The following is a 57,214-nucleotide window of genomic DNA, read 5'->3' on the forward strand; positions in this document are numbered from 1 at the left end:
ACCCTGTTACTGAGGAGCCGGATGCGTGAATTGCGCACGTCCGGATCTGTGGGAGGCCGGCCCAGGTAACTGGCCGGTCGACCCGACTTATCTCGGTGGCGACACACCACATCCCTCTGGGCAACGGAGAACTTACTGTCGAGCAACGTCGACGACTGTTTCAAGGCGTTGGCGTACCGGCCCAGGCACTGGGTCTGGCGGACGAGCAGAGGCTTAGGTCAGTTGCCGATGCAGGTGGCTCGGTAGAAATGCCTCACCGGCTTAAACCTGAAACCGTATCCGAAGGCACCACGATCCACGTCGCCAATACCGGCGGGGCAATCAGTGCTCAGGTTCCGGTCATCAATGCAGTCCTGGACCCATTATCCGGCCTCTATAAGGCTGAAGTTCCTGGCGTTGTACCCCGGCAACTACAGTTCGCCACTGACGCGGTGCCACACACTGCCCCGACAAGCCCGCCAGTGCTGATGCTCATGGCGCCACAAGTCGAGACCCTTCCGGCGGGCGCGGACTTGCGCATTCAAGACTGCATCGTCTGCGTGCCTGGCCTGCCACCCACCTATTTCTCTTTCGATTTGCCACCCCTCGGCTCGGGCATCGTCACGGGCGCTGGCAAACCGGCAGCGAACGATTGGTGGAACACCGCAAGCCGGGCCCAGGGCGCAGCCATTCCCGAACAGCTCGGCCACCAGCTACGGGCGCGGGAAATCAAGTCGTTCAGTGCTTTCGATCAGGCCGTATGGCAAACCCTGGCCGAGCATCCGACGCTGTTCAGCAACGCAGACGAGGTCAATCAGCAACGCATCGAACGAGGCTTTGCCCCCTACGCGCCGAAAAGCACTTGGGTGGGTGAGCGTCGCCAATTCGAACTGCGTTACCAGGAGCGGGCAGAGCTGGGCGAAAACCCGTTCAACCTCGACCGCATCAGCATTACCACGCCAAACAGCCTGCTCGGCACACCGGGTATCGTCCCGGCCGTCATACCCTGGCCGGCGGCGCCTGTCGGCAGCGGCACCCGAACACCCCTGGTCCCGCCGGGCATCGAACTGCTCGGCCCGACCACCTTACCGATTACACCGCCACTCTCGACGGTATATCCCGGCAACCCTGTCATCCCCGTCCTACCAGAAAACCAGACGTTTCCGGCTATTGATCCAGGGCAGGTCGGTGCGAGTATTCCAGGGTATCCGGGGGATATGGAGCTGCCTTCGCCGGGGTTGGTGTTTGTCGGCCCTCCGGTGGAACCGTTGGAGGTAGGGCCGTATAACGAGCTCAGTGGTCGAAGCAGAGGCGATGGTTTGGATATTGATCACATACCGTCTAGGAAGGCGTTGAGGGCCTATATAGATCTGAACCATGAAGGTATGAGCACCTCCAAAATCCGGGAGGCTATTCGACGGGCGCCGTGTATTGCCATTCCTTCGAGTGTTCATCAAAAATTCAGTGAGACGTATGGTGGGCGCAACAGTTTCGAGAAAAGCATGAACGACGCTGCAGATCTGGAGGCGGCGGTGAACAGTAATTTGGCAGCACTTAAGCCGGGGCTTATTGAATCTGGAGCGTCAGAGTCAGATATAGATGCCGCCCTGAAATCGTTGCATGAACTGCATAAAAAACAAGGATGGTATTGATGAAAGCTTTTGAACTTGAGGTGCTCATTGAACGTGTTGGAAGTCAACACGAGGTATTGGTAAGCGAGGGTATACTGCCCGATCAATCGTTGACCGAAATGTTTGAAGGAGATGATCGACTTGGGCTTGAGACGGAGCCGGGTATAGAGATGGAGTTCTGGCGGGAGACGAGGAGGCTCGAGACGCTTTTCGTGACGCTCATACGAACTACACCCTCAATGAAGGATTACAAAGGCGAACTTCCTGCTCCCTATGTGTCGAAAATGACGCAGTCTGACGTCCATGCCATTTTCGGGAAGCCAATGGCATCGAGAGGCCCGACCAAAATGCCAGTACCTATAGGGATGACCGGGGGGTGGGATTCGTACCCATTGGACCCAGAACGGTATCCCGGTAAAAAGGTTGTTTTTCAATATACCGAGGATATGAGGGTGGACACCTTGGTCTTCACTTTAATAGATAAAGGGCACCGTTGATCAAGGTAATGAGTGCGTTGCATCACTTTTTCGGCAGTACTGAAGCCGGGGCTTATTGAGTCTGGAGCGCCAGAATCAGACATAGATGCCGCCCTGAAGTCGTTGCATGAACTGCATAAAAAACAAGGATGGTATTGATGAAAGCTTTTGAATTTGAAGTCCTAATCGAACGTATCGGAACTTCGCACGAGGTATTGGTAGGGCAGGGCGTACTTCCCGACCAGACATTGACCGAAATGTATGAGGGGCGAGATCGTCTTGGACTTGACCCGGAACCGGGCATAGAACTGGACTTCTGGCGTGAGACAAGGAGATTCGAGACGCTTTTCGTTACCCTCATACGAACCACACCTTCGACCTCGAAATATCAAGGCGAGCTTCCTGCCCCCTATATGCCAGAGATGACGCAGTCTGATGTTCATGCCATTTTTGGTGAGCCGATGGAATCGAAAGGCCCTATAAAAATGCCAGTTCCGATAGGGATGACTGGGGGGTGGGATTCGTACCCATTGGATCCAGAACGGTATCCCGGTAAAAAGGTTGTTTTTCAATATACCCAAGATATGAGAGTGAAAACCTTGGTTTTCACTTTGATAGATAAAGGGCACTTTTGATCAGGTGATGAGCGCTTCCCTATTTCGAAGCTGTCACTGAGCATCCAGACGGTTATGGCGTTATTTCTCGCCCCCCAACAAAGGCCAAGACGACGGCCTCGCTGGGACCCTGAAAGAAGTCAAGGAATGGCGATCCCGCCATAACAAACCAGGCTTCAAGCCAGAATAAACCAGCCCTTTGAACGCACCTGCTCAACCCGTCGTGAGCAGGAGCGTCATCGAAGGCACACGCTTAAACAAGGAAAGCCAAAGATGGAACTTAAACCAAAACTCCAGGATTACACCGAGTCCGAGTTTCAGATGTTCGTCGACCAGATCTGGAACGTCGATACCCGTAAAGAAGATCATGACAGGCTGATTAATCACTTTGACCGTATCGTTGGTCATCCCAGCGGTGCGGACCTGCTGTTTTACCCAGAGGACACCACGAACCGGAACTCCTCCGGGGCAGTCGTTTATTACGTAAAACACTGGCATCTTAAAAACAACATCATTCCTTTCAAGGGCGGGGCGCTTCCGGCGTCGGTCAAACCAGGACCCAGGTTGAGCCCAGCCGAGCAGGCGACAGCGAGAGCCAAGCGCGAGCTTGCCAACACGCAGCGGGTGACAGCGGACCTTGCCGCTACGGAGCGAACGACCGAGTCGGCCTTCACGCTGCTTGAGAGTTCTATCAAGGCGCTGCAAACCCAACAGAGTCCAAGCGCGACACTGGCGGACATGGAAAAAGCCATCCGTCACGTCGAGCGTGCGCAGCACGATGTGCTCATGGCCGTAGGTGCATTTGAACGCAAAAAAATGAGCGTTGACTTCGCGAAGAACGCAGCCAAGCAAAATCTTGCCTACAACAAAGCGGACGGGACCACCTGGCAAGCCAATCTGCAGCAGGCGACTGTCAACCACAGCCGTTATATTGCGCGTTTGTCGTTGATTGCCCAGCGCCACGCGGAACTTCACTCCAAGGCCGAAACCGTGCTGCACAACGCCTGGGAGCAGTTGATGCGTTTGCGAGGAACGGACCACGGTGTCCCTTTGTTTCGTCTGCCCACCGCCAACAACTAGCAGTGCCCGAGTCTGTTGATGAGCGATGCGAAGCCCCTCATCCTTCTCCAGCGAACAGCTTTGCAAAAGACTATCCGGTCGGCAGTCGCCGAGTTCCATTGGTCACTGTCCGACGGCGCGCAGGAGCATCTCGGACAATACGTCGGCGTGCTGAACTTCGGGTTCGCCAGTCGAGCCAAGGCAGTGCGCTTTGGCTTCTGCGTGGCGTTGTCCGAGCTCTCGCTGATCGATCCTGATTGGCAGGCACTTGCCGCTCAGCGTGGCGAGGTCGAGTTGCCGATGCGAATGGGCACCACGACGGTCGCCGTGAAACCCGGCAGCCTGTCTTATGGGCTGAAAGCAATCCGCGAACTTTTTGAAATCTACATAACTCCCTGCGCCGGGGCGCTGCCCGCAAAGGTTCGTGTCAGGCCGGCGGTCTGGCATGAAGACGAGAGGGTTTACCGTTTGACGACGGATGGCCCGCAGTCATCCGTTGCCGAATGGGCGCTACCCCGTGGCGTGGAATCAACAGCGACGCCCAAGCAGGATCGGCTCGATTCCGCTGGCTTTGTCCAGTCTTCACCGGTGCCGGAATTGGCCTCGTTCGACTCTGTCGAAGAGGTGCGATTCGATGATTATGTCGTGGTGTTCCCCCACGATTCCGGGCTGGAGCCGGTCTATGTGATGTTCAACGACCGTCGGGATTGTCCCGGTGTCGTCAGCGGAGCAGGGCTGGCGGTGGCTGAGGCCTGGCAGACGCAAGCGGCGAGCAGCCAGGGTGCCCCTGTCCCGGCGTTGGTTGCCGATCAATTGCGCGGGCAAGTCTTCGAGCGTTTCGACCAGTTCAAACATGCTTTCTGGAAAGCTGTCGCGGCGACGCCGACACTCAACGCACAGTTCACGTTGGACAACAGGGCGTTACTGCTCAGCGGTTCGGCGCCTCGCAGCGAGCAACCCGATAATCGTACGCTGCGCATCTTGCACCGTGTCGACGTCACGCAGGGCGGTGGCGTCTACGATCTAGATAACTTGATTGTTCGTGGCTGACTTCCTCCGGATCTCTCAAGTCCGTGCGAAGGAAGGGTAATCAACTCTCGCGCTCAGGCACTTCAATCACCTCAACGGCATTTTTGCCCCGGGTCTTCAACTCACTGACAATCACCGCCGCCACGATCAATCCAGCGCCCAACAGTGCAATCGCCGGCAACCGTTCGCCCGCCAGGCGCCCGGCGATGCCGGCCCACACCGGTTCGCCGGCATAGATCAGCGTGGCGCGGGTAGGAGAGACGCTTTTCTGTGCCCAGTTCATCGCGACCTGGATCGCTGCGCTGGCGGCGCCCAGGCCGACGGCGCTGATCAACAGCAGCCAGGAAAAGTCAGGAATCACTTCCTGGGTCGGCACCACCATCAGGAATGCCAATACCGCCGTGCTTGCCAGTTGCACCACGGTCACCCGGCGCACATCGACCTGGCCGGCATACGCGCTGATCAGGATGATCTCTGCCGCAATGGCAATGGCGCTGATCAGCGTGGCTATTTCGCCCGGACTGAAATTCAACGACGCCCCGGCCGGACCGGACACCAGCATCAACCCGGTGAAGGCCAACATGATGCCGATGCTCGGCATCAATCCAGGCCGCCGACCCAGCACCAGCCATTGCAGCAAGGGCACGAAGGGCACGTAAAGCGCGGTGATGAACGCCGATTGGCTGCTGGGGATGGTTTGCAAACCAACGGTCTGCAAGCCATAGCCGAGCATGATCGCTACGCCGATGAAACATCCAGCCTTGAGTTCGAACAGTGTCAGTTCTCGCAGATGCCGCCAGGAGAACAGCGCAACGAACGCCGCCGCGGCAGCGAAGCGCAGGCCGACGAAAAACATCGGCCCGCTGACCGTCATGGCGTGCTGGACCAGCAGGAAAGTCCCGCCCCAGATCATAGTGATCAGCACGAGCACGCATTCGGCCTTGCTGAGCCTTGGAAAACGAGAGGATGCTTGAGGGGAATTCACCGATGCCATGACCTTGCGCGCCACATGAGGCGGACGCACAATGCGCCCGGATGAAGAAGGTGGGCAGTATAATGCGCAACCCCGGCAGATGAGCAATATAGTGCACAAAGAAAATGGACAGCGGGCCTCCGTCCTGCAACATGTCAGTCAGAACGTCCGCCGCTTGCGGCATGCCGCCCAGCTCAGCCAAACGGCGCTGGCCGAGCTGTCAGGGGTCAGCCGGCGGATGCTGGTGGCCATCGAGGCCGGCGAAAAGAATGTCAGCCTGACCACCCTTGATCGGGTTGCCGAAGCCCTTGACGTGGCTTTCAGCGATTTGATCCAGGCCCCCGAAGCCCGCGACCCGAGCCGCATCAACGAACTGGTCTGGGCCGGTGTGATCCCGGGCAGCAAAGCTGTGTTGCTCGCCAAGGCCACCGCCAGCCGTGAGGTAGAACTCTGGGAATGGCGGCTGGAGCCGGGCGAGCATTACCATTCCGAGTGCGACGCAGATGGATGGAGCGAACAACTTTATGTATTCGAAGGCTGCCTGACGTTGCTGCTGGGCAGCGAAGAGCGCCGCATAGGCGTCGGTGAGTTTTTCATGTTCGCCAGCAACCAGCCCCATGCCTATCGCAACGATGGTTTGGTGGCGGCGCGGTTTGTGCGCAATGTGGTGATTTGATTTTCATTTTAAATACTGTTGATGCATACACTTGTCAGGTTTGACAGTAGATGTGCGAGCGCAGGGTTATTAACATGATGTGGCCGATGGCTGAGGTCATGAGGCGTACTTTTATATTGGCGGAGGATTTGATATGGACACAAAAGATGGCGTTACTTTCTTAGCGGTAGACCCGGAACTCGTACCTCCGCGGATTCTACAAGCAACAGCCCATGAGGTTCCCTTTGATCTCCTTGAAGATTGTACGCTCAGTGCCATTCTTCCTTCGTTTGTTGAGGTGGGGTGGAAAATTGACTTTTATATGCATACGCATAAAGGGACGTTTTCCACTTCGCGGATCCAGATAGAAGCGGAACATATAAGTGCGAAGAAAATTGAGCGTCACCTGTCCAGTTGGGCTATAAAATTAAGTCCGGGTAGTCAGGTCAGTGCAGGTTTTTACCTTTATGTCGGTAAACTGGAACGGGAATCGCCACGTAATTTTTATCTCGTTAAGTAGGTAGCAGGGGAAAGCCACTGTCGGTTTTACTAGTCTCGGCAGTGGCTGATTATAGATTCTTTGCAATAGTCAGATATTGACTCATTCCGACTGGTCGGGTTGCAAAACAGCTATCGCTCGTTTTAGGACTAAAGAAGGCTTTCGAATCATCAGGCAATGGCAGTAAGGTAGCGACTGGTCGTTCTGTTGCAATGGCGCTCCCTTCCGGGCTCGTCGGGATAACGACCTACAACCGACCTGTGTGTTGCCTGTTTCCATGACGGAAGTTTTCGATGACTGAAGCCCCCACCTCGACTCCCCATTTCACCGACATCCTCATCATCGGCGGCGGCCTGAGTGGTGCCATGCTGGCCGCGCAGTTGCTGCGCCTGCCGGGTCGGCGCGAGGTGCTGATCGTCGAGCCGCGCAGCGAGTTGGGCCGAGGCGAGGCCTATAGCGCGGTGGAGCTGGGCCATACGCTAAACGGCAACGCGGCGCGCATGAGCGTCGACCCGGACAATGTCGACGATCTCACGCAATGGCTTACCGAGTTCATTGAGGCGGGCGGCTGGCCTGAGTCGGACCAGCAGCACGTGCCCGTCAGTGAGTTGTTCCCGCCCCGGGGGATGTTTGGCCTCTATGTGCAGCAGCGTCTGGCCGAGGCTCGCGAGTTGGGCGCACAAAACGGTTCGACCGCCGAGCACGTGCGCGGGGAGGCCGTGGACCTGCGGCTTGCCGACGATACCGTGACGGTGACGCTGGACGACGGCCAAGTCCTGCGTGGTCGTTTTGCGGTGCTGGCCACGGGCATGTTCCCGGCGGCGCGCACCCCGCAAACCGAATCCAGCGGCTTGAATGCCGCGGCCCTGGACCCTTGGGATGTGGCTGCGATGCGCCAGCTCGATCCGCAGTCCACGGTGCTGATCATCGGCTCGGGGCTGACCATGGTCGATGCCGTCGTGTCCCTGGAACAGGCCGGTCATCGCGGGCCGATCGAAGTGTTTTCCCGCCACGGCCTGCTGCCCCATGCGCGCCGCCAGCCACCCGCCTGGGTGGATTTCCTTGCCGAAGATCACAACCTGCGTTCGCCCCGCCAGTTGATGCGCGCCCTGCGCGAGCAATGCCGCCAGGCCCAAGCCCAAGGGATCGACTGGCAAGCGCCGCTGGACACCGTGCGCGCGCATATCGGGCGCTTGTGGAACCAGGCCAGCGACGTGCAACGCCGACAGTTCGTGCGGCATGTGCGGCCGTGGTGGGAGAGCCATCATCATCGCTCGCCGCCGTTGAGCGCGGAGTTGGTGGCGCGTTTGCATGGGGAAGGGCGGCTGCGGATCCAGGCGGCGTCGTTCAAGGGGCTGGCGGCATCCGCCGAAGGGTCAGTAGCCATTAATGTTCGCCGACGGGGCGAGGCAGGACTGGACGTGGTGCGGGGTGCGGCGTTGATCAACTCCAGCGGCATTGAATATGACTGGCGTCGTGTTGCGCGACCGTTGCCGCAACAGTTGCTGGCTCGAGGATTGATCCAACCAGGGCCGTTGGCGTTGGGCATCGCCGCGCGTGCTGATGGTGCGGTGCTGGATGCCCAAGGCGAACCCGCCAGTCGGCTGTTCGCCATGGGCCCGCCACTGCGGGGGATGTGGTGGGAAAGCACGGCGGTGACTGATGTGGCGAGTCAGGCCAAGGCGTTGGCGGGGCGGTTGGTTGGGTTGTAGTTCCAATCTTTGGAATAAACTCCGTCCTGTGACGTGGGAGCACGCCTTCCCCTATCGATTGCCAAAACGATTACGAATGAAATCAATTCTTTCCAAAAAAGCTGATTTTATTTCCGCTCGGTTTTCTACCAAGGACGGAGATATGTTTTCCTCGAAAAACTGACCCCAGTCGGTGCTAAGCAAACGCTCACCTGTTACCGGATTACTGAAAAAAATGTCCAAGCTGCTTTGGGAAATATCTTCACGCCTAATATCAATATATCCCGGTTCCAGTATTGATTGATGATCAATTGCAAACGCCTTACCTGCTAGATCAAATATAACATTTCCCCCTTCGTTCATTCGATCCCGTGTGTTCAATAGGAAATCAAAGACATGCATGCTTGACTGGCGACGGTCGAATTCGGGTGTTTTTCCAATATTGACATAGCGAGAAACGACCTCTCGGTCGAAGTCCGGTCGTAGTGCTGTTGCCGGAACAAGATTTAATTCGAGATGCTGGCTAACCTTATAGGCAAACACCTCATTGCCTGCGCCAATTTTCTGTCGGGTCACTTCCGATTTGTCCAAAGCTAACATGCTTGAATAATCTTTGATGACGATCCACTCATTCTCGGAATAACTATAAACAGTGCTTTCATAACTGGATGAAATGTCCTTGATTTTTTTACCTGGTACAAACTCTGCACTTAATACCAGCTCTTCAAGCGGGGCGCGTAATCCTGATGGAACTGCTGATGCTGATTGTTCTCTTTGCGTCGAGATAGAATTTTTAGAGAACGCCATCAGTTCCGCAAGCGTAGGCGGGAGGCGCCGGGCAGGTGCAGCAGGGGGGCGGGAGCCTGAAACAGGAGGTGGCCGGTCCATCAGTCCGGCAATGTCAATTCGTGATATTGGATTATTAGATACCATTCGAAATAAGTTCAATCCACCCTTGATTCCTGCCGGATCCGGATTAACCCACCGCTGCAACCACACCGCGTAATACCTGAACCCATAATAATAAAGCCCCGTCGCATCCCGCTCTTTCCCTGAATAACGCACCGTCTTGTAACTCGCCTCCACCTCGCTGCGCCCGGCAAACCAGGCTGTACCGCCATACGGATGATAAGTCTCCCGGCTGATCACTTGGGCATCGCTATCCAGCTCCAAACTGCTGGAGCCCAAGTGGTCGGTCAGGCTGTAACGATATTGGTCGTTGGCGATACCGGAGGGCGGTGGCGTTTCCCAATGCAGCACCTGCATGGCACTGCGTCCGGCCTGCGCGCAGATCACCTGCAACACTTCGCCCGTGCCTTGATGGGTACGGACTTCCAGGCCTGGCAAATAACGAACTTCGGAAATCAGCGAGCGGGCATTGGTGTGAGTAGTGCGAACCTTGCGCCGTCGCATTCCGTCGCCACCGTACAGATACAGTTCGCGATCATCGTCAGCGCTTTCCCGTTCAACCGGTCGCACCTCGCGCAACTGATTGCGCAGGTCCCAAGCCATCGCTTGTCCCGGTTGCAGGTCCAGCAAGTTACCGTTGCCGTCGAACGCGGCGGCAATCTCGTCTTCGGTCGGTGGCCGGTCATTCTTGTCTGGCAGACAGCGATTGCTATAGCGCGCCGCTGTCAGTTTGCGGCTGTGGCTTTGCGGGCCGACATGGATCAGCTCGAGCAAGTTGCCGCCCGCGTCGTAGTGGTAGGTTTGCTCATAGTTGGCGACGGCGCCGGGATCATCGAAGCGGTTGAATTGTGGTCCGCGACTGGCGGCTCCAGCCTCCCAGCCGGTGGCCTTGGTCAGTTGATAAAGGCTGTCGTAGTCATAGCGGTTGATCGGTTCAACCCGCTGGTTGGCAAAATAGCGAATCGGCAGGGCAGCGTCTTCGATACTCAATACATTGCCCACCGGGTCGTAGGCGTAGCGAAGATCTTGCAGCGGTTCGTCACCCTCGCACGCGGCATGCAAGCGCAGCAGGCGTCCGTCCTCGGCGCGGTAATTCAGTGTGCTGATCACACCGTTCCCCGCCGTTTCCTGTTCAACCTGGCCGTAGGCGTTGTAGGCGAGGGCGCTGACCAGGGTTTGAGGCATGGCCTGACCGCTCAGTTGCAGATGGCTGGCGAACAGTTGGCCATCGACGGTGTAGTCGAACAGTTGCCGATTGCCCTTGGCGTCGATTTGCTCCAGCACATCGCCCAGCGGGTTGAAGCGCGTCGCGCTGGTGGCCGCTTGTGCTACGGGCTTCAAGAGCGCGTCACGCTCCGGCAACCCTGGCGGCCAATCCGGTGGTTCCAGCGCTTGCAGGAATCGCTGGGTTTGCTCGAGGACGCCACCGGTCAGGGCGTATTCATCAAGGGTTTGACTGCCCGCTGGATCGTCGTGCCGGACGATTTGTCCACATTGGTTGTGGGCGGCGAAATCGTCATCGGCGTTGGCGTAGGCATAACGCTCGGTGCAGCGAGCGGTTTCGCCTTTGCCCTGTTCGAAAACAGCCAGCGGGCGTAGCAGGTCGTCATAATCAATCCGCCGCTGAGTCTCGCGGCTGTCCCAGCTTTGAACAAGCTGATCGCCATCGCCGAACAGGCTGATGCGTTCGCCAGCGTCGACGCTGAGCGAACCCAGTACTTTGCCGGACAATGAGTACTGATTCACCAAATTGGCAGGCGTATCTTCCGAACTGAGCGCCCACAGCCTGGGATCCCACTGTTTGACCAGGCGGCCGATTGCGTCGTGGGCGCTGCGGTTGATTCGTTCTTCGGGTTCTGCCGTTTCGATGGCGCGATAGTAAGCGATTGAACGCACGTCGAGCCCGCGTGGATCCACTACGGCCAGGGTAGGTGTGTGGATGTGAATGCTGGCGGTAGACCTCGACATGCTCAACCTTTTTAACCTTCAACTAGGAAGCTAATAGACTCGGGGGATTCCCCAATGAAGACTCTTCGAACGTATCGTTCTCATCCTCCGAAATCCCATACCACCCCAAATACCGCTGACGCCGCCAATACCCCATGGCCGTCACGGTCAACGTGGGCCGCCCGAGCGGGTCATAGAATTGCCGGTCGCAATGCCCGAAACGGCGGAACGACTCGTCCTTGATGTAGCGGTGACCATCGGCGAAGTAAGGCCGATAGACGCGCACCGCCAGCCCCTTGTTGTTGTATTCGACCCGTTCACTGACCCGCCAGCGCTCGGCGGCCGGCGCGATGACGGGCTGGTCGCCGTCCAGGACGAGGGTGCCGTCGTCGGCGATCTGGTAGGCGTCTCCCGGCTCGACCTTCTGCTTGCTTTGCAGGACGCGACCAAAGCCGTCCCAGCATTGCACGGCGATACGGATCTTGCGTTCGGGGTTGTCCGGGAGCTGCGGGTAGCGATCGGCTTGTAGCGTCGCCGCGTGGACTGGCTCACTATCGCGCATCCAACTGAAGGGGTCGCGAAAGCAGGCGCTGGCGGCGCCTTGCAAGGCGGCCTGCGGGTTGGCAATGGCTTCGGTGGGAGACTGGGTAAACGATTGGTGCTCGTCCAGTGGGTCGAAACCTACGTCTTCGCCGCGCTCGGTTCCGTGGAAACTGTTGGCCGACAGTTCGCCGAAACCGTTATAGCGGGCTTCTTGGGTATTCTGGTTTGGGTCGATGATGCGACGCGGGAGCAGGAAGCGATAGTCCGTGTCGACCACGCGGGTGCTGCAGCCGTCGGCGGTGGTGACACTGAGGGGCAGACAGTAATAGGGATCGAAGCCGATGTCCGTCGGCCCCTGGCTTTGGGTAGCGCGGCTGCTGATGACGCGATAGAAACCTTCCAGTCCGGCATAGGTCATGAAGCCCTTGCGGATCGACCACAATACTTTGGCCGGTTCTGCCGGCAGCTGGACGGACATGGGGTGATAGCCGAGTTCGGGCAGCCTGGCATCCAGTTCCTCGGGACTGAGCACTGATGCATAGGCCTGTAGGGCCGTTTCATCCAATTCGGCGGACTCAAGGTAGTCGGCCAAGGCTTCGAAGCTGGCTTCTCCCGCCGGCAAAGTCTGGCCTCCCTGTTGGTAGCGCTGCTCGGAAAGAAGTGCCAGTTCCCGTTGGAAGTGGCTGCTGGATCGTGCATCGAGATGATCGGACATCGTCTCAAAGGAAATATCTTCCGGTCCCAACTCCGTCTTCGATACCACCAGCGCATTGCCTCGGGACCGATAGGGCAGGCCCAGGCGCCAAGCTTGCGGATCGTCGTCCAGATGAATGAACTGGGCGCGGCTTTCGCTCAGGTAGTAGTAGCTCTGCGCGTCGTCGTGGGAGGCACGCCACCAGGTTCGTTCGTGGTCTTCATCTTCATCGAATGGCGGCTCATCATCAATGTTCTTGCGCCGGGCATAGGCGACCGTTAGCTCATGGATAAGCCCACCATAACGATCCCAGGCCAGGCTGATACGGTGGTGGCACAGCGGGTCGTCCGGCAGGCGCTCGTAGGTATAGGCAATCGATTCCAGTTCCAGTGGTTGCATTCGGCAATAGGGTTGGTGATCGCCGCGTCCTTCCCATAAACGCACGGCAAAGCGCGATTGCTGTACCGAGTACGGCCGAGCTTCCAGGGGGGCGAATACCTCGACCCGTAGCGGCATGCCGGCGAGGGCGTAGGCCATGTCGTGCCGGGTATCGTCGTCTGTGTTGCTGATGATTTCGTCCGGCAGGTCGTCTTTCGGTGCCAGCAGCAATGCTTTGCCAAGGGGCTGCGCGGCACTGTCCGAGGCGTCGTAATCCAGGCCCGGCAGATCGGGCGTGCGACCGGTATGGAACCAACTCTTGCGCAGCACTGGCGCGGTAAAACCGGCCTGGCGCTGTTTGTCACCAGCGATTTCGCTGTCATTTTGCAACACCAGGCCAAAGCCGCGAAACTCGCGTTCCTGGCCGTCATAAAAGCCTTGGCGATAGCCGAAACGTTGGGTCAACAGGTTGCCGGTGATTTCATCCTGTTGGGTTTGCCGTGAGACCAGCGGCATCGGAAACGGTACGTAGCTGGCAATTTCCGCGTCCGCCGCCCGCAATTCCTGTTTCTCATCCAGCCACTCCTGGGCCGAGCTGCGGTAGAACACTTCGCCGATGGCGCCCATATTGTTATTGGTTTGGTGCAGCAGATACGGCTTGGCCTCGACAAAATCGCAGCGCCAGTGCCGTGGCTTCATGTGTGGAACGGTCAGCACCAGGCTCGAACAACCCAGCCCTTGCAAATCGGCGGCGCTCACCTGGCACAACCGGTCGTAACGCACGCCCGTCGGCCAGGGCAAAATCCGCGGGCTGGTTTCAAAACCCATGCCGGTGCGGTTCATGTAGATCTCGGCATGGTCGCTGGTGAGGTAGATCAGGTCAGCGGCGCCGGAACCGTCCAGGTCCGCCAGCAGAATCCGCGAGGCGTCGAAAGACTTGTAGGTATAGCGCAGGGTTCCAAGGAGAAAGCCCGGGTCGAAACGGCCATGGCCCCGGTTGGGCCAGCACATGATTTCGTTGTGGCGTATGCGCACCAAGTGTTGTTGCCCAGTGCCCAATATATCGCTGAATGCCACCAGTTCGGTCTGTGCCTGGCTCAATAAAGGCAGGCGATCCTTCGGTGCGGCTTCGATGCGATGCGGCACATCCAGGCCCTTGGCGAAACGGCCTTCGCGGCGATTGGCATACAAGCGCACGCTGCGTGGCCCGATCAGCGCAAGGTCGGACAGGCCGCCGCCCACCAGGTCGGCCAACTGGCCTTTCGGATGAAAGAACTCCCGAGGGAAGGCCGCAGAGGTGACGAAGTTCGACCAGCTGCGATCCGGGTTGAGGGTAAAAAAGCCGCTTAAGCCGGGTTGCGCCATGACCCAATCCAGACGGCCATCGCCGGTGAGGTCCATCAGTGACTGGCGAACCGGTTTGCGGCTGTCCATCACGGGGATCGCGTCCAGTCGGTGCCACTCGTTGTAGACCACCTCATCGGTCGTTCGCGCCGGTTGCGCCCGGAGCGGCTCGCGGTAGTACCAGGCCTTGTCGCTGCGATAAAGCACGCCTGGAACACCTTCGCCATACAGGTCGACCAGCTGGTATTGCTGGCCGTCGTTAAGGCCGGGCATGGCCTCGAACTGTTGGTACTGGGTGGCGTCGGTTTCAAACATCGAATAGTTGAACGCCACGGGCGGTCGCGATTCGATTTGCCCTTGCTCGTCATAGCCTTGTTGGTGCGCGGCGCAGAGCAAGTTGTAGCCCAGCTCGGTGGTCTGGTAGTCGAACAGCAGGCGTTGCACCAACAACGGATCGCTGCCCAGCTCCTCGAAGTTATGGAACATCAGCACTTGCCGACACAGCCGCAGGTTACCCAGCAGGAAGCCATAGCCGTAGGTCGCGAAAGGATCGCTGCGCACCGGCCACGTACCGATTGGCTCGTAGGTTGGGATTTCCTCGGGTCCGGTGCTGCGCTCGCCGTAATCGAAGATCAGATCGAAGTGCCATTGCGCCTGGGCCAACTGTTCTGGCGCCCAATGAAAGAGGTGGGCATTCGCCTCGGCATTGCCATAGCGCACCCGGCTCAGGTAGCACTGGGCGCGGAAGTCGCGCGGCGTATCGGCGGGCATGCCGGCGTGATCTTCGCCGGCATACTCGTAGAGGACATGTTCGCCGTGGGCGTTCATGGTTTCTTCCAGCAGCCATTCGCCGACGCGTAGGGAGTCTTCCAGGTCGGTGCTGCGTGATGAAGGGTTGAATCCGTACAATTGCAGGCTGCCGTCTGCCCCGTGAATCAGCCAGAACCCCGGGTAGTCGACCGTTGAACGCCAGTGTTCGATACGCTCGAACGCGCCCTCGATACGCGCAAAGTAACGGGCTACCTGGTAGTCGGTGCCCAACGCCAGGTCTCGATAGGTGCTCACTGTCGTGCGAATGATTTCTCCGGCGCTGTTGCGCTCCGGCATCCAGACTGTGCCGTCGGGCCCCAATATGACATCGTCGTCGGTGTAATCCGGCACCCCCTTGCTGGTCCGTCGTGCCACGCAGCCCAGGGACAGCACCCAACCAATCCCGAACAGGCTGTTACCGACGCTGCTGCCGTAACCGAGTTGCAGGGCGGGGGCGTAGCCGCGTCCGGGAGAAATTGGCAAGGGCAAGTCGAAGGACGCCTTGCCGGTGGCACCGACGCCCCCCCAGCCTTTGCCAATGCTCTGGATGGCACCGCCGCCCTTGGGCAGGGAAGGTGGCGTGATGCTCAAACTTTCCTGCTGGTCCATCGCCGGGCTCCAAGCGGGTGTGCAGGAGCCCAATTTGACGCGTACCGGCGCGCGTATCTACTGTCAGGATTGACAGTTATCTAGTTGTTAATGGAATAAGAAAACGGCAAAGAAAGCATATCGGCGCACAGCATGCGCTGTACTTTCGTGGATATGCTTTTGTGGCGAGGGAGCTTGCTCCCGCTGGGCTACGAAGTAGACCCAAAACCATTCACCCCGGGCGTGTCAGCTTGATTGAATTCGGCTTCTTTGGGATTGCTGCGCAACCCAGCGGGAGCAAGCTTCCTCGCCACAAGAGCGGTCTTCATTGCGCATGCACCTTCACCCAACGCTCCTCCCGCGCCGCCACGCGAATCGCCGCCGCCAGTCGCTCCACTTCCCAAGCCTCCTCGAAATCCGTGCCGTTGCCGCCTTCGCCAGCGAGGGTCATGATCAGTTCCTGCACTTCCAACGTCTTCAATTCGTTGTACCCCAACTGGTGCCCAGCGGCCGGGCTGAATGCGGCATAGCCGGGCAAGTCCGGGCCGGCCAGCAAGCGCTGGAAGCCTGGCTGGCCGGCGCGGCACAGGCGCAGTTCATTGAGCCGTTCCTGATCGAATGCCAGGGTGCCGAGGGTGCCGCTGATCTCGAAACCCAGGTGGTTCTTGTAGCCGTGCTTGAGCCAACTGCTGCTGACCGTGCCCCGCGCGCCATTGGCGAAGCGCAGCAGCGCGTGGACCTGGTCGTCCACCGCGATGGCACGTTGTTCGGCGGTGCCTGCGCGAGCGGGGCGTTGGCTGTGCACGGTCTGGCTGTCGGCGCACACCGCTTCGATGTCACCCAGCAGATGCCGGGCCATGGCCAGCAAATGGCTGCCCAGGTCGGCCAAGGCACCGCCGGCATGCTCGGCTTCGCAGCGCCAGGACCACGGCGAGGCGGGATCGGCCATGAAGTCCTCGCTGAATTCGCCTTGGAAACTGACGATCCGCCCCAGGTCCCCACGCTGGATCATCTCGCGCGCCAACTGGATGATCGGGTTGTGCTGATAGTTGTAGCCGACCCGCGTCACCACGCCGGCGGCCTTGGCGGCCTGTCGCATGCGCTCGGCCTGTTCCAGGGAAACTGCCAGGGGTTTTTCACAGTAGACAGGTTTACCCGCGGCCAGCGCGGCCATGGCCATCGGATAATGCAAATGGTTGGGCGTAGTGATGGCGACCAGGTGGACGTTGGGATTGTCGATCAGTTGCTGCCAGTCGCCGTGGGACGTCTCGAAGCCCCAGCTTTGGGCGCATTGGTGCGCGCGCTGCGGATCGGCGTCAGCCAGGGCGGCCAGTTTCAGGTCCAGGGGAAGGTCGAACACCGCTTTGGCATTGTGGAACGCCAAGGCATGGGCACGGCCCATGAAGCCGGTGCCAATCAGACCGATGCCGAGTTCACGCATGAGAAGAGCCCTTTGAGTTTTTATTTTCAGAAGGGCTCTTTATGGAATAAATATTCCCAAATTGCAATTGGTGGAATAAATATTCATTTCTGCGACGAGAATCTCAGGACAGGAAACCCCCGTCCACATTCAGCGCCACACCTGTGGTGTAGCTCGACGCATCGCTGGCCAGATACAACACTGCGCCGGCCATTTCGCTCGGGTCGGCCACGCGCTTGAGGGGAATCTGTGCCAGGGCGGTTTTCAGGATGGCGTCGTTCTTGACCAGCGCCGAGGCGAACTTGGTGTCGGTCAGCCCCGGCAGTAGCGCGTTGCAGCGGATGCCAAACTGCGCGCATTCCTTGGCGAAGACCTTGGTCATGTTGATCACCGCGGCCTTGGTCACCGAGTAGATGCCTTGGAAAATGCCCGGCGAAATACCGTTGATCGACGCGACGTTGATGATGCTGCCGCCACCGTTTTCACGCATCAGCTTGCCGGCTTCCACCGACATGAAGAAATAGCCGCGAATGTTGACGTCGACGGTCTTCTGGAACGCGCCCAGGTCGGTGTCCAGCACGTTGCAGAATTGCGGGTTGGTGGCTGCGTTGTTTACCAGGATGTCCAGGCGGCCGAACTGCTCGCGAATCCCGGCGAACACTTGGCTGATCTGTTCCATTTCACCAATGTGGCAGGCAATGGCGGTGGCCTTGCCGCCGGCGGCGATGATTGCGTCGGCCACGTGCTGGCAACCGTCGAGCTTGCGGCTCGAAACGATCACATGAGCGCCTTGCTGGGCGAGCAACTTGGCGATGGCCTCGCCGATGCCGCGGCTGGCGCCGGAAACGAAGGCGATTTTGCCGTCGAGGTCGAACAACTGAGTCTTGGACATGCTGTTTCCTTGTTATAGGTGCGCTCAGAGCGTGGATTTGTGGATGACTTGCAGGCTCATCTGTTCCAGCAGCTGGTTCATCTGAACGAACTGCGCGAAGCGTTTGTCCTGGGTCTGGCCATGAAAGAAGCGGTAGTAGATCTGCTGGACAATACCCGCCAGGCGGAACAGCCCGTAGGTGTAATAGAAGTCGAAGTTGTCGATGCGGATGCCGGCGCGCTCGGCGTAGTAATCGACGAATTCCCGACGGGTCAGCATGCCCGGCGCATGGCTGGGCTGGCGGCGCAGCAATTGCACCGGCGCCGGATCGCCGGCCTCGATCCAGTAGGCGAGGCTGTTACCCAAATCCATCAGCGGGTCGCCGAGGGTGGTCAGTTCCCAGTCCAGCACGCCGATGATCTGCATCGGGTTTTCGGGATCGAGGATCACGTTGTCGAAGCGATAGTCGTTGTGGACGATGCTTGAGGTTGGGTGATCGGCGGGCATCTTGTCGTTGAGCCAGGCCCTCACCACCTCCCATTTCGGCGCGTCGGGGGTCAGCGCTTTTTCGTAGCGGTCGCTCCAGCCACGGATTTGTCGGGCCACGTAGCCCTCAGGCTTGCCCAGGTCGGCCAGGCCGCACGCCTGGTAATCGACCCGGTGCAGTTCGACGAGACGGTCGATGAAACTCTTGCACAGCGCTTCGGTACGGGCTGCGTCGAAGCCCAGTTCCGGCGGCAGCTCGGCGCGCAGGATGATGCCTTTGACCCGTTCCATCACGTAGAACTCGGCGCCTATCACCGACTCGTCGGTGCAATGCACATAGCCTTTCGGGCAATACGGGAAACCGTCGCGCAACTGATTGAGGATACGAAACTCGCGGCCCATGTCATGGGCGGATTTCGCTTTGTGGCCGAACGGCGGACGGCGCAGCACGAATTCCTGTTCGGGATATTCCAGCAGGTAGGTCAGGTTCGACGCGCCGCCAGGAAACTGGCTGATCACCGGTGTGCCGGTCAGGCCGGGAATATGGGCCTTGAGGTACGGGTCGATCAGGCTGGCATCGAGTTCTTCACCGTCGCGCACCCGGGTGGACTGATCAGTAACTGCCATGCTTATCCCTTCTGCTTATTTTGGAGGCCATCGATCATTGGCTAATCTAATGGGGTGACGCAGGCGCCACAAGCACGCCCGGGTCTTATAGGTTAGCGTGTTGCAAGGTAATCAGCGGGCCTGATGGCCTGCGGGTTTGCCAGTCTGTCCCGAGGACAACGGTGGAGTTGAGCCAGTGTTCGGCTCAGATCTGCGCCTCGGGCATTGGCACTGGGGTCAGCACCGGCTTACCGGAAAAGAACGCGGTGAGGTTCTGGCCCACCAGCTCCACCGTCCCGCGGGTCGCTTCCGGCGACAGGCCTGCGACGTGGGGCGTCAGCACCACGTTTGGCAGTTTTTTCAACGCATCGGGTACCTGGGGTTCGTGATCGAACACATCCAGCGCCGCTCCGGCAATTCGCCGTTGTTCAAGGGCGTTGAGCAGATCGCCAGTCGCGACGACGCTGGCCCGGGCGATGTTGACCAAAAAGCCGTGGGGGCCCAAGGCATCGAGGACTTGTTTGTTGATCAGCTGGCGGGTGTCCAGGCCACCGGGCGTGGCAATGACCAGGAAGTCGGAGGCGCGAGCCAGTTCCATGGGCGTGCCGCAGAAGGTATAGGAGACATCATTGCGTACCCTGCGGTTGTGGTAGCTGACACTCATGTCGAAACCGAGGGCCGCCCGCTTGGCAATGGCCATGCCCACGGAGCCCAGGCCGAGCACACCCAGGCGCTTGCCGGCCAGGGACGGGCGCATGACTTTCGCCCATTCACCCCGGCGCACGCTGGCATCGGCGCGAGGAATGTCACGCACCAGCGCCAGCAGCAGCGCCATGGCATGGTCAGCCACCGAGGAAGCGTTTACCCCGGCACCGTTGGTAACGACGATCCCACGGTCGCTGGCCGCTTGCAGGTCCACTTGTTCATAACCGGCGCCGATCACGCAGATGATTTTCAGGTTGGGCAGGGCGGCGATTTCCTCCGCCGTCAAACCCAGTGGGCCGCGGGTCAACACCGCGCTGAACCGTTCGCCGTGTTCGCAAATCGCCGTCCTGCGTTCGGCTGGGGTTGGCGCCAGTTCCAGGTGATAGCCCTGGCGTTCCAGGATCGGCAGGTATTCGTTGACAGTTTCCACCAGTACCAGAACGGTTGCGGTCATGCTGTGCTCCTGTGGGCGGTTTGTTGATCATCGGTAATGAACTTGATTGTAGGGGGCGAAGGGCGGGAGGCGGGGCTTTTTAGATGTTCATTTCGGATCCGCGCGCGATCATGGATTTTCGACTTGCGTTTCGAACTTGGACCCTTTGATCCGCTTGGCCGCTCCTCAGCTAAGCCTTTGCTTCTGCTCACGAATCCCGGACAATCGCGCCCCTGTTTCGGCCAGGGCGCTGCCTGTCGGGTTTTTCCGACTCGTCCCGGCCGGGTGCATGTGACCGGAATGCGGAGATCCGACCGGATGAATGATCAGGCCAATAGCGTCGAAGAGCGCTTTGAAACGACAGCCCCTGCCACCCTCAGCCAATGGAGTCGTCACGATACGACCTGGATGCTGGGCCTGTTTGGGACCGCCATTGGTGCCGGCACGCTGTTCTTACCGATCAATGCCGGCCTCGGCGGTTTCTGGCCGCTAGTGATCCTCGCCTTGCTGGCGTTCCCCATGACCTTCTACGCGCACCGTGGCCTGACCCGCTTCGTGTTGTCCGGCCGTGAAGGCGCGGACATCACCGAGGTGGTGGAGGAGCATTTCGGCATCAAGGCCGGTGCGCTGATCACCCTGTTGTACTTCTTCGCGATCTTCCCGATCCTGCTGATCTACAGCGTGGCGCTGACCAATACGGTGGGCAGCTTCCTGGAGCACCAACTGCATGTGCAGCCGCCACCTCGCGCCGTGCTATCGCTGATGCTGATCCTGGGCCTGCTGGCCGTGGTGCGCTGCGGCGAGCAGGCGATCGTCAAGGCCATGAGCCTGATGGTCTATCCCTTCATCGTGGCGCTGCTGTTCCTGGCGGTGTTCCTGGTTCCCCATTGGAGCGGCGGCATCCTGACCACGGCCTCCACGTTGCCGCAGCCTTCGGCGCTGCTGCATACTCTGTGGCTGGCGATTCCAGTGATGGTGTTCTCGTTCAACCACTCGCCCATCATCTCGGCGTTTGCGGTGGATCAGAAGCGTCGCTACGGTCCCCGCGCTGAAGAGCGCAGCGCGCAGATCCTGTCGCGTGCCCATCTGCTGATGGTGGTGATGGTGCTGTTCTTCGTGTTCAGTTGCGTGTTGACCCTGTCACCGGCGCAGTTGGCCGAGGCCAAGGCGCAGAACCTGTCGATCCTGTCGTACCTGGCCAACCATTTCAGCAATCCGACCATTGCCTTCGCAGCGCCATTGATTGCGTTCGTGGCGATCTCCAAGTCATTCCTCGGCCATTACATCGGCGCCAGCGAAGGTTTCAAAGGCCTGATCGTCAAGAGCGGACGCCGTCCAGCCGCCAAGACCCTCGATCGCCTGACTGCGGCGTTCATGTTGCTGGTGTGCTGGATCGTCGCCACGCTCAATCCGAGCATCCTGGGCATGATCGAGACTCTGGGCGGTCCGGTCATTGCGGCTATCCTGTTCCTGATGCCGATGTACGCCATCCGCAAAGTCCCGGCCATGGCCCGCTATCGCGGCCAGGCGTCCAATGTCTTCGTGGTGCTGGTGGGTTTGGTGGCGATTACAGCACTGGTCTATTCGTTGACGGCCTGACCGGCGCCGCTCTGTAGGCAGGCATAAAAAAACGCCGCCCCTCGCGAGAGGGGCGGCGTTTTTAGTCGGGCGTTTTAAGCGTTAGGCTTGAACGACCGGGATGTTGGCATTTGCAGCCGCTTCACGGAACTCGGCGATCTGGTCGAAGCTCAGGTAGCGGTACACGTCCGCTGCCATGCTGTCGATCTTGCCGGCGTATTCCATGTACTCCTCGACGGTCGGCAGGCGACCCAGGATGGACGCCACGGACGCCAGCTCGGCCGAAGCCAGGTAGACATTCGCGCCGTCGCCCAGACGGTTCGGGAAGTTACGGGTCGACGTCGACACCACGGTGGAGTTCGGTTCAACGCGCGCCTGGTTACCCATGCACAGCGAGCAGCCTGGCATTTCCATGCGTGCGCCGGCCTTGCCGTAGATGCCGTAGTAGCCTTCTTCGGTGAGCTGGTGAGCGTCCATCTTGGTCGGCGGCGACAGCCACAGACGGGTTGGCAACTGACCCTTGACCTGCTCCAGCAGTTTACCGGCAGCGCGGAAGTGACCGATGTTGGTCATGCACGAGCCGATGAACACTTCGTCGATCTTCTCGCCAGCAACGCTGGAAAGCAGACGGGCGTCGTCCGGGTCGTTCGGCGCGCAGAGCACAGGCTCCTTGACGTCGGCCAGGTCGATCTCGATGATCTCGGCGTATTCGGCGTCCTTGTCGGCTTCCAGCAGCTCAGGGTTGGCCAGCCAGGCTTCCATCGCCTGGGCACGACGTTCCAGGGTGCGAGGATCGCCGTAGCCTTCGCCGATCATCCAGCGCAGCAGGGTGATGTTCGACTGCAGGTACTCGGCAATCGATTCCTTGGACAGCTTGATGGTGCAACCTGCGGCCGAGCGTTCCGCCGAGGCGTCGGACAGCTCGAAAGCTTGCTCGACGGTCAGGGTTTCCAGGCCTTCGATTTCCAGGATGCGGCCGGAGAAGGCGTTTTTCTTGCCTTTCTTCTCGACGGTCAGCAGGCCTTTCTGGATGGCGTAGTAAGGGATGGCATGGACCAGGTCACGCAGGGTGACGCCCGGTTGCAGCTTGCCCTTGAAACGAACCAGGATCGACTCGGGCATGTCCAGCGGCATGACGCCGGTGGCGGCGGCGAAGGCCACCAGGCCGGAACCGGCCGGGAACGAGATGCCGATCGGGAAACGGGTGTGGGAGTCACCACCGGTGCCGACGGTGTCCGGCAGCAGCATGCGGTTCAGCCAGCTGTGGATGATGCCGTCGCCCGGACGCAGGGACACGCCGCCGCGGGTCATGATGAAGTCAGGCAGGGTGTGGTGGGTGGTCACGTCGATCGGCTTCGGATAAGCCGCGGTGTGGCAGAACGACTGCATTACCAGATCGGTCGAGAAGCCCAGGCACGCCAGGTCCTTGAGTTCATCACGGGTCATCGGGCCAGTGGTGTCCTGGGAACCGACGGTGGTCATCTTCGGCTCGCAGTAGGTGCCCGGGCGAACGCCAGTCACGCCGCAGGCCTTGCCGACCATTTTCTGCGCCAGGGTGAAGCCCTTGGTGCTTTCGGCCGGCGCTTCAGGCTTCTTGAACAGGTCCGACGGTGGCAGGCCCAGCTCGGCGCGTGCTTTTTCGGTCAGGCCACGGCCAATGATCAGCGGGATACGGCCGCCAGCGCGGACTTCGTCCAACAGGACCGGGGTCTTCATTTCGAAGGTGGTCAGGACTTCATCGGTGCCGTGCTTGCAGACTTTGCCAGCATGCGGGTACAGGTCGATCACGTCGCCCATGTGCATGTTCGACACATCGAACTCGATCGGCAGGGCGCCGGCGTCTTCCATGGTGTTGTAGAAAATCGGTGCGATCTTGCTGCCGAAGCAGAAGCCGCCGGCACGCTTGTTCGGGACGTACGGAACGTCATCGCCGAAGAACCAGAGCACCGAGTTGGTCGCCGATTTACGCGACGAACCGGTACCGACCACGTCACCGACGTAGGCGATCGGGAAGCCTTGGCCACGCATCTCTTCGATCTGCTTCATCGGGCCGGTCTTGCCTTGCTCGTCCGGGACGATGCCGTCACGGGCCATTTTCAGCATGGCCAGGGCGTGCAGCGGGATGTCCGGGCGGGACCAGGCATCAGGGGCGGGGGACAGGTCGTCAGTGTTGGTTTCGCCAGTCACCTTGAACACGCGCAGGCTGATCTTGTCGGCCAGCACCGGGCGGTTCTTGAACCACTCGCCATCGGCCCAGGATTGCAGCACGGCCTTGGCGTGAACGTTGCCGTTCTTGGCTTTTTCAGCGACGTCGTGGAACGCATCGAACATCAGCAGGGTGTGCTTGAGTTCCTTGGCAGCTACAGGCGCCAGCTCGGCGTTGTCCAGCAGCTCGACCAGGGTGACGATGTTGTAGCCGCCCTGCATGGTGCCGAGCAGTTCGACCGCGCGCTTCTTGTCAATCAGAGGGGACTGGGCTTCGCCCTTGGCCAGTGCGGAGAGGAAACCGGCCTTGACGTAGGCGGCTTCGTCAACGCCAGGCGGAACGCGATTGGTGATCAGGTCAACGAGGAAAGCTTCTTCGCCAGCCGGAGGATTCTTCAGCAGCTCGACCAGGCCTGCGGTTTGTTCGGCGTTAAGCGGCTGGGGAACGATACCCAGTGCTGCGCGCTCTTCGATATGTTTGCGGTAGGCTTCAAGCACAGTTATTACCCTCATCAGTGGTCCCAAATGGGTGTCCGGGACGCTCATCCAGAAACTCACGGCGCTCATGCGCGTCGGGGGCTTTTTGGGCCACCACGCCAGAACGACCGGAGTTCCTCACAGAAGCTGCTTTCAAAGTTTTACGCCTGCAGAACGGGAGCTGATGAGGGTTGGCGTTGGGCTTTCCCCGCTGGAAAGACCCTTCGCCAACACCGCTCTGAAGGAACGACTGTGCTCGTGACGCTTTGAAAACAGCTTCTAACGGACATTGGCGCCTTAAAAGGCTGGCTGATTCTACGGGAAAAAAATATTAAAGGTAAGTTGGCCCATGAAGTTTGAAGGGGTGATCAATCTTAGACAAAGGGCTAACATGCCGGCCTGTCCTGTTTTTTTGCGTGTGCGTTACCTATGCCCAACCAGCTCATCAAGACCCCCTGCGTCGGCCTCTGTTCCACTGTCTACGGTGACTTGGTCTGCCGTGGTTGCAAGCGGTTCCACCACGAAGTGATTCACTGGAACGGCTACAACGAGGAGGAAAAGCGCGCGGTCTGGATGCGGCTGGAGCAGCTGTTGGTGCAGGTGATGGTGGCCAAGCTGGAGGTGTTCGACCCGGGCCTGCTGCGCCAGCAACTGGAGACACGCAAGATCCGCTTCGTGCCCCATCAGTCGGAATACTGTTGGGCCTACCAGTTGATCGCCCGGGGCGCGCGGGTAATCAACAACCTCGAAGCGTACGGCATGGTGCTGATGCCGGAATTTCGCGATTGGGAGCTGCCGGACCTGCGAGATGCCATTGATCGGGAATTTTTCCTGCTGTCCGAAGCCCATTACCAGCGCTACATCGCGCCGGGGTTCCTGAAGGATGCGATCGGCGGCTGACAGGCCCTCGTATATGGCAAGGTGCTTTGTGCCAGGTAGCTTTGGTGGCGAGGGAGCTTGCTCCCGCTGGGTTGCGAAGCGACCCTCGCTCTTGATCCTGATAATTTCTGGACCTGGAAAATCCAGGCGTCTGCTGCGCAGCCGAGCGGGAGCAAGCTCCCTCGCCACAACAGCCTTATCGTCCGCGCGTCATTCCTTGACCGCCAGCTCCACCAGGTGATCCTCGACTTCCTGCGGCTTGAGCACCAGCACATCGCTTTCCAGGGTATCGAGCACGGCTTCGGCGGTGTTGCCGATCAGCACCCCTGACAAACCCGAGCGGGCCACGGTGCCGATCACCGTGACCGCCGCCTGGAGCTTGTGGGCCATGAACGGGATCAGCACGTCCGCCGGGCCTTCCATGATGTGCAGGTGTTGGTCATCGATATCGAATTCGGCTTGGAACGCGCGGCATTGCTCGCGATAGCGAGCCTCGATGGTTTCCTTGAGCTGGAAGGTCGGGTCGGCGGACGAGAGCATCGGCGACGGATGGGCGCTGATCACATGCAGGTGCGCCTTGGCCAATCTGGCAATGTCATAGCCATGATCGATGATGGTGGAATGCAGGTGGCGGTGCTCGCCGTCGGCATTGCCGACGTCGACGGCGGCCAGGATGACCCGGTCCTTCCAGGAGCCCGTAGTCTTGACCAGCAGCACCGGGGTTGGGCAATGGCGCAGCAATTTCCAGTCAGCGGGTGTCAACAGGGCCTTCTTCAACGGGCTGTCGGGGAAATGCTGCTTGATCACCAGGCCGCACCCTTCGGCCTGCTGCACGTCAATGATGGTTTCGTAGAGGCTTTCGTTCCAGGCCTGTTCGGTGGTGACGCTATAGCCGTCCGCCATCAAGGCCGCCTTCAATACGCCGAGCATGCCAGCGTGATCGTGCCGTTTGTCGCACACCAGCAGGTGCAGGTGCGCCTGGGTCACGCCGGCGATCAGTTTGGCGCGCTTGAGTGCCAGGCTTTCCGAATGTTCGGGTTCGATGACCACCAGGATGCTGCGAATGGCTTGCATGATCGGTGTCTCCAGCAATGAAAAGGCACTGCGTTGCTCAACTATAGTTGCTATGGACGGCCCGTCGACTTGATGCATATCAACAGCGGTGGCTGGTGGTCTCGGGGCAGGCCGGTATAATCGGCGCCCTTCGCTCGACTACCTTTTTGCCGTGAGCCCCATGATCTTTCCCGAAATCCACGAATTCCTCGGCTGCCGCACCCCCGATGCCTGGGTCCAGGCCGCGCTGGCCGACCAGGAAACGTTGCTGATCGACCACAAGAACTGCGAGTTCAAGGCCGCCAGCACCGCCCTGAGCCTGATTGCCAAATACCACTCCCATGTCGACCTGATCAACATGATGTCGCGCCTGGCCAGGGAAGAGCTGGTGCATCACGAGCAAGTCATGCGCCTGATGAAAAAGCGCAAGGTCGCGCTTCGCCAGCTCTCCGCCGGACGCTATGCCTCGGGTTTGCGCAAGGTGGTGCGCAGCCACGAGCCGGTGAAACTGGTGGATACGCTGGTGGTCGGCGCCTTCATCGAAGCGCGCAGTTGCGAGCGTTTCGAGGCCTTGGTGCCGCATCTGGATGAGGAACTCGGCAAGTTCTATTTCGGCCTGCTGAAAAGCGAAGCCAGGCACTTCCAGGGTTACTTGAAACTGGCCTACCAATACGGTGACGCCAAGGACATTGCCCAGGTCATCGACCGAGTCCGCGCCGCCGAGCGCGAGCTGATCGAGTCGGCGGATGTGGAGTTTCGGTTCCACAGCGGCGTGCCAGCCTAACGGATCAAACCCAGGCGCTCATGCCACCGGGCAATTGATTCCTCTGGATACTCCTCGAATTGCTGGTCGCCCGGGTGCGCCTCGACTTCCACCCATGGCGCCTTGGAACCGAGCATCAGATGGGTGCGTTCCGGCGGCACCGGCAGCGGTGTATCGATGGCTGAGGCGAAAGGATGGATCAACTCCGGCCATTGCGGGCTGAACAGCCACAATCCCGAGCCGCACAGTGAGCAGAAATGCCGCTCGGCGCTGCTGCGGTGGGACCGCTTGTCGCCTTCGTCCTTGAGGCGCGCATGGTAGATCGCAATGTGCTTGCGACCTTGCACCTTCAGGCTTTTCGCATCGCCCCCCAGGTTGATCGCATAACCGCCGCCGCCCTGGGTCTTGCGACAAATCGAGCAGTAGCAGCGCTGGTAGGGGTAGGGGTGAACGCAGTCCAGGCTGAACGTTACGGCGCCGCAGTGGCAGGATCCTTCGAGCTGCATGGTTGCCTCCGGTCCGAATCGAAATGACCCGGATAGTTTAGACGGTCAGCGGTTAGGCGCCCGCCACAAGTACCACGCCGCGACGGTCCGATAAGGGCTCCAGGCCTGGCCGATGTCGATCATCTGCCTGCGACTCGGCTGAGCGTCCAGTCCCTTGAGCCGCCGATAACCGTCGCGAACCCCGAAATCGTCCGCTGGCAAGATGTCGGGCCGCTCCAGGCTGTAGATCAGCAGCATCTCCACGGTCCAACGGCCGACACCGCGCAAGGTGACCAGGCGTTCGATCAGCGCTTCATCGTCCATGGCCAGCGCCGTGGCGTAACCCGGCACGATACCGTCCAGCGTCGCCTGGGCGATGCCTTGGATGGTCGCGATCTTGCTGGCGGAAAAGCCGCAGCTGCGCATCTGCGTAACGTCGGTCGCCAGTATTTGCTCGGGCCGCGGGAAGGTCCCCTGGGGAAATAGCCCCAACAGCCGGCCGAGAATCGCATCCCCTGCCTTGGCATGCAGTTGTTGATAGGCAATCGCCCGCACCAGCGCCTCATAGGGATCGCGGGCCGGCTTGGGTTGCAGCAGGCAGGGGCCGATCGCCTCGACATGGCGTCGCCAGTCTTCGTCAAGCTTTGCCAGGAATGCCGTCGCTTGGTGATAGGGCACAACCATCAGGTCTTTGTCCGGGGCATCGTTCAAAACGCCAGCGGCAGCGAAACCTGCATTGCGGCTTTCTCCAGCCGCAACAGAAACGCCTTGCGCGGCTGACCGCCACCATAGCCGGTCAACGAGCCATCCGCCCCGATCACCCGATGGCAGGGGATGATGATGGCGAGGCGGTTTTGGCCATTGGCCAAGCCCACGGCGCGGCTGGCGCCGGGGCTGCCCAGGGCGGCGGCGATGGCCCCGTAGCTGCGGGTTTCGCCGTAGGGGATTTTCTGCAGCTCAGCCCAGACCCGCGCCGCGAAGGCGCTGCCGGGCATGTACAGCGGGACGGTGAAGCAGGTGAGCTTCCCGGCGAAATAGTCGGCCAGTTCGCGTTCGATCTGTTGCAGATGAGCGTTGTGCCCCGGCGCGACCGTGTAGCCGTAGCGTTGCCGCAATTCTTCCAGTTCCTTGGTCAAGGCCGGGCGGTCGAGGAACTCCAACAACACCAGGCCACGACGCTCGGCCATGGCCAGCATGGGCCCCAGCGGCGTGGTCAGGCGGGTGAACAGCAAGGGCTCGCTGAGGCCGGCGCGGCCCGGCGTGATGTGGAAGGATTTCACGAAGGCGTCACGAAAGCCGCTCAGCGATTCGTAGCCGGAATCGAACGCCGCGTTATCGATCGAGGCACCCTCCTTGATACCGCCCAGGGCGATGCCCAAGCGCCGGGTGCGCAGGTAGGCGTGGAAGGTCATGCCGAAATGCTGCTTGAACCAGCGGCGCAGTTTCAGCGGTTCGATGCCTCGTTCCTGTAGCAGGGCATCGGTCCAGCGCAGGTCGGGCTGGGCATCCACGGCCTGGAGCAGCGCCTGGACCCAGTCGGGGGCGATCGCGGCGGCGTCCAACGGCTTGCAGCGCAGGCAGGCGCGGTAACCGGCGGACATGGCTTCGTCGGCATGGGCGAAAAATTCCACGTTCTCCGGTTTCGGCTTGCGGGCCGTGCAACTGGGGCGGCAGAAAATACCGGTGGTCTTGACCGCTGTGAAAAACACCCCTTCGTAGGCGGTGTCTCGTTCGAGCATGGCGCGGACCATTTCGGCGTGCGGCGGGAGCAGGGGGCTATGTGCGTTCATGGGCTCAAGCATAGGACTGTGACGGCGCAGCCTCCACCGGAAAATCGACAGTGAATTTTTTATTACGTCACGTTGGTCGGGCGGTAGCGAACAAAATTTGAACCTTCGAGTCTTAAAGGTTCAATCGCTGTTTTTGTCTTTCGGAGACATCATGTCCAAACATAAGAAATCCCTCATTGCCGTTGCTGTGTGTGCCCTGGCATTCGGCGCCTCGGCCCTGCTGCCCGCCGACCTGTCGCCCATCGGTTCGAGCTACGCCGCCGGCGGGGGCAATGGTGGGGGTGGCGGCAACGGTGGCGGTAATGGCGGTGGCAATGGCGGTGGCCACGGTGGTGGTGTCGGCGGTGGCATCGGCGGTGGGCAAGCCAATGGCAAGTCCAGTGACTCCAGCGGTCACGGCAAGGGACTGGCGAGTGATCACAGCGGTACTCGCACTCGCGATCATGGCTTGAGCGGCAAGCACACCGGTACCACTCGAACGGACCGCGCCAGCAAGGCTTCCGCGACCTCATCCATTGCTAAGGATCGCGATACCCGCGGCTTGAGCAAAGCGTCGGCGATTTCCACGGCTACCCCCGGCACGCACAACACCAAGGGCCTGACCAACGCGACCCGTTCGTCGATCAAGAACGATCGCTGATCGCTAAAAAATCAGCCGCGGTACCTGTTTCAAGGTCTCGCGGCTTTTTTTCGCCTGCCAAACATGTCTTGTCGAAGCGTCAATATTTCCAGAACACCGGCGTGAACAATACCAACACCGTCAGGATCTCCAATCGCCCCAGCAGCATGCCGATGGTCAGCAGCCATTTTGCCGCGTCCGGCAACGTCGAGAAATTGCCCGCCGGGCCAATGATGTTGCCCAAGCCGGGGCCAACGTTGCACACAGCGGTGGCAGCGCCGGTCAAGGCGGTCGTCCAGTCCAGGCCGATCAGCGCCAGGCCCAGGGCGATGGCCCCGATCGTGATGGTAAAAAAGAACGAGAACGTCAGCAGGGAGCGAACGATTTCCTCGTCGATGGGATGATTGTTGTATTTTTTTCGGATCACCGCCCGAGGGTGGATCAGCTGTTTCAAGCTGGCCATCAGCAAGGCCCCAGCGACTTGAAAGCGAAAAATCTTCAGTCCTCCGGCAGTGGAACCCGAACAGCCGCCGACGAACGTCAAGTAAAAGAACAGCAACAGGGCGAAGCTGCCCCACAGGGTGTAATCGCCCAACGCCACGCCGGTGGTCGTGACGACGGAGGTGACGTTGACCGCCACGATGCGGACCGCGTCCCACCAGCCATGGTCACTGTTCAGGCTCAGCCACGTGCCGACCACAAGCCAGGTAGTGACCAGGAATCCGACGAACCCCCTGACTTGCTGATCCTTGAGCAACGCATTCGTGTTGCCCCGCAGCGTCGCGACATACAGCGTAAAGGGCAGCGATCCTGCCATCATCACGACGACTGATACCCAATGAATGGAGGGTTGAGGCCAATGTGCCATGGAGGCATCGGATGTGGAGAAACCGCCGGTGGAAATCAGCGACATTGCATGGTTTATCGCCTCGAACGGGGTCATGCCGGCAAGCCACAGCGCGAGTGTCGCGAGGGCCGTCAATCCGACATAAATCCACAAGATGTAGTTGGCCGCGACGTGAGAGCGCGGCGTGACCTTTTCCGACCAGTCCGATGATTCGGTCTGGAACAGTCGCATGCCGCCGACCCGCAGCAGCGGCAGGATCGCCACGGCCATGCCAATAAAGCCGATCCCGCCGAGCCAGTGCAACATCGAACGCCAGATCAGCAGCCCGGGGGATGCGGTGTCCAGGCCGGTCAGGATGGTCGAGCCGGTGGTCGTGATGCCCGACATCGTTTCAAAAAACGCATCGGTGTAGCTGATGTGCTGGATGAACACCATTGGCAATGCGGCGAAAGCGCAAACCACGACCCAGCTGGCGGTGGTCAGCAGATACATTTCCCTGGGGCGCATCTGGGTCTGTTCCGGTCTTCCTCTGGCGACCAACGCAACGCCACAGATGAACGTGATCAGGCTCGACCAGAGGAACGCCGACACGTCATCGTTGCGCTCGTAGTAGATCAGCGTCAACAGCGGGATCACCATGCTGACCGCCAGGGTAATCAAGAAAATACCGAGGATGAAACCGATGAGACGCAGCACCGCAATGGACATGGGAAACGCCTGATTCGAAGAGTGGCACAGTATCGATTTGGTCCCTCGTTCGCCGCGTAAAATTTGCGTAAAAAAACAGCGATGAGGTTCGAAGACAAGGCAGTTTTCTTCAATACCCGTCCGGCACCGTACTTTAGCCTGGCAGCCTTCCCACTCAAATGAAGTAGGTATGCGATGAGCCTTGTTTTCTCTATGGCGGCCTTTGCCCTGGTTGCCTCCATCACGCCCGGCCCCGTCAACATCGTCGCCCTCAGCTCCGGGGCGCGGTATGGCTTTCGGGCCACGTTGCGCCACGTGGCCGGCGCTACCCTCGGGTTTGTCCTGTTGCTGGTCCTGATGGGCCTCGGGTTGCACGAGGTGTTGCAGCGCTGGCCGGGCCTGACCCGGGTGGTGCAACTGGCCGGCGTAGCGTTCCTGTTGTTCATGGCCTGGAAACTGGCGATCGACAATGGTGAGCTGGGCGAGCGGGACGAGGGCCGCGCGCCGACGATGTTCTACGGCGCGCTGATGCAATGGCTCAACCCTAAGGCCTGGTTGGCCTGTGTGGCAGGAATGGGGGCGTTCGTGGCTGACGGCGAGGCGCTTCTGGTGTGGCAGTTCGCGGCGATCTACCTGGTGATCTGCTACGTCTCGGTGGGCTGCTGGGCCTATGCCGGGAGTTTCTTGCGTACCTGGTTGGGCAATCCGGCGACCATGCGCCTGTTCAACCGGGCGATGGCGGCATTGCTGGTCGCCAGTGCGGTGTATCTGCTGCTGCCGTGAGCTTGCATCCACGCTCTGGTGGTGGGAATGCTGTGGTGGCGAGGGAGCTTGCTCCCGCTGGGCTACGTAGTAGCCCTCGATTCCAGGCGACTGCTGCGCAGTCGAGCGGGAGCAAGCTCCCTCGCCACGGGAATGGGGGGCATCAGCCGCGGTATTGGCCGGGCGTGGCCGCCAGGTGTTGCTTGAAGGCCCGCTGGAAATGCGCCTGGTCGGCGAACCCGCTGTCCAGCGCCACGTCGGCGATCAGCCGGCCTTCGCGCAATTGTCGGCGGGCGAACTGGATTCGGCGGTTGATCAGGAAGGCGTGGGGCGTCATGCCGTAATGACGCTTGAAAGCCCGGCTCAAGTAGGACGGCGATAGCTGGGCGAAGGCGCAGATGTCTTCGAGCTTGAGGGCTTCGGTGCAGTGATCATGGATAAACTGCGCTGCCCGCATCAGCGCCGGATGGCTGCCCCGGTCCGGGCGCCCGGCCGGGTTGAGACGATGCTGCAGGTCGGTGAAAAACGCTTCGGCGGCGGCTTGCTTGTCGCCAGTACCGACTTGTTCATCCACCAACCACTCATAAAGGCCGCACAACCCCGAGTAGAGCGCGGCATCACGGCTGTGGGTGGTGTCGAACGCCTGGAAATCCAGCGACGGATCAAAGCCAATGCGGCGTTGCAAATCCCGCAGCCAGTGGGTGTCGACATACAACATCACGTAGGACCAAGGCTGATCGTCGATCGGGTTGCAGGCGTGCACGTCGCCAGGGTTCATCAGCACCACCGTCCCGCTGCGCACCTGGAACCGCGATTGCTCGTGCAGGTAGGTGCTGCGCCCGGCCGTGATCGCGCCGATGGAGAAATGATCATGGGAGTGACGTGAATAGCAGACCTTGCGCCCATCGGCGATGGCCCGCGCCTCGATGAAGGGCAGGGCCGCGTCGCGCCAGAAACGGGGGGCGGCGTCATGTTGGGCAGGCTTCATCGTCCGTGTCCTTGTGATGGGCTGTGCCTGATTGTATTAGCCTGCGCCGCAAAATGCTGTTCGAGTTCGCTACGGCAGTGAACTAGACTGCAGTGAGTCTCGTCAACGGAGCTCACGATGCTTGGACCACGCAAACCGGACAATGAAGCCGTCCGTCTCAAGCAGGTCACGGACAGGCCCGGTACTCTCTACTACGCCGGGCATCCATTGGGGCTGGAGGACGGCAGCAAGTGCCTGCTGGACACCAAGCCGCGAAAGCTCAACGACGACGAACGCGAAATGCTGCGCGACCTGGCAAGCATGGCCGAGCAGGAAATGATTGCCGTGCAGATGGCGAGCATGGATGAAATGACGCTGTTGTCCAACCGGCGAGGCTTCAAGACGCTGGCCCAGCATGCGCTGAGTGTGTGTGATCGGCTGTCGCGACCGGCCACGTTGCTGTTCTTCGATCTCAATGACTTCAAGCCGATCAACGACCGCTTCGGCCACGCCGAGGGTGACAGCGCCCTGAAAACCTTTGCCGACGTGCTGCGTATCGCCTTTCGCGAAAGCGATGTCATCGGTCGCCTGGGCGGCGATGAGTTCGTCGCCTTGCTCACCGGCGCTTCCCATGTCGAGACCGCGGCGATCATGGCACGGCTCGGGGAGATCCTGGATGAGCGCAACGCGACCTTGCAGCGCGGCTATGACATTCGCTTCAGCGTCGGCCAGATCGAATACGACCCCAAGTGGCACGCATCGATCGACAGTCTGTTGGCGGACGCGGATGCGGCGATGTATGCGCAGAAGCAGGGACGGCACTGAGAAGAAATTTACGGAAGAAAAAAAACGCCGCTTGGCCTTTCCAGGGCAAGCGGCGTTTTTTTATGCGTTTCGAAAGCTGCTCGAATGCTACCCCTGGTGACGTTGCCGAAGGGTTATGAAGGGGGTGAGTTCGAAGGCGCGGTTATGAACAGCGCGATATTTTAACCGGCGCAACGCGATACATATGTACCGCACGAGGGGTGCGGCAAGCACACAGAATGAGTTTTACACGGCGTAATGCTGACTTGTAACCGCAGCGTTATCGATCATTCGACTTGACTGGTACCCCTATGAACAATGAATTACCCATCACATTTGTTTATCCCGATGAGTTCGGCACGTCGCGCGGAAGCGGGAGAGGACTTCCATCACCTGCCCCAATGGCGATGATTGGAAAAATGATCGAAGAACGCAACGTGGCGTACGCACGGGGTCATTGGCCTCAAATGCTGGGGCGCCATCTTGTGGCCATGCGTAATAACTCTCCTGTCCGTTATGGACTGGACGGTATCATCATTGGTGAATTGAAGGTCGCACACGGCGCTGATTTATTGATGCTGAAAAACTCCAAGCTTGACACTGCCACTGCCTGGAAGCTCGGGATAAAGGAGGGGGCGAAGATCAAAAAAATAGAACAATTGGCTATCGAGCAGGAGTTTTCTGGAGGCGTCTTTACTCCCTTCAAAGCTATAAGCCATTGGCTACTCGGGAAAGGTAAACCTGCCAGCGTTCGACTCGACCGAACGGGAATCAGCCCAGCGCCGAATAAAATTCCCGATTTGATGGCGGTTATCAACACCGCCGGAATAGGAGTAACCACCGTAGACCTGAAGGTTCCTTACTCCACAGCTCAGGATTCGAATATCGCAAGGATATATCTTGGAAACATCACGCTTCAAATCACCGGTAAGGTGATCCGCAATACATCAGGTAGCCTTAAGTTTACCGGTACTGCCAAAGCTTTCTCGGATCGATATGACGCGAATGCAAGCAATCATCGTCCGGTATTTGATGAAAAGGTGACGACTGCGCTGCGCCAAGTGGGGCGAGTTGCCCGAGCGCAGGATTATGAAATACGAATTACTGGCGAGCTTCCCATTAATTTTTCAAGGTGACCCACGATGATGCGTGAAGAGAAAAGACTGGGCGCCGCTATCATTTGCATAATGGCAGCGTGCGCAATGCTGTTTTTTTTTCCAGCGGACACTGTGATGGAGAACCCTGGGGACCCCAACGATACTCAAGGTATTCCCGCAGTTGCGATGTATTTGGTCATATTGATCATGCTGACTGCGACGTCTGTGGCCCTGACGGGATTAGGCAGTTTCGCCCAGCAGTTTCTCAGGCATCGATCTTTCACACTGCGTATTGGCGTGTATGTATTTGCCAATGCTCCGCTTTTTTTTACGTCACTCTTGGGTGGGGTGGTCTCCTTGGCCTACTTGTACGACACCGTATCCGGGGTGCTGGCGGCGTTGATGTTTCTGTTTTCCTTCGCCTCGCTGCTGCTGGCCATTCCACAAAGATCGAATTAAAAACGCCGCTTGGCCTTTCCAGGGCAAGCGGCGTTTTTGTTGCAACGTGAAGATTACTCTTCGAGGTTGCCCATGGCGGTGGTGTTGAAGCCGCCGTCCACGTACATGATTTCACCGCTGATGCCGGACGCCAGGTCCGAGCACAGGAAGGCGCCGGCGTTGCCGACTTCTTCGATGGTGACGTTGCGACGCAGCGGGGTTTGCGCTTCGTTGGCGGCCAGCATCTTGCGGAAATTCTTGATGCCGGACGCGGCGAGGGTGCGGATCGGGCCGGCCGATACGCAGTTGACGCGGGTGCCGTCCGGGCCCAGGGAACCGGCCAGGTAACGAACGCCGGCTTCCAGGGAGGCCTTGGCCATGCCCATGACGTTGTAGTTCGGCATGGTGCGCTCGGCGCCCAGGTACGACAGGGTCAGCAGGCTGCCGTTGCGGCCCTTCATCATTTCGCGACCGGCCTTGGCCAGGGCGACGAAGCTGTAGGCGCTGATGTCGTGGGCAATGCGGAAACCTTCGCGGGTGGTGGCTTCGGTGAAGTCGCCGTCCAGTTGGTCGCCTGGGGCGAAGCCCACGGAGTGCACGATGCAGTCCAGGCCGTCCCACTTCTTGCTCAGTGCTTCGAAGACCTTGGCGATTTCCTCATCGCTGGCCACGTCGCATGGGAAGCACAGCTCAGGGCTCGAACCCCAGCCTTGCGCGAACTCTTCGACACGACCCTTGAGTTTGTCGTTCTGATAAGTGAAGGCAAGCTCAGCGCCCTCGCGATGCATGGCGGCGGCGATGCCGGATGCGATGGACAGCTTGCTGGCGACACCGACGATCAGTACGCGCTTACCGGCGAGAAAACCCATGTGTTGCTCCTCTTTCAGGTTATTCGGCAGTTGTTGGGGCCAGGAAAGCGGCCTCCAGCAACTGCTGTGTATAGGGGTGTTGCGGCGCGGCGAATATGCTGCGGGCATCACCTTGTTCGACCACTTGGCCATGCTTGACCACCATCAACTGGTGGCTCAGCGCTTTGACGACAGCCAGGTCATGGCTGATAAACAGGTACGTCAGGTTGTACTTGGTTTGCAACGACCGCAACAGCTCGACCACTTGGCGTTGCACGGTGCGGTCCAGGGCCGACGTTGGTTCATCCAGCAGAATCAACGCCGGCTTGAGCACCAGGGCCCGGGCGATGGCGATACGCTGCCGTTGCCCTCCGGAAAATTCATGGGGGTAGCGGTTCCGGGTTTCCGGGTCCAGGCCTACCTCCTTCAATGCCGCGATTATCGCTTGTTCCTGTTCGGCTTCGGTACCGATCTTGTGGATCCGCAAGCCTTCGCCGACGATCTGGCTCACACACATCCGCGGGCTCAGGCTGCCGAACGGGTCCTGAAACACCACTTGCATCTCCCGGCGCAATGGCCGGACCTGTTGTTGCGTCAGGCTGTCGAGCTGCTTGCCTTCGAAGCGGATCCCGCCCTGGCTGCCGATCAACCGCAGGATCGCCAGCCCCAGCGTGGATTTGCCCGAACCGCTCTCGCCGACGATGCCTAGGGTCTGGCCCTGGGGCAGGCTGAAGCGGATCCCGTCCACGGCCTTGATGTAATCCACCGTGCGCTTGAACAGGCCTTTCTTGATCGGAAACCAGACTTTCAGGTCCTCGACCTGCAACAACGGCGGGCCGACGACATTGGTCGCCGGGTTGCCGCTGGGCTCGGCGGCCAGCAGTTCCCGAGTGTACGGATGTTGCGGCGCGCGGAACAACTCTGCGCACGATGCCTGTTCGACGATGCAACCGCGCTGCATGACACATACTCGATGCGCAATTCTTCGCACCAGGTTCAAATCGTGGCTGATCAGCAGCAATGACATGCCCAATCGCGCCTGCAATTCCTTGAGCAGGTCGAGGATTTTCAGCTGCACGGTGACGTCCAGCGCAGTGGTCGGTTCGTCGGCGATCAGCAGCTCCGGCTCATTGGCCAAGGCCATGGCGATCATCACCCGCTGGCGCTGGCCGCCGGACAGTTCATGGGGCAGGGCCTTGAGGCGCTTGTGCGGTTCAGGGATGCCGACCAGTTCCAGCAGTTCGAGGCTGCGACGGGTCGCGACCTTGCCGGTCAGGCCCTTGTGGATGCCGAGCACCTCGTTGATTTGTTTTTCAATGCAGTGCAAAGGATTGAGCGAGGTCATCGGCTCCTGGAAAATCATCGCGATCCGGTTGCCGCGGATATGGCGAATGGTTTTTTCCTTCAGGCCCAGCAGATCCTGGCCAGCGTAGCGAATGGTCCCGGTGGGGTGATGGGCGAGCGGGTAGGGCAGCAAGCGCAGGATCGAATGCGCCGTCACCGATTTACCCGAGCCACTTTCGCCTACCAGGGCGAGGGTTTCGCCGCGCTTGATATCGAAGCTGACGCCCTCGACCACGCGCTGGCGGCGCTCACCGACGATGAACTCCACTGCGAGGTCGCGCACTTCGATCAGATTGTCCTGGTTCATTTCACTTCCTCGGATCGAAGGCATCGCGAGCGGACTCGCCGATGAACACCAACAGGCTCAGCATGATCGCCAGTACGGCGAACGCACTGATACCCAGCCACGGCGCCTGCAGGTTTGATTTGCCCTGGGCCACCAACTCGCCCAGGGACGGCGCACCGGCCGGCAGGCCGAAACCGAGGAAGTCCAGGGCGGTAAGGGTGCCGATGGCACCGGTGAGGATGAACGGCATGAAGGTCATGGTCGAGACCATGGCATTGGGCAGGATGTGGCGGAACATGATCGCGCCGTTCTGCATGCCCAGCGCCCGCGCCGCGCGCACGTATTCGAGATTGCGCCCGCGCAGGAACTCGGCGCGCACCACGTCCACCAGGCTCATCCAGGAAAACAGCAACATGATGCCCAGCAACCACCAGAAATTAGGCTGGACGAAACTGGCGAGGATGATCAGCAGGTACAGTACCGGCAGCCCGGACCAGATTTCCAGGAAGCGCTGGCCGGCCAGGTCCACCCAGCCGCCATAGAAGCCCTGCAGGGCACCGGCGATCACGCCGATGATCGAGCTGAGCACCGTCAGCGTCAGCGCGAACAGCACCGAAATGCGAAAGCCATAGATCACCCGCGCCATGACATCGCGGCCCTGGTCATCGGTGCCGAGCCAATTCACCGAGGAGGGCGGCGCGGGAGCCGGGACCTTCAAATCGTAATTGATGCTCTGGTAGCTGAACGGAATCGGCGCCCACAGCACCCAGGCGTTCTTGGCGGCGAGCAGTTCGCGGATGTACGGGCTTTTATAGTTGGCTTCCAGGGGGAACTCGCCACCGAAGGTGGTTTCCGGGTAGCGCTTGAGGGCCGGGAAATACCAGCCGTCGTCGTAATGCACCACCAGCGGCTTATCGTTGGCGATCAGTTCGGCGCCAAGGCTCAGCCCGAACAGGATCAGGAACAGCCACAGCGACCACCAGCCACGCTTGTTGGCCTTGAACAGTTCGAAGCGTCGGCGATTGAGAGGGGACAGGTTCATCTCAATGCTCCCGGCTTTCGAAGTCGATGCGCGGATCGACGAAGGTGTAGGTCAAGTCGCCGATCAGTTTCACCACCAGCCCCAGCAAGGTGAAGATGAACAGGGTGCCAAACACCACTGGATAATCGCGGTTGATGGCGGCTTCGAAGCTCATGAGCCCGAGGCCGTCCAGGGAGAAGATCACTTCCACCAGCAACGAACCGGTAAAGAAGATCCCGATGAATGCCGACGGGAAACCGGCGATCACCAGCAGCATCGCGTTGCGAAAGACATGGCCATACAGCACGCGGTTGCGCGTCAGGCCCTTGGCTTTCGCGGTGACCACGTACTGCTTGTTGATTTCATCGAGGAAGCTGTTCTTGGTCAATAAGGTCATGGTGGCGAAGTTGCCTATCACCAGCGCTGTCACGGGCAAGGCCAGGTGCCAGAAATAGTCGAGGATCTTGCCGCCCATGCTCAGTTCGTCGAAGTTGTTGGAGGTCAGCCCGCGTAACGGAAACCAATCGAAATAACTGCCGCCGGCAAACACCACGATCAGCAGGATGGCGAACAGGAACGACGGGATCGCGTAGCCGACGATGATTGCCGAACTGGTCCACACATCGAAATGACTGCCATGGCGCGTCGCCTTGGCGATCCCCAGCGGGATCGACACCAGGTACATGATCAGCGTGCTCCATAACCCGAGGGAGATGGACACCGGCATCTTTTCCTTGATCAGGTCGATGACCTTGGCGTCGCGGAAGAAACTATCGCCGAAATCCAGGCGGGCGTAGTTCTTGATCATGATCCACAAGCGTTCGGGGGCCGATTTGTCGAAGCCGTACATGCGCTCGATTTCCTTGACCAACGCCGGGTCCAGGCCTTGGGCGCCACGGTAGGCGGAGCCGGCTACCGATACTTCGGCACCGCCACCGGCGATGCGGCTGGTGGCGCCTTCGAAGCCTTCGAGCTTGGCGATCATCTGCTCCACCGGGCCGCCGGGCGCCGCCTGGATGATCACGAAATTGATCAGCAAAATGCCGAACAGGGTCGGGATGATGAGCAACAGTCGCCGAAAAATATAAGCCAGCATGTTGTTACTCCACACTCGTGGGGGCGGCGATTTGTTGCTCGATCACTTGTTTTTCCACTTCATCGGCCGGCTTGATGTCCGGTTTGACCCACCAGGTGGTGGTGCCGATGTCATAAGTCGGCGGGACTTTTGGATGGCCGATGTGGTTCCAGTAGGCGACGCGCCAGGTCTTGATGTGCCAGTTGGGTATCACGTAGTAGCCCCACTGCAACACCCGGTCCAGCGCGCGGGCATGAGTGACCAGGCTCTTGCGCGAGTCGGCGTTGATCAACTGTTCCACCAACTGGTCGACGGCGGGATCCTTCAGGCCCATGGTGTTGCGGCTGCCAGGCTTGTCCGCAGCGGCGGACATCCAGAATTCGCGCTGTTCGTTCCCCGGTGAGCTGGACTGCGGGAAGCTGCCCACCACCAAGTCGAAGTCCCGTGAACGCACGCGGTTGATGTACTGGGACACGTCGACGCGGCGGATCACCAGTTCGATGCCCAGGTCACTCAGGTTGCGCTTGAATGGCAGCAGGACCCGCTCGAACTCGGTCTGGGCCAGCAGGAATTCCAGGACCACGGGCTTGCCTTGGGTGTCGACCATCTTGTCGTCGACGATGCGCCAGCCCGCTTCTTGCAGCAACTGATAGGCCTTGCGCTGCTGGTCGCGGATCATGCCGCTACCGTCGCACATCGACGGCTCGAAGGCTTCGGTGAAGACCTGCTCGGGAATTTTGCCCCGCAGTGGTTCGAGGATCTTCAGCTCGTCTTCGCCGGGCAGGCCAGTGGCGGCCATCTCCGAATTCTCGAAATAACTGCGTGTGCGGGCGTAGGCGCCGCTGAACAGTTGCTTGTTGGTCCACTCGAAGTCCAACAACAGGCTCAAGGCCTTGCGTACTCGCACATCCTGGAACACCGGCCGGCGCAGGTTGTAGACAAAGCCCTGCATGCCGGTGGGGTTGCCGTTGGGGATTTGTTCCTTCACTAGCCGGCCCTCGGTGACGGCCGGGATGTTGTAGGCGTTGGCCCAGTTCTTGGCGCTCATCTCCAGCCAGAAATCGAACTGTCCGGCTTTCAGGGCTTCGACGGCCACGGTGTTGTCGCGGTAATAGTCGGTGGTCAATACGTCGAAATTATAGAAGCCGCGATTGACCGGCAGGTCCTTGCCCCAATAATCCTTCACGCGCTCATAGCGTATCGAGCGACCGGCCTTCACTTCGCTGACCTTATAGGGGCCGCTGCCCAGGGGGAACTCCAGGTTGCCCTTGTTGAAGTCGCGGTCGGCCCACCAGTGTTTCGGCAACACCGGCAGTTGGCCGAGGATCAGCGGCAGTTCGCGGTTGTGGGTGTGCTTGAATTTGAACAGGACCTTGAGCGGGTCTTCGGCGATGACTTCGGCGACATCGTTGTAGTAACCGCGAAACATCGGGGCGCCGTCCCTGGTCAAGGTCTGGAAGCTGAAGACCACGTCGTCCGCGCGCACCGGATGGCCGTCGTGGAAACGAGCTTCGGGGCGCAGGTAGAAACGCACCCAGCCGTTGTCCGGGGCTTTCTCGATTTTCTCGGCGATCAGGCCATATTCGGTAAAGGGTTCGTCCAGGCCCTGCTTGGCCAAGGTGTCGTAGATCAGGCCGATGTCCTCGGCCGGCACGCCTTTGTTGATAAAAGGGTTGAGGCTGTCGAAGCTGCCAAACCCGCCTTGGCGAAATATCCCGCCCTTGGGCGCGTCGGGGTTTACGTAGTCGAAATGCTTGAAGTTGGCCGGGTATTTCGGCGGCTCGTTATACAAGGTCAAGGCGTGCTGCGGCGCGGCACAAGCCAGCCCGGCGAATAACAGGCTGCTGGCCTGCAGGAGCAGGGCGCGTAAAGGCTTCATTGATCTTTCTCCGAAGATTTCAGCCACCATGCGCTCAGGCCCAGGGTGTAGGGCGGCGTAGTGACAAAGGCGAACCGGTTGCGGTACGCCAGGCGATGATAATTGAGATACCAGTTGGGAATGCAGTAATGCTGCCACAGCAGCACACGATCCAGCGCCTTGCCGGCGGCCACCTGTTCGTCGCGGGTCTGGGCGGCGAGCAGCTTTTCCAATAAATGGTCGACCACCGGGTTGGCGATCCCCGCATAATTCTTGCTGCCCTTGATCCCGACCTGACTGGAGTGGAAATACTGCCATTGTTCAAGGCCGGGGCTGAGAGTCTGGCCCAGGGTCAGCAGGATCATGTCGAAGTCGAATTGGTCCAGGCGCTGCTTGTACTGGGCGCGGTCCACCGTGCGCAGGCGGGCCTGGATGCCGATGCTGGCAAGGTTCTCGACGTAAGGCTGGAGGATGCGCTCCAGGTTCGGATTCACCAACAGGATCTCGAAGTGCAAGGGCTGGCTTTCAGCGTTCAGCAGGCGCTGGCCGTTGAGGGTCCATCCGGCTTCCTTCAGCAGGGCCAGGGCCCTGCGCAGGGTTTCCCGGGGAATGCCGCGCCCGTCGGTCTTGGGCATACTGAAGGGTTCGGTAAGCAACTGAGCGGGCAGTTGCTCGCGGTACGGCTTGAGCAACAGCCATTCATGGCCCACCGGAAGGCCCGTCGCCGAGAATTCGCTGTTGGGGTAGTAACTGAGGGTGCGTTTGTAGGCGCCGCTGAACAGCGTGCGGTTGGTCCATTCGAAATCGAACATCAATCCCAGGGCTTCCCGTACCTTGACCTCGGCGAAGGTTGCGCGCCGAGTGTTCATGAAGAGGCCTTGGGTCTGGGTCGGAATCTGGTGGGGGATCTGCGCCTTGATCACATCGCCGCGGTTGACCGCCGGGAAGTTGTAACCGTTGGCCCAGTTCTTGGCCTGGTGTTCGATGTAGATATCGAACTCGCCGGCCTTGAACCCTTCGAAGGCGACTTCGCTGTCGCGGTAGAACTCCACTTCCATCCGGTTGAAATTGTATTTTCCGCGATTGACCGGCAGGTCCTTGCCCCAGTAATCCTTGACCCGCTCGAAGATCAATTGGCGGCCCGGTTGGACTTTGGTGATGCGGTAAGGGCCGCTGCCCAGGGGCGGCTCGAAGGTGGTCGCCTTGAAATCGCGGTTTTTCCAATAATGTTGTGGCAGCACCGGTAACTCACCCAGGCGCAGGATCAGCAGCGGATTGCCCGAGCGCTTGAAGACGAAGCGGATTTTCAGCGGGCTGAGGATATCGACTCGCAGCACTTCCTGAAGGTTGGTCCGGTACAGCGGATGGCCGTCCTTGAGGAGCGTTCGATAGGAAAACGCCACGTCGTAGGCGGTGATCGGTACGCCGTCGTGGAAGCGCGCTTCGGGTCGCAGGTTGAACACCACCCAGCTGCGGTCGTCGCTGTATTCCACGGACTGGGCGATCAAGCCGTAACTCGACGTCGGCTCATCCCCGGACGGCGCGTACTGGCCGGTACCGACCATCAACGGCTCGTTCAGCTCGTTGATGCCGTATTGCAGGAAATTCGCCGTGGAGACCGGGCTGCTGCCCTTGAATGTGTAGGGGTTGAGCGTATCGAAGGTGCCAAATGCCATGATCCGCAAGGTGCCGCCCTTGGGCGCTTGCGGATTGACCCAGTCGAAGTGGGTGAATCGGGCCGGGTACTTGAGCGTGCCGAATTGCGCATAGCCATGGCTTTCGCTGATGGTAGCGCCGGCGGGGGAGCTCAGGGCCAGGCTGATCAGGAGCAGGAGGAGGGGACGTATCAAGTCTGGGATCCGATACAGGCGGCTTGGGCTTTTATGGACTGTACAGTAACAGCTTGTATCGGCAGGAAAAAGGCGGGGGCTCAAAGCGCTGGAGATTACCTGGACTCGTGGCGAGAGTGCCTTTGTGGCGAGGGAGCTTGCTCCCGCTGGGACGGTCCGACGCTTCGGGCGAAGCAACCCCCGAACCTGGCACCTCGGTGCGACAGGTGAATGGAGTCGCTGCTTTTGGGGCTGCTGCGCAGCCCAGCGGGAGCAAGCTCCCTCGCCACGGGGAACTCTGCTGTTAATGCGGGGAGTAGACCGTCAGCATCTGCCCAGGCTTGAGCGCCTTGCCCATTCGTGGGTTCCAGCGCTTGAGGTGCTGCATTTCGACGTTGAAGCGTTTGGCGACGACATACAGCGAGTCGCCTTGCTTGACCTTGTATTGGGTCTGCTTCTTTTGTTCCTTGCCCTTGGCGGCCACGACCGTATTGATGCGCTTGCCGTTAGCCTTTGTAGCCCTGGTGTCCTGCATCACCAGGGTCTGGCCGACCTTGAGCTTGTTGCCGCTGAGCTTGTTCCAGCGTTGCAGGTCTTTGGTCTGGACGTTGTTGGCCTTGGCGATCTGCGCCAGGTTGTCACCGCGCTTGACCCGGTATGTACGCTTTGCGCCTTCCACGTCGCTGTCTTCGGCGGTTTCGAAAACCGGTTTGAGCGAACGCGGGCTGATCAGTTCTTCCGGGCGCATCGTCGACAGGCTGGCGGTCAGCAACTGCGCCTTGGACGTCGGCACGAGCAAATGCTGTGGGCCATCGATGGTGGTGCGCTGCTTGAAGGCCGGGTTGAGCTGGAACAGCTCGTCTTCGTCGATGTTCGCGACCGCGGCGACCTTGGACAGGTCCATGCGCTGGTTGATCTCGACGACCTGGAAGTAAGGTTCGTTGGCGATCGGGTTGAGGTTCACGCCATAGGCATCGGGGGACAGCACCACCTGGGACAGCGCCAGCAGCTTCGGCACATAGGCCTGGGTCTCGCTGGGCAACGGCAGGTTCCAGTAGTCGGTGGGCAGGCCCAGTTTCTCGTTGCGCTCGATGGCCCGGCTGACCGTGCCCTCGCCGGCATTGTACGCCGCCAGCGCCAGCAGCCAGTCGCCGTTGAACATGTCGTGCAGGCGCGTCAGGTAGTCCATGGCGGCCGTGGTGGAAGCGGTGATATCGCGACGCCCGTCGTAGAAGCGGGTCTGGCGCAGGTTGAAATAACGCCCCGTGGATGGGATGAACTGCCACAGCCCAACTGCGTTTGCCCGGGAGTAGGCCATGGGGTTGTAGGCGCTTTCGATCACCGGCAGCAGCGCCAGCTCCAGCGGCATGTTGCGTTCTTCAAGTCGCTCGACAATGTAATGGATGTACAAGCTGCCACGCTCGCCGGCGTTCTCCAGGAACGACGGGTTGCTGGCGAACCAAAGGCGCTGTTGTTCAATGCGCGGGTTGACGCCGGCGGTTTCCTGGAGCTGGAAACCCTGGCGCATCCGTTCCCACACGTCCTGGGGCACCTGGGGGGTGGGCTTCTCGGTAAGCCAAACCGGCTTCTGCTTGGCCCGCGCAGCGATTTTCGGCGTATGCGCAACATCGGCCTGCGGCACCTGGCCGCTGCTCTGACAGCCCGCCAGCGTGGCGGACACAGCCACCGCGATGGCTTGAGCCAAGCGGGTCAATGTGTCTGACTGGACGGACCTACGGATAGATGACGACATTGGCTGGAAGTAAGTTCCGGGCAAAAATGTCGGCCGATTCTAGGAAGCGCACCCCAACAGGTCAACCATTCAGAATTTTTGTATCAATCGATAGCTGCCTTAGAACTTATCTTTCCACGCTCGCAAGGCCGCAAAAACCTCACTCGGCGTCTGGTTACGCTGGCCGTTCCGTTCGTCTGCTTTTTGTTTAACGGATGTTTCAGCGGTGCGCAAAAAAGGATTGGTGAGTTTTTCCAGGGCCAGGGTCGAAGGCAGTGTGATGACGCCTTGGTCGCGTTGCTGGATGACTTTTTCCAGGCGGGCGGCGACGTCCGGGTTCGCTGGCTCCACCGCTGCGGCGAACTTCAGGTTGCTCAGGGTGTATTCATGGGTGCAATAGACCAGGGTATCTTCAGGCAGCGCGGCAAGTCGGCCCAGGGAGTGATGCATCTGTTGCGGCGTACCTTCGAAAAGCCGGCCGCAGCCGGCGGCGAACAGCGTGTCGCCACAGAACAGCAGGCCGCGGTGGTAATAGGCGATATGCCCCAACGTGTGCCCGGGGACGGCGTAGATGTCGAAATCCAGGCCGAGCACCTTGACCTTGGCGTCGTCCTCCAGGGCCACGTCCCGCGCCGGGATGTTCTCGCTGGCCGGGCCGTACACGGTGGCGTTGGTCGCGTTTTTCAGCGCCTGGACACCGCCGACGTGGTCGTGATGATGGTGGGTGACCAGGATGTCGCTCAAGACCCAGCCGGGATGCGCGTCGAGCCAGGCCTGAACGGGGGCGGCGTCGCCCGGGTCGACCACGGCGCAGTGCCGGGTCGAGTGATCCTGTAACAACCAAATGTAGTTATCGGTGAACGCGGGCAGGGCAGTGATCTGTATCATCGCGGAATTCGCCAAGCTCAAAACAAAGGCGCATCTTAGAACTTCCTGGCGCGTTGGAGAATGCAATGACCGATGAAGCGTTCGCTCAGGCCGATCCTGAATGGCTGGCACTGATCAGCTCCGCCCGTGAATGGCTATCCGGCCCGGTTGGGCAATTCTTGCTGGAAGAAGAACGACGTATGCTCGAAGACGAGCTGGGCCGATTCTTTGGCGGTTATCTGGTGCATTACGGTCCCTCGGCGCAGACACCGCCTTCGGCGCCGCAGGTCCAGCGCAACGTTCGCCTGGGCGCGCCGTTGCCTGGCGTGGAGATTGTCTGTGAAGAGCAGGCCTGGCCGTTGAGCGAGCACGCCGCCGACGTGGTGGTGATGCAGCACGGCCTGGATTTCTGTTTGTCGCCCCATGGTTTGTTGCGAGAAGCCGCCAGCAGCGTACGTCCCGGCGGGCACTTGGTGATCATTGGTATCAATCCGTGGAGCAGTTGGGGGCTGCGGCATGTCTTTGCCAGCGACGCGTTGCGCCAGGCCCGTTGCATTTCAGCCTCGCGGGTAGGCGACTGGCTGAACCTGCTGGGCTTCGCGCTGGAGAAACGCCGCTTCGGGTGCTATCGTCCGCCGCTTGCGTCGCCCAAGTGGCAGGCCCGTCTGGCCGGCTGGGAGCGCAAGGCTGGTGACTGGCAACTGTCTGGTGGCGGCTTCTATTTATTGGTCGCGCGCAAGATCGCAGTCGGCTTGCGCCCGGTGCGCCAGGCGCGACGCGAACCGATGGGCAAGCTGATTCCCTTGCCGATGGCCAAGGTCAATCGTCGTCACATCGAGCCGTAACCCTTTTCTGATGGTTCTTGCCGGTATTCGGCTTCGGGCGTCGATCGCTCCCGACCGGCAGGCCTTTGCAATTTTTTGGATAGATTGGCATGAGCGATAGCGTAGAACTTTTCACTGATGGCGCCTGCAAGGGCAACCCCGGCCCGGGCGGCTGGGGTGCGTTGCTGGTGTGCAAGGGCGTGGAAAAGGAACTCTGGGGCGGCGAAGCCAACACCACCAACAATCGCATGGAACTGATGGGCGCCATTCGCGGCCTGGAAGAACTCAAGCGGTCATGCGACGTGCTGTTGGTGACCGACTCGCAATACGTGATGAAAGGCATCAACGAGTGGATGGCGAACTGGAAGAAGCGCGGCTGGAAGACGGCGGCGAAGGAACCGGTCAAAAACGCTGACCTTTGGAAACTCCTGGATGAGCAAGTCAACCGTCATAACGTCACCTGGAAATGGGTGCGCGGTCATATCGGTCACCACGGCAACGAGCGGGCCGACCAGTTGGCCAACCGTGGGGTGGATGAGGTGCGCGGTTACAAGCAGGCTTGATCCGGGCGTTGTCAGGGTCTGGACAGGATGACATCTGTGGCGAGGGAGCTTGCTCCCGCTGGACCGGTCCGACGCCTCGGGCGAAGCAGGCCCCTTTCGGCGGTCGCTGCGCAACCGAGCGGGAGCAAGCTCCCTCGCCACAAAAGCACTGCGCTTCGTCGGCGTGTTAACATCCGCGCTTTTGCAAGACTGTCCGTTGAGAGCTGAACACTAGATGGCCAACAGATCTGTAGTACTGGATACCGAAACCACCGGCATGCCGGTGACCGACGGTCACCGGATTATCGAAATCGGCTGTGTCGAGCTGATGGGTCGGCGCCTGACCGGTCGTCACTTTCACGTTTACCTGCAACCGGACCGCGAAAGCGACGAAGGCGCCATCGGCGTGCACGGCATCACCAATGAATTCCTGGTAGGCAAGCCGCGTTTCGCCGAGGTGGCCGATGAGTTTTTCGAATTCATCCAGGGCGCGCAACTGATCATTCATAACGCGGCGTTCGACGTCGGGTTCATCAACAATGAATTCGCCCTGATGGGGCAGCATGACCGGGCGGATATCACCCAGCATTGCACCATCCTCGACACCTTGATGATGGCCCGGGAGCGGCACCCCGGTCAGCGCAACAGCCTCGATGCCCTGTGCAAGCGCTACGGTGTCGATAACTCCGGTCGTGAACTGCACGGCGCCTTGCTCGACTCCGAGATTCTCGCTGACGTCTACCTGACCATGACCGGCGGCCAGACCAGCCTGTCCCTGGCCGGCAACGCTTCGGACGGCAACGGCACCGGTGAAGGTTCGGGTAACCAGGCGACCGAAATTCGTCGTCTGCCTGCGGACCGCAAGCCGGCCCGGATCATCCGTGCCAGCGAAAGCGATCTGGCTGAACATGCCGCGCGTCTGGAAGCCATCGCCAAGTCGGCCGGTGCCCCGGCATTGTGGACGCAATTGGCCGAGGCGCAGGCTGCGGCCAACTGATGCAGCGCCCACGGGTTCGGTCAAATCAATCTCGCGACAATCGCCAGTCTCTTCTAACCTGAAGTGAAGGCAGGCCATGGATACCCGCTTTGATGTGTGAAGTTTCGAGAGGCAAGGGCAATGGATGGCATGGCGCCGTTGGTTGTCTCAAGGAATGAGGACGTTCCCCAGCATGCAACCGGTCATGAACCCCAAGCACCCCGGCCTGTCGGTACGCGTCGTCGATGATGGCTTCGCGGCCTACATCTGGGGCAGCGACTTCAGTTTCGAGGTCAGTGTCTACGGCACGGCGCAGATCGGTCGGCCCGTGGATCAATGGCCCGTGACGCCCATCGTTCCGTATCGCAAGTGCTACGGCATCGATCCGGAGGAGTTCAGCAGCTTTCGCGACGCGCCGGACAGCGAAATCTTCATGGCTTATCTGGATGACCAGCCGGTGGGTCATCTGGTCGTCAGTACCAACTGGAACGGTTACGCCCACATCGACGAATTGGCGGTGCATGCCCCGGCTCGCCGGCATGGCGTAGCCAAGGCCCTGCTCGATGTCGCCCAGTTCTGGAGTCGCAAGAAAAAACTGCCGGGCATCATGCTGGAAACCCAGAACAACAATCTGGGCGCCTGCCGGCTCTACGAGCGTTGCGGCTATGTGCTGGGGGGAATCGACCACCTGCGCTATCGCGGCATCGATCGGCATACCGCCGAAGTGGCGTTGTTCTGGTACCGGTTGTTCGACGATCCGCTGGGCATGACTGTCAGTGGTTCAGCAACGCCTCGGCTTGTTCCGTAACCCGCTCCAGCAATGATTGCACCGTCGATGAAGGCGGCGCGCCGTTCAGGCTCAGTGCATAGAGGCAGATGGGAACGGCCGGCGACACCGGGCAAATGTCCAGCCCGCTGCCCTTGGCCCCGGAGGCGGTGAACGGGTCGACAATGGCCAGGCCTTCCCCAGCCTCGACCATCGCACGCATCATCTGGTGGGTCTGCACGCGAATCTGCACCAGCGGTGCCGGCCGTAGCGCCGCCAACTTATGGTCGAATACCGGGCTCAGCGGATCGTGGCCCTCGAGCCCGACCAGCGATTGACCCGCCAGATCCTGAAGCGAAATGTATTTTTGCCGCGGTTGCAACCAGCCGTGGGGCGCGAGCAATTGCAGTTTGCCTTGGGCGATCATCTGGCACTGGATGTCGGGATGTTCGGGATCGTGCAGGCTCAGGCCCAGGTCGCTTTCACGCAGCAGCAGGCTCTTGACGATGTCGCGTGTCGGTTGGCTGAGCAGCGTGCAAGGCGCATCTGGATGGCGCCGGCGCAGGGCGGCGATGCTCAGGGGCAGCAGCTGTTGGGCCAGCGGCGGGGTGCAAATGATGCGCAGGGGCGGCGCCTGATAATGTTTCAGGCTGCTGGCCAGCCGCTGTATCGGTTCGAGGGTGTCGTACAACCGCGTGATACCTTCGCGCAACTCCAGGGTCTCTCGAGTGGCCTGCAACCGTCCGCGTACGCTGGCGAACAGCATGAAACCGAGCTGGGCCTCCGCATCGCGCAGGATCGACTCGACTTCCACCGTCGGCAATTGCAGCCATTCGGCCGCGGTGCCCAGGTGGCCAGTCTGCAGCAGCGCCTGGATCACTTCGATGTGGCGTAAACGCATGCAAGAGGTCCGTATTAGGCAGGTAAGCCATTGAGTGGCTGAATCCTAACCCAATTACGGGTGCGACTTCTGCTCATGCAAACAGTTATAGAGCGATCTGCGTTTCGACTTGCGTCGGACGCTGCTGCGGCGTTTCGCGCTCGCGGATCAGCTGGGTACCGGATTGCACCAGGAGGAACGTGTCCTCGTCGACTTTGTTGACCCGATCTCCAATGGCCAGTTTATAAGTGACGACATCCTTGCCACTGCCGTCTTGCGACGGGTCTGATTCTTGGAATTCATGCACCGAATAGACGCGACCTTCGGCGTCCCGCGCATGAAATTGTCCGACAAGTACTGCTGCCATTGCTTAGAACCTCTGGAAATAGATCACTCGATTTGCGGTTCTGTAGACCTTGATCAAGTGCGGTAAGTTTTCCTACATTAAAAAAATAGTCCGGCCGGAAGGATTTCGACGTTCCATTGGTCCAATTGTGATGCCGATCATCTATAACTACAGGCTCCCTTTGAACCGACAGTCGAGAAGCCTCTCATGAGTAATGTCTATACAGTGGCCGTTTTAGTGGGCAGCCTGCGCAAGGCATCGATCAACCGAAAGGTTGCGCTGGCCCTGGCTGACATGGCCCCGTCTCATCTGAAACTGGAAATTGTCGATATCGGCGAGCTGCCGCTCTACAACGAAGACATCGACGTAACACCGCCAGCGGCCTACACCGCGTTTCGCCAGCAGGTCGGCGCTGCCGATGCGCTGTTGTTCGTCACGCCCGAATACAACCGCTCGGTGCCCGCTCCGCTGAAAAACGCCATCGACGTCGGCTCGCGTCCCTACGGCAAAAGTTGCCTGAGCGGCAAGCCTGGCGCGGTCTTCAGCGCATCGCCCGGCGCCATCGGCGGTTTTGGTGCCAACCACCATTTGCGCCAGTCCCTGGTGTTTCTCGATGTGCCTTGCATGCAGCAACCTGAAGCTTACCTGAGTGGCGCGGGAACTGCCTTCGACGAAGCCGGTAACCTGTCGGAATCTGTACGACCGTTCCTACAGAAATTCATCGATGCCTACGGCCGATGGGTCGAGCAGCACAAGAAGGTTTGATACCACCCTGGATCCCGTGGCGAGGGAGCTTACTCCCGCTGGACTGCGCAGCAGGCCCAAGTGTTTGTTTTCGCGCAAATTCCTGGGGCCGCTGCGCGACCCAGCGGGAGCAAGCTCCCTCGCCACGGGACGCCCTGCAATCCTTCCTTTACTGCATATTCGAAATTCCATATCTTCTGCATTCGCTTATCCAGATATTCTCGCGCCATGCCCGATTCCCATAACCCCGTCGATATCTTCAAGGCTTTGGCCGACGACACCCGCACACGTATTGCGCTGCTGGTCACCCGTGAAGGCGAGTTGTGTGTCTGTGAACTCACCGCTGCGCTGGATCTGAGCCAGCCGAAGATCTCCCGGCACCTGGCTCAGTTGCGTCACGCCGGCTTGCTCAGCGACCGGCGCCAGGGGCAATGGGTCTACTACCGTTTGCACGCCCAATTGCCATCCTGGGTCCATACGTTGCTCCAGCAAGCGCTGGCGGCTCATGCGCCTTGGTTGGCGGCGGATGTCGAGCGCTTGCACGCCATGGCCGATCGTCCAGTGGCGCGCTGCTGCTGACGCTTTGTTTAAACCGTTTTCCTCCCAAGGTTGTTGCGCATGCTTCTCGCGTCGTTGATTTTCCTGATGACCATAACGTTGGTGATCTGGCAACCCAAAGGGCTGGGTGTCGGCTGGAGCGCCACGCTCGGCGCGCTGTTGGCGTTGTTGAGCGGGGTGGTTCAGGTCGGTGATATCGCCTTGGTTTGGCACATCATCTGGAACGCCACCGGCACGTTTGTCGCGCTGATCATCATCAGCCTGTTGCTGGACGAGGCCGGTTTTTTTGCCTGGGCCGCCCTGCATGTGGCCCGATGGGGGCGAGGCAGCGGACGCAAGCTGTTCGCATTCATGGTGTTGCTCGGGGCACTGGTGTCGGCGCTGTTCGCCAACGACGGCGCGGCGCTGATCCTGACGCCCATCGTGATTTCGATGTTGCTGGCGTTGCGGTTCTCCCCGGCGGCGACCCTCGCGTTCGTCATGGGTGCCGGTTTCATCGCCGATACCGCGAGCCTGCCGTTGGTGGTGTCGAACCTGGTGAACATCGTCTCGGCGGACTTCTTCGGCATTGGCTTCAACCGCTACGCGGCGGTCATGGTGCCGGTGAACCTGGTCAGCGTGGCGGCGAGCCTGGCGATCTTGTTGTGGTTTTTTCGCCACGACATCCCACGTGACTACGACCCTGGTCAGTTGGACGATCCAGCGGCGGCGATCCACGACAAAGCCACGTTTTATGCCGGTTGGGCGGTGCTGGTGATCCTGCTGCTGGGTTGCTTTGCCCTGGAGCCGCTGGGGATTCCCATCAGCGCGATCTCGGCGGTCTGCGCCGCATTGTTGTTGGCTGTCGCGGCTCGCGGTCACAAGATCTCTACTCGCAAGGCGATGAAAGAAGCGCCGTGGCAGATCGTGATCTTCTCCTTGGGTATGTACCTGGTGGTCTATGGCCTGCGCAACGCCGGGCTGACCGACCATCTGGCCCAGTGGCTCGACGCCTTCGCCGGCTACGGTGTGTGGGGCGCGGCCATGGGCACGGGCTTGTTGACGGCGTTGCTCTCATCGGTGATGAACAACCTGCCGACGGTACTGATCGGTGCCTTGTCCATCGACGCCAGCCAGGCCACCGGTGTGGTGAAGGAAGCGATGATCTATGCCAACGTCATCGGCAGCGACCTGGGTCCGAAAATCACGCCGATTGGCAGCCTGGCGACGTTGCTTTGGCTGCATGTGCTGGCGCGCAAGAACATCCAGATCGGTTGGGGTTATTACTTCAAGGTCGGGATCGTTCTGACGGTGCCGGTGTTGCTGGTGACGTTGGCGGCGCTGGCTGTGCGGTTGTCCCTCTAGACCGAGTCGGATTCATCGCGCGAGCAGGCGTTCAACCGGGCGGGCGCTCAGCCATTACCTGGCACGTCCGGCCAAAGATCCGCCACCAGGAATGCCCGTTCGGCTTCCTCCCACTCGCCCTTGGCATTTTCCGTCAGGCGCACCATCAATTGCGCTGGCGCCATGGGGTCGAGGGCCGCTCGCCAGGCGTCCAGTTGCGCGGCGGTCCAGGTCTGGTCCGCGGGGTAATGCGCCGGGGCCAGCCAGGCCGCGCGGGGCAGGGGTTGCCAGCGGCCTGGCGGGCGCTGGGCGACGAATCCGAGCCAATCCCGTTGGTGCAGCCACCGGCCGCGCAAGTGACTGGGATGAGCACCGCTCGGTGGTTCAGCCTCGCCTGGCCAGGGGTAAAGCAAATAACCGCCGAGCCACAGGTGCGAGCGAAATGACTCGATGCCCGAGTGTTCGATGCCTAGCGCTGCCAGGGCCTCGCGGCTTTCCGGACGCGTCGAGATCGGCAGTTGATGCTCGCGCAGATGCGCCAGCTTGCGGTCGAGCCGGTCATGGCAGCCCGGGCCAAGCCATTGCGCAGCGTCGAGCCCGTTACCGTGCTGCGGCCCGAGGTACAGCTTGATCGCCAGTTCCAAGTGATGAACCCCATCGCCATCGCGCAACAACAGGTCCAGCTCGCCCAGCGTATGACCTTCGCGGCGGATCGGCAGGTTCGCCGCGATCAACTCGATCCCCGGTGCGTGCTGCACGGCAAACTGCCACAGCCTTTCGTAATACAGGCCCAGGCGCCGCGTCCGCCCTTGGGACAGGCAATGCAGGAGTGGATAGCTGTCGCGGTCCAGTTGTCGCAGCCAATCTTCCAGCCGATGGGGCTGTTTTACCCAGTCACTGCCCGCCAGCGGATGGCGCTGGGGCCAAGGCGGGTCGATGAGCATCGGCGGGGTGACGATCACCCACGCCAGGTCGCGCACTTCGGGATGGTGCAGGCGGCGGGGCAGGTCCAGCAATTCAGGGAACAGGATCATCTTGCGAGCATAGCCGTTGCGCTGGAGGCTTAAAGAATTTTGTCTATGGAGCGCTTTCGCCCATAATCGTGTTTTTCGCCCGCCGCAGACCTTCGCAGGAGTCTCATGGAGCAATTTCGCAATATCGGCATCATTGGTCGCCTGGGCAGTTCGCAGGTGCTGGACACCGTTCGCCGTCTCAAGCGCTTCCTCCTGGAGCGGCACCTGCACGTGATCCTCGAAGATACCATCGCCGAAGTGCTGCCAGGTCACGGCCTGCAGACTTCGTCGCGCAAGATGCTCGGCGAAGTCTGCGACATGGTCATCGTGGTCGGCGGCGATGGCAGCCTGCTGGGCGCCGCCCGGGCCCTGGCGCGGCATAATATCCCGGTGCTGGGGATCAACCGCGGCAGCCTGGGGTTCCTCACTGATATCCGTCCTGATGAGCTGGAAATCAAGGTCGCCGAGGTGCTCGACGGCCACTACCTAGTGGAAAACCGCTTCCTGCTGCAAGCCGAGGTACGTCGTCACGCCGAGGCCATCGGCCAGGGCGACGCGCTCAACGACGTGGTGCTGCACCCCGGCAAATCCACGCGCATGATCGAGTTCGAGCTGTATATCGACGGCCAGTTCGTCTGCAGCCAGAAGGCCGACGGTCTGATCGTCGCCACGCCGACCGGTTCCACCGCGTATGCACTGTCTGCCGGCGGGCCGATCATGCACCCCAAGCTCGACGCTATTGTGATTGTGCCGATGTACCCCCATACCTTGTCTGGGCGACCCATCGTGGTCGATGGCAACAGTGAGCTGAAAATCGTCGTGTCCAAGGATATGCAGATCTACCCGCAAGTGTCCTGTGACGGCCAGAACCATTTCACCTGCGCGCCAGGTGACACCATCACCGTCAGCAAGAAAGCGCAGAAGCTGCGCCTGATCCACCCGCTGGATCACAATTACTACGAAGTCTGCCGGACCAAGCTCGGCTGGGGCAGTCGGTTGGGGGGTGGAGGCGACTGATGCTCGATCCCGCGCGCAGTTACGATCTGATCGGCGACGTGCACGGATGCGCCTTGACGCTGGAACACCTGCTGGACCGACTCGGGTACCACAAGCAGGGCGGGGTCTGGCGGCATCCCTCGCGCATGGCCGTGTTCCTTGGCGACATCATCGACCGGGGGCCGCGGATTCGCGAGGCGCTGCACATCGTCCACGACATGGTCCAGGCCGGCCAGGCGTTGTGCATCATGGGCAACCATGAGTTCAACGCCCTGGGCTGGAGCACACCGGCGTTGCCGGGCAGCGGCCAGCGCTACGTGCGCGAACACACGCCGCGACACGCGCGCCTGCTCAACGAAACCCTGAGTCAATTCGAGCAACATCCGGGCGATTGGCAGGATTTCCTCAAGTGGTTCTACGAGCTACCGCTGTTTATCGACGCCGGGCGCTTCCGGGTTGTACACGCCTGCTGGGACGCCGGCCTGATCGAGCCGTTGCGGGGGTTGTTCCCCAATGGCTGCGTCGACGAGCATTTTCTCCAGGCGTCGGCCGAATCGGGCAGTTTCGCCTGTACCGTGTTCGACCGTTTGCTGCGCGGTACCGATATGCGCTTGCCCCATGGCATGACCTTGACCGGCGGCGATGGCCTGACCCGCTCGTTTTTTCGCACCAAATTCTGGGAAGACAACCCGCAGACCTACGGCGACATCGTGTTCCAACCCGATGCGCTGCCCGAACCGGTGGCCCGCACACCGTTGTCCCCAGATGAAAAGAACAACCTGTTGCGCTATGGCGTCGACGAGCCGTTGTTGTTCGTCGGGCATTACTGGCGCAGCGGCAAGCCCGCGCCGCTGCGTCCGAACCTGGCCTGCCTGGATTACAGTGCCGTGCTCTATGGCAAGCTGGTCGCCTATCGACTCGACCAGGAAACCCGCCTGGATGCGCAGAAGTTCGTCTGGGTCAATGTTGAGCGGCCGGAGATGATGCGATGAGTGTCGTCGCGGTTTTGCGCCTGCCCCTGGCAGTCGACCTGAGCGGCTTCGTCAAGCTGCTGCAACGCATGCAAGTGCCCCATCGCGTCAGCGAAGAGGCGGGTGAGCAGGTGCTTTGGGTGCCGGATGAAATCAGTGAAGACGTGCGTTCGCTCTATGCCCGTTTTCCCGCTGGCGATCCGGACCAGCAGTTGGAGCTTCCAGCCTCCGGCCGCACTTCGACTCGCCCCGGGTTTGTCCAGCAACTGAAGGCCAGCCCGATCACCGCCCTGGTGTTGTTGCTGAGCGTGATCGTCGCGGCCGTGACTCTGTTGGGAGAGAATCTCGAGACCCTGCGCTGGCTGACCTTCCTCGAGTTTCGCGTCGTTGGCGAGTACATCCAGTTCACGCCCTTGGCCGACAGCCTGGCGGCGGGGCAGTGGTGGCGCCTGGTGACACCGATGCTGATTCACTTCGGTTTCCTGCACATCGCCATGAACGGCATGTGGTATTGGGAGCTGGGGCGGCGGATCGAAGCGCGCCAGGGTGGCATCAACCTGTTGGGGTTGACGCTGCTGTTCAGCCTCGTCTCCAATTTCGCCCAATATTTTTTCAGCGGCGCGA

At 60.2% G+C, this 57,214-nt stretch carries 50 protein-coding genes and 1 pseudogene (1 of these 51 cut by a window edge); 26 read left to right on the forward strand and 25 right to left on the reverse strand.

Features of this window, described 5'->3' with window-relative positions:
- Positions 1–95: 95 nt before the first annotated feature.
- The 5 genes from HU806_RS23460 to HU806_RS23485 all read left to right on the forward strand — a co-directional run bounded on the left by HU806_RS23460 (position 96) and on the right by HU806_RS23485 (position 4,809).
- Positions 96–1,631 (forward strand): pyocin-S2/colicin E7-DNase domain-containing protein, encoded by a 1,536-nt coding sequence (locus HU806_RS23460; RefSeq protein ID WP_346657190.1) that lies wholly within the window; start codon positions 96–98, stop codon positions 1,629–1,631.
- Entirely contained in the window at positions 1,631–2,107 is a 477-nt protein-coding gene (locus tag HU806_RS23465) for a DUF6392 family protein (RefSeq protein ID WP_238350227.1), read from the forward strand. The genes HU806_RS23460 and HU806_RS23465 overlap by 1 nt, the downstream gene beginning before the upstream one ends.
- Positions 2,108–2,244: 137 nt before the next feature.
- Positions 2,245–2,721, forward strand: a complete 477-nt coding sequence (locus tag HU806_RS23470) for a DUF6392 family protein (RefSeq protein WP_238350228.1) — start codon at positions 2,245–2,247, stop codon at positions 2,719–2,721.
- Positions 2,722–2,973: 252 nt separating this feature from the next.
- Entirely contained in the window at positions 2,974–3,780 is an 807-nt protein-coding gene (locus tag HU806_RS23480) for a bacteriocin immunity protein (protein WP_186614889.1), read from the forward strand.
- Between the two features lie 18 nt (positions 3,781–3,798).
- Complete coding sequence (locus HU806_RS23485; RefSeq protein ID WP_186614891.1) at positions 3,799–4,809, forward strand: pyocin-S2/colicin E7-DNase domain-containing protein; 1,011 nt, start codon at positions 3,799–3,801, stop codon at positions 4,807–4,809.
- 40 nt (positions 4,810–4,849) lie between these two features.
- Here HU806_RS23485 and HU806_RS23490 read toward each other — a convergent pair whose 3' ends face one another.
- Positions 4,850–5,782 carry a DMT family transporter gene (locus tag HU806_RS23490; RefSeq protein ID WP_189672557.1) on the reverse strand — a complete coding sequence of 311 codons (933 nt, stop codon included), beginning with the start codon at positions 5,780–5,782 and terminating at the stop codon, positions 4,850–4,852.
- Positions 5,783–5,873: 91 nt separating this feature from the next.
- Between HU806_RS23490 and relB the strand changes: the two genes are divergently transcribed.
- The 3 genes from relB (at position 5,874) to HU806_RS23505 (ending at position 8,627) form a co-directional block, all read left to right on the forward strand.
- Positions 5,874–6,437: a type II toxin-antitoxin system RelB family anti-toxin gene (relB, locus tag HU806_RS23495; RefSeq protein ID WP_186614895.1), complete on the forward strand. Its 564-nt coding sequence runs from the start codon at positions 5,874–5,876 to the stop codon at positions 6,435–6,437.
- Between the two features lie 133 nt (positions 6,438–6,570).
- On the forward strand, positions 6,571–6,936 hold the full coding sequence (locus HU806_RS23500; RefSeq protein ID WP_186614897.1) for a hypothetical protein: 366 nt from the start codon (positions 6,571–6,573) through the stop codon (positions 6,934–6,936).
- 272 nt (positions 6,937–7,208) lie between these two features.
- Positions 7,209–8,627, forward strand: a complete 1,419-nt coding sequence (locus tag HU806_RS23505) for an FAD/NAD(P)-binding protein (RefSeq protein WP_186614899.1) — start codon at positions 7,209–7,211, stop codon at positions 8,625–8,627.
- A gap of 51 nt (positions 8,628–8,678) precedes the next feature.
- Here the strand turns inward: HU806_RS23505 and HU806_RS23510 are convergent, their stop codons facing one another.
- From HU806_RS23510 to HU806_RS23535, 6 genes are all read right to left on the reverse strand, one after another.
- The gene (locus HU806_RS23510; RefSeq protein ID WP_238350229.1) at positions 8,679–11,483 is read right to left on the reverse strand and encodes an RHS repeat domain-containing protein; all 2,805 of its coding nucleotides are present in this window, start codon (positions 11,481–11,483) and stop codon (positions 8,679–8,681) included.
- A 22-nt stretch (positions 11,484–11,505) separates the two neighbouring features.
- The gene (locus HU806_RS23515; RefSeq protein ID WP_186614902.1) at positions 11,506–15,840 is read right to left on the reverse strand and encodes a SpvB/TcaC N-terminal domain-containing protein; all 4,335 of its coding nucleotides are present in this window, start codon (positions 15,838–15,840) and stop codon (positions 11,506–11,508) included.
- A gap of 304 nt (positions 15,841–16,144) precedes the next feature.
- Complete coding sequence (locus HU806_RS23520) at positions 16,145–17,260, reverse strand: Gfo/Idh/MocA family protein (RefSeq protein WP_186614905.1); 1,116 nt, start codon at positions 17,258–17,260, stop codon at positions 16,145–16,147.
- A gap of 103 nt (positions 17,261–17,363) precedes the next feature.
- On the reverse strand, positions 17,364–18,131 hold the full coding sequence (locus HU806_RS23525; protein ID WP_003180553.1) for an SDR family oxidoreductase: 768 nt from the start codon (positions 18,129–18,131) through the stop codon (positions 17,364–17,366).
- Positions 18,132–18,155: 24 nt separating this feature from the next.
- Complete coding sequence (locus HU806_RS23530; protein ID WP_186614908.1) at positions 18,156–19,223, reverse strand: phosphotransferase family protein; 1,068 nt, start codon at positions 19,221–19,223, stop codon at positions 18,156–18,158.
- 184 nt (positions 19,224–19,407) lie between these two features.
- Complete coding sequence (locus HU806_RS23535) at positions 19,408–20,361, reverse strand: 2-hydroxyacid dehydrogenase (RefSeq protein ID WP_186614910.1); 954 nt, start codon at positions 20,359–20,361, stop codon at positions 19,408–19,410.
- Positions 20,362–20,658: 297 nt separating this feature from the next.
- On the opposite strand from HU806_RS23535, the gene HU806_RS23540 reads away from it, so the two are divergent.
- A complete protein-coding gene (locus tag HU806_RS23540) occupies positions 20,659–21,939 on the forward strand; it encodes a serine/threonine transporter (protein ID WP_186614913.1) in 1,281 nt (426 codons plus the stop codon).
- A gap of 81 nt (positions 21,940–22,020) precedes the next feature.
- On the opposite strand, the gene acnB is transcribed toward HU806_RS23540, so the two are convergent.
- Entirely contained in the window at positions 22,021–24,621 is a 2,601-nt protein-coding gene (acnB, locus tag HU806_RS23545) for a bifunctional aconitate hydratase 2/2-methylisocitrate dehydratase (protein WP_186615007.1), read from the reverse strand.
- 408 nt (positions 24,622–25,029) lie between these two features.
- Here acnB and HU806_RS23550 point away from each other — a divergent pair, with 408 nt between their 5' ends.
- Positions 25,030–25,500, forward strand: coding sequence for a DUF1289 domain-containing protein (locus HU806_RS23550; protein WP_186614915.1), 471 nt, complete (start codon positions 25,030–25,032; stop codon positions 25,498–25,500).
- Positions 25,501–25,689: 189 nt separating this feature from the next.
- Here HU806_RS23550 and uspL read toward each other — a convergent pair whose 3' ends face one another.
- A complete protein-coding gene (gene uspL, locus HU806_RS23555; RefSeq protein ID WP_186614918.1) occupies positions 25,690–26,553 on the reverse strand; it encodes a universal stress protein UspL in 864 nt (287 codons plus the stop codon).
- Between the two features lie 160 nt (positions 26,554–26,713).
- Between uspL and miaE the strand changes: the two genes are divergently transcribed.
- On the forward strand, positions 26,714–27,316 hold the full coding sequence (miaE, locus tag HU806_RS23560; RefSeq protein WP_186614921.1) for a MiaE family protein: 603 nt from the start codon (positions 26,714–26,716) through the stop codon (positions 27,314–27,316).
- Here the strand turns inward: miaE and HU806_RS23565 are convergent.
- Genes HU806_RS23565 through HU806_RS23575 form a run of 3 tightly spaced genes read right to left on the reverse strand, consistent with a single transcriptional unit; the run spans position 27,313 to position 29,570 of the window.
- Complete coding sequence (locus tag HU806_RS23565; protein ID WP_186614924.1) at positions 27,313–27,801, reverse strand: GFA family protein; 489 nt, start codon at positions 27,799–27,801, stop codon at positions 27,313–27,315. The two genes, miaE and HU806_RS23565, sit on opposite strands and share 4 nt — an antisense overlap.
- A gap of 45 nt (positions 27,802–27,846) precedes the next feature.
- Positions 27,847–28,464, reverse strand: coding sequence for a DNA-3-methyladenine glycosylase family protein (locus HU806_RS23570; protein WP_186614926.1), 618 nt, complete (start codon positions 28,462–28,464; stop codon positions 27,847–27,849).
- A 23-nt stretch (positions 28,465–28,487) separates the two neighbouring features.
- Positions 28,488–29,570, reverse strand: coding sequence for a bifunctional transcriptional activator/DNA repair enzyme AdaA (locus tag HU806_RS23575; protein WP_186614929.1), 1,083 nt, complete (start codon positions 29,568–29,570; stop codon positions 28,488–28,490).
- A gap of 151 nt (positions 29,571–29,721) precedes the next feature.
- Between HU806_RS23575 and HU806_RS23580 the strand changes: the two genes are divergently transcribed.
- Positions 29,722–30,210 carry a hypothetical protein gene (locus tag HU806_RS23580; RefSeq protein WP_186614931.1) on the forward strand — a complete coding sequence of 163 codons (489 nt, stop codon included), beginning with the start codon at positions 29,722–29,724 and terminating at the stop codon, positions 30,208–30,210.
- A gap of 79 nt (positions 30,211–30,289) precedes the next feature.
- On the opposite strand, the gene HU806_RS23585 is transcribed toward HU806_RS23580, so the two are convergent.
- Positions 30,290–31,744, reverse strand: coding sequence for a TrkH family potassium uptake protein (locus HU806_RS23585; protein ID WP_186614934.1), 1,455 nt, complete (start codon positions 31,742–31,744; stop codon positions 30,290–30,292).
- A gap of 174 nt (positions 31,745–31,918) precedes the next feature.
- Here HU806_RS23585 and HU806_RS23590 point away from each other — a divergent pair, with 174 nt between their 5' ends.
- Positions 31,919–32,506, forward strand: a complete 588-nt coding sequence (locus HU806_RS23590; protein ID WP_186614937.1) for a LysE family translocator — start codon at positions 31,919–31,921, stop codon at positions 32,504–32,506.
- 142 nt (positions 32,507–32,648) lie between these two features.
- On the opposite strand, the gene HU806_RS23595 is transcribed toward HU806_RS23590, so the two are convergent.
- Positions 32,649–33,473, reverse strand: coding sequence for an AraC family transcriptional regulator (locus HU806_RS23595; RefSeq protein ID WP_186614939.1), 825 nt, complete (start codon positions 33,471–33,473; stop codon positions 32,649–32,651).
- 186 nt (positions 33,474–33,659) lie between these two features.
- On the opposite strand from HU806_RS23595, the pseudogene HU806_RS23600 reads away from it, so the two are divergent.
- The 3 genes and pseudogenes from HU806_RS23600 to HU806_RS23610 all read left to right on the forward strand — a co-directional run.
- Positions 33,660–34,277 (forward strand): annotated as a pseudogene (locus HU806_RS23600) (GGDEF domain-containing protein); the annotation flags it as partial.
- Positions 34,278–34,567: 290 nt separating this feature from the next.
- Positions 34,568–35,392 (forward strand): lipid II-degrading bacteriocin, encoded by an 825-nt coding sequence (locus HU806_RS23605; protein ID WP_186614942.1) that lies wholly within the window; start codon positions 34,568–34,570, stop codon positions 35,390–35,392.
- 6 nt (positions 35,393–35,398) lie between these two features.
- Entirely contained in the window at positions 35,399–35,812 is a 414-nt protein-coding gene (locus tag HU806_RS23610) for a hypothetical protein (RefSeq protein WP_186614945.1), read from the forward strand.
- Between the two features lie 53 nt (positions 35,813–35,865).
- Here the strand turns inward: HU806_RS23610 and fabI are convergent, their stop codons facing one another.
- The 8 genes from fabI to gloB all read right to left on the reverse strand — a co-directional run bounded on the left by fabI (position 35,866) and on the right by gloB (position 46,672).
- Complete coding sequence (gene fabI, locus HU806_RS23615; protein ID WP_025213267.1) at positions 35,866–36,660, reverse strand: enoyl-ACP reductase FabI; 795 nt, start codon at positions 36,658–36,660, stop codon at positions 35,866–35,868.
- Between the two features lie 19 nt (positions 36,661–36,679).
- The gene (locus HU806_RS23620) at positions 36,680–38,290 is read right to left on the reverse strand and encodes an ABC transporter ATP-binding protein (RefSeq protein ID WP_186614948.1); all 1,611 of its coding nucleotides are present in this window, start codon (positions 38,288–38,290) and stop codon (positions 36,680–36,682) included.
- Between the two features lies 1 nt (position 38,291).
- A complete protein-coding gene (locus tag HU806_RS23625) occupies positions 38,292–39,311 on the reverse strand; it encodes an ABC transporter permease (protein WP_186614950.1) in 1,020 nt (339 codons plus the stop codon).
- A 1-nt stretch (position 39,312) separates the two neighbouring features.
- Positions 39,313–40,386: a microcin C ABC transporter permease YejB gene (locus HU806_RS23630; protein WP_186614952.1), complete on the reverse strand. Its 1,074-nt coding sequence runs from the start codon at positions 40,384–40,386 to the stop codon at positions 39,313–39,315.
- Between the two features lie 4 nt (positions 40,387–40,390).
- A complete protein-coding gene (locus HU806_RS23635) occupies positions 40,391–42,244 on the reverse strand; it encodes an extracellular solute-binding protein (protein WP_186614955.1) in 1,854 nt (617 codons plus the stop codon).
- On the reverse strand, positions 42,241–44,073 hold the full coding sequence (locus tag HU806_RS23640; protein WP_189672560.1) for an extracellular solute-binding protein: 1,833 nt from the start codon (positions 44,071–44,073) through the stop codon (positions 42,241–42,243). Before HU806_RS23640 ends, HU806_RS23635 begins: the two co-directional genes overlap by 4 nt.
- A gap of 283 nt (positions 44,074–44,356) precedes the next feature.
- On the reverse strand, positions 44,357–45,805 hold the full coding sequence (locus HU806_RS23645) for a transglycosylase SLT domain-containing protein (protein WP_186614957.1): 1,449 nt from the start codon (positions 45,803–45,805) through the stop codon (positions 44,357–44,359).
- A gap of 99 nt (positions 45,806–45,904) precedes the next feature.
- Positions 45,905–46,672 carry a hydroxyacylglutathione hydrolase gene (gloB, locus tag HU806_RS23650; protein WP_186614960.1) on the reverse strand — a complete coding sequence of 256 codons (768 nt, stop codon included), beginning with the start codon at positions 46,670–46,672 and terminating at the stop codon, positions 45,905–45,907.
- 65 nt (positions 46,673–46,737) lie between these two features.
- Between gloB and HU806_RS23655 the strand changes: the two genes are divergently transcribed.
- The 4 genes from HU806_RS23655 (at position 46,738) to HU806_RS23670 (ending at position 49,801) form a co-directional block, all read left to right on the forward strand.
- Entirely contained in the window at positions 46,738–47,496 is a 759-nt protein-coding gene (locus tag HU806_RS23655; protein WP_186614963.1) for a class I SAM-dependent methyltransferase, read from the forward strand.
- Between the two features lie 89 nt (positions 47,497–47,585).
- Positions 47,586–48,038 carry a ribonuclease HI gene (gene rnhA / locus HU806_RS23660; RefSeq protein ID WP_003180633.1) on the forward strand — a complete coding sequence of 151 codons (453 nt, stop codon included), beginning with the start codon at positions 47,586–47,588 and terminating at the stop codon, positions 48,036–48,038.
- 214 nt (positions 48,039–48,252) lie between these two features.
- Positions 48,253–49,014, forward strand: a complete 762-nt coding sequence (gene dnaQ / locus HU806_RS23665; protein WP_186614965.1) for a DNA polymerase III subunit epsilon — start codon at positions 48,253–48,255, stop codon at positions 49,012–49,014.
- A gap of 172 nt (positions 49,015–49,186) precedes the next feature.
- Positions 49,187–49,801 carry a GNAT family N-acetyltransferase gene (locus HU806_RS23670; RefSeq protein WP_186614968.1) on the forward strand — a complete coding sequence of 205 codons (615 nt, stop codon included), beginning with the start codon at positions 49,187–49,189 and terminating at the stop codon, positions 49,799–49,801.
- Here HU806_RS23670 and HU806_RS23675 read toward each other — a convergent pair.
- Positions 49,767–50,660, reverse strand: coding sequence for a LysR substrate-binding domain-containing protein (locus HU806_RS23675; RefSeq protein WP_186614970.1), 894 nt, complete (start codon positions 50,658–50,660; stop codon positions 49,767–49,769). The genes HU806_RS23670 and HU806_RS23675 overlap by 35 nt on opposite strands.
- Positions 50,661–50,745: 85 nt before the next feature.
- On the reverse strand, positions 50,746–51,006 hold the full coding sequence (locus HU806_RS23680) for a hypothetical protein (protein ID WP_186614973.1): 261 nt from the start codon (positions 51,004–51,006) through the stop codon (positions 50,746–50,748).
- Positions 51,007–51,192: 186 nt separating this feature from the next.
- Here HU806_RS23680 and HU806_RS23685 point away from each other — a divergent pair, with 186 nt between their 5' ends.
- From HU806_RS23685 to arsB, 3 genes are all read left to right on the forward strand, one after another.
- Positions 51,193–51,750: an NADPH-dependent FMN reductase gene (locus tag HU806_RS23685; RefSeq protein WP_186614976.1), complete on the forward strand. Its 558-nt coding sequence runs from the start codon at positions 51,193–51,195 to the stop codon at positions 51,748–51,750.
- A 207-nt stretch (positions 51,751–51,957) separates the two neighbouring features.
- Positions 51,958–52,308 carry a metalloregulator ArsR/SmtB family transcription factor gene (locus HU806_RS23690; RefSeq protein ID WP_186614978.1) on the forward strand — a complete coding sequence of 117 codons (351 nt, stop codon included), beginning with the start codon at positions 51,958–51,960 and terminating at the stop codon, positions 52,306–52,308.
- A 39-nt stretch (positions 52,309–52,347) separates the two neighbouring features.
- Positions 52,348–53,631, forward strand: a complete 1,284-nt coding sequence (arsB, locus tag HU806_RS23695; protein WP_186614981.1) for an arsenic transporter — start codon at positions 52,348–52,350, stop codon at positions 53,629–53,631.
- A gap of 47 nt (positions 53,632–53,678) precedes the next feature.
- Here the strand turns inward: arsB and HU806_RS23700 are convergent, their stop codons facing one another.
- Positions 53,679–54,644, reverse strand: coding sequence for a DUF1853 family protein (locus HU806_RS23700; protein ID WP_186614983.1), 966 nt, complete (start codon positions 54,642–54,644; stop codon positions 53,679–53,681).
- A 105-nt stretch (positions 54,645–54,749) separates the two neighbouring features.
- Here HU806_RS23700 and HU806_RS23705 point away from each other — a divergent pair, with 105 nt between their 5' ends.
- The 3 genes in view from HU806_RS23705 to HU806_RS23715 are tightly spaced (each overlapping or abutting the next) and all read left to right on the forward strand, a layout consistent with a single transcriptional unit that may run on beyond the window.
- Positions 54,750–55,640 carry an NAD(+) kinase gene (locus tag HU806_RS23705; protein WP_003180647.1) on the forward strand — a complete coding sequence of 297 codons (891 nt, stop codon included), beginning with the start codon at positions 54,750–54,752 and terminating at the stop codon, positions 55,638–55,640.
- On the forward strand, positions 55,637–56,611 hold the full coding sequence (locus HU806_RS23710; protein WP_527251168.1) for a metallophosphoesterase: 975 nt from the start codon (positions 55,637–55,639) through the stop codon (positions 56,609–56,611). Before HU806_RS23705 ends, HU806_RS23710 begins: the two co-directional genes overlap by 4 nt.
- On the forward strand, positions 56,608–57,214 hold the 5' portion of the coding sequence (locus HU806_RS23715; protein ID WP_186614988.1) for a rhomboid family intramembrane serine protease. Its footprint extends 266 nt past the window's final position; 607 of the gene's 873 nt are visible here — the first part of the coding sequence; its start codon is at positions 56,608–56,610; its stop codon lies off the right edge, out of view. The genes HU806_RS23710 and HU806_RS23715 overlap by 4 nt, the downstream gene beginning before the upstream one ends.

This window comes from Pseudomonas sp. SWRI154 (assembly GCF_014268645.1).
GTDB classification, from domain to species: domain Bacteria; phylum Pseudomonadota; class Gammaproteobacteria; order Pseudomonadales; family Pseudomonadaceae; genus Aquipseudomonas; species Aquipseudomonas marvdashtae.

Bases quoted from the DNA above. Each gene is read 5' to 3' on its own strand.
- HU806_RS23465 (WP_238350227.1), top strand. From the start codon at position 1,631: ATGAAAGCTTTTGAACTTGAGGTGCTCATTGAACGTGTTGGAAGTCAA.
- HU806_RS23470 (WP_238350228.1), top strand. From the start codon at position 2,245: ATGAAAGCTTTTGAATTTGAAGTCCTAATCGAACGTATCGGAACTTCG.
- HU806_RS23480 (WP_186614889.1), top strand. From the start codon at position 2,974: ATGGAACTTAAACCAAAACTCCAGGATTACACCGAGTCCGAGTTTCAG.
- HU806_RS23485 (WP_186614891.1), top strand. From the start codon at position 3,799: ATGAGCGATGCGAAGCCCCTCATCCTTCTCCAGCGAACAGCTTTGCAA.
- HU806_RS23490 (WP_189672557.1), bottom strand. From the start codon at position 5,782: ATGGCATCGGTGAATTCCCCTCAAGCATCCTCTCGTTTTCCAAGGCTC.
- HU806_RS23500 (WP_186614897.1), top strand. From the start codon at position 6,571: ATGGACACAAAAGATGGCGTTACTTTCTTAGCGGTAGACCCGGAACTC.
- HU806_RS23505 (WP_186614899.1), top strand. From the start codon at position 7,209: ATGACTGAAGCCCCCACCTCGACTCCCCATTTCACCGACATCCTCATC.
- HU806_RS23510 (WP_238350229.1), bottom strand. From the start codon at position 11,483: ATGTCGAGGTCTACCGCCAGCATTCACATCCACACACCTACCCTGGCC.
- HU806_RS23515 (WP_186614902.1), bottom strand. From the start codon at position 15,840: ATGGACCAGCAGGAAAGTTTGAGCATCACGCCACCTTCCCTGCCCAAG.
- HU806_RS23520 (WP_186614905.1), bottom strand. From the start codon at position 17,260: ATGCGTGAACTCGGCATCGGTCTGATTGGCACCGGCTTCATGGGCCGT.
- HU806_RS23525 (WP_003180553.1), bottom strand. From the start codon at position 18,131: ATGTCCAAGACTCAGTTGTTCGACCTCGACGGCAAAATCGCCTTCGTT.
- HU806_RS23530 (WP_186614908.1), bottom strand. From the start codon at position 19,223: ATGGCAGTTACTGATCAGTCCACCCGGGTGCGCGACGGTGAAGAACTC.
- HU806_RS23535 (WP_186614910.1), bottom strand. From the start codon at position 20,361: ATGACCGCAACCGTTCTGGTACTGGTGGAAACTGTCAACGAATACCTG.
- HU806_RS23540 (WP_186614913.1), top strand. From the start codon at position 20,659: ATGAATGATCAGGCCAATAGCGTCGAAGAGCGCTTTGAAACGACAGCC.
- HU806_RS23550 (WP_186614915.1), top strand. From the start codon at position 25,030: ATGCCCAACCAGCTCATCAAGACCCCCTGCGTCGGCCTCTGTTCCACT.
- uspL (WP_186614918.1), bottom strand. From the start codon at position 26,553: ATGCAAGCCATTCGCAGCATCCTGGTGGTCATCGAACCCGAACATTCG.
- miaE (WP_186614921.1), top strand. From the start codon at position 26,714: ATGATCTTTCCCGAAATCCACGAATTCCTCGGCTGCCGCACCCCCGAT.
- HU806_RS23565 (WP_186614924.1), bottom strand. From the start codon at position 27,801: ATGCAGCTCGAAGGATCCTGCCACTGCGGCGCCGTAACGTTCAGCCTG.
- HU806_RS23570 (WP_186614926.1), bottom strand. From the start codon at position 28,464: ATGGTTGTGCCCTATCACCAAGCGACGGCATTCCTGGCAAAGCTTGAC.
- HU806_RS23575 (WP_186614929.1), bottom strand. From the start codon at position 29,570: ATGAACGCACATAGCCCCCTGCTCCCGCCGCACGCCGAAATGGTCCGC.
- HU806_RS23580 (WP_186614931.1), top strand. From the start codon at position 29,722: ATGTCCAAACATAAGAAATCCCTCATTGCCGTTGCTGTGTGTGCCCTG.
- HU806_RS23585 (WP_186614934.1), bottom strand. From the start codon at position 31,744: ATGTCCATTGCGGTGCTGCGTCTCATCGGTTTCATCCTCGGTATTTTC.
- HU806_RS23590 (WP_186614937.1), top strand. From the start codon at position 31,919: ATGAGCCTTGTTTTCTCTATGGCGGCCTTTGCCCTGGTTGCCTCCATC.
- HU806_RS23595 (WP_186614939.1), bottom strand. From the start codon at position 33,473: ATGAAGCCTGCCCAACATGACGCCGCCCCCCGTTTCTGGCGCGACGCG.
- HU806_RS23605 (WP_186614942.1), top strand. From the start codon at position 34,568: ATGAACAATGAATTACCCATCACATTTGTTTATCCCGATGAGTTCGGC.
- HU806_RS23610 (WP_186614945.1), top strand. From the start codon at position 35,399: ATGATGCGTGAAGAGAAAAGACTGGGCGCCGCTATCATTTGCATAATG.
- fabI (WP_025213267.1), bottom strand. From the start codon at position 36,660: ATGGGTTTTCTCGCCGGTAAGCGCGTACTGATCGTCGGTGTCGCCAGC.
- HU806_RS23620 (WP_186614948.1), bottom strand. From the start codon at position 38,290: ATGAACCAGGACAATCTGATCGAAGTGCGCGACCTCGCAGTGGAGTTC.
- HU806_RS23625 (WP_186614950.1), bottom strand. From the start codon at position 39,311: ATGAACCTGTCCCCTCTCAATCGCCGACGCTTCGAACTGTTCAAGGCC.
- HU806_RS23630 (WP_186614952.1), bottom strand. From the start codon at position 40,386: ATGCTGGCTTATATTTTTCGGCGACTGTTGCTCATCATCCCGACCCTG.
- HU806_RS23635 (WP_186614955.1), bottom strand. From the start codon at position 42,244: ATGAAGCCTTTACGCGCCCTGCTCCTGCAGGCCAGCAGCCTGTTATTC.
- HU806_RS23645 (WP_186614957.1), bottom strand. From the start codon at position 45,805: ATGTCGTCATCTATCCGTAGGTCCGTCCAGTCAGACACATTGACCCGC.
- gloB (WP_186614960.1), bottom strand. From the start codon at position 46,672: ATGATACAGATCACTGCCCTGCCCGCGTTCACCGATAACTACATTTGG.
- HU806_RS23655 (WP_186614963.1), top strand. From the start codon at position 46,738: ATGACCGATGAAGCGTTCGCTCAGGCCGATCCTGAATGGCTGGCACTG.
- rnhA (WP_003180633.1), top strand. From the start codon at position 47,586: ATGAGCGATAGCGTAGAACTTTTCACTGATGGCGCCTGCAAGGGCAAC.
- dnaQ (WP_186614965.1), top strand. From the start codon at position 48,253: ATGGCCAACAGATCTGTAGTACTGGATACCGAAACCACCGGCATGCCG.
- HU806_RS23670 (WP_186614968.1), top strand. From the start codon at position 49,187: ATGCAACCGGTCATGAACCCCAAGCACCCCGGCCTGTCGGTACGCGTC.
- HU806_RS23675 (WP_186614970.1), bottom strand. From the start codon at position 50,660: ATGCGTTTACGCCACATCGAAGTGATCCAGGCGCTGCTGCAGACTGGC.
- HU806_RS23680 (WP_186614973.1), bottom strand. From the start codon at position 51,006: ATGGCAGCAGTACTTGTCGGACAATTTCATGCGCGGGACGCCGAAGGT.
- HU806_RS23685 (WP_186614976.1), top strand. From the start codon at position 51,193: ATGAGTAATGTCTATACAGTGGCCGTTTTAGTGGGCAGCCTGCGCAAG.
- HU806_RS23690 (WP_186614978.1), top strand. From the start codon at position 51,958: ATGCCCGATTCCCATAACCCCGTCGATATCTTCAAGGCTTTGGCCGAC.
- arsB (WP_186614981.1), top strand. From the start codon at position 52,348: ATGCTTCTCGCGTCGTTGATTTTCCTGATGACCATAACGTTGGTGATC.
- HU806_RS23700 (WP_186614983.1), bottom strand. From the start codon at position 54,644: ATGATCCTGTTCCCTGAATTGCTGGACCTGCCCCGCCGCCTGCACCAT.
- HU806_RS23705 (WP_003180647.1), top strand. From the start codon at position 54,750: ATGGAGCAATTTCGCAATATCGGCATCATTGGTCGCCTGGGCAGTTCG.